Here is a 42,731-nt window from a genome sequence, read left to right on the forward strand (position 1 = left end):
TTGCTGAGCTCCGCACCGATCGTGCAAGTGACTTGCTCGACCTGGATCGAATTGCCCAGAGAGGTTGCGCGGACCACCGCGGGTGCCGCTTTGAGGCGCTGAATCATGAACACTGTCTCCTATTGTCGATTAGGCCAATCGATCCTTGCGAGTCTGGATGTGACGGGTTTCTCCCGCTTGACAGTACATGACTGGGATTTATCATTCCATGTCAATGTTCTACTCTGACCGCCAATGTCTTCACTAGTCCGCGCTGCGGCCCTCACCAACTACAGCGAGGTCGCTCGAACCGCCGGACTGGACCCGGTGCGGATGCTCCTTGACGCGGGGTTAAGTCCGAGCGTGCTGCGCGAGCCGGACCTCATGATTCCGGTGGAGCGTGTCGGACGATTGCTGCAGGCGTCAGCAACCCTGTCTGGCAACGAGAGTTTCGGACTGTGCATGGCCGAGTCGCGGCTGTTGTCGAATCTTGGGGCCGTAGGATTGCTGATCCGCGACCAGGCGACGCTGCGCGACTCGCTTCGCATGCTGATGCGCTATCAGGCGTTGCTCAACGGTGCGCTGTCGCTGGCGGTAGAGGAGTGCGGTGAACTGGTCATTATTCGCGAGGCGGTCATCGCTGGCAGTGCACATCAGCCCACGCGCCAAAGGGTTGAACTGGCACTGGGGGTAATGGTGCGGCTGATACGCCAGCTTCTCAAGCCCGACTGGGAGCCGCGGCGTGTATGCTTTGAGCACCCGGCGCCGCGGGACCTTAGTACGCACCACCGGTTTTTTGGCCCTTGCGTCGAGTTCGACTATGAATTCAACTGCATCATCTGCGCGAAGGCCGATCTCGACGCACGCAACCCGTCTGCCGATCCGGCCATGGCGCGCTACGCGCAGCAGCTGATAGACGCGTCTGTCATCTCGCAGCAGGCGACCATGCTTGAGGACGTGCGGCGCATTGTCCTGCTGCTGTTGCCCAGCGGACGTTGCAGCATCGAGCAGGTGGCGGACCACCTGGGCGTGGTGTGCCGCACGGTCCAGCGCCGGCTGGCGGAGGAGGGGCAGAGCTTCTCGTCGATCGTCAACGACATCCGCACGGAACTCGCCGCGCGTCATGTCGTCGAAAGCGATCGCCCGTTGACCGAGGTGGCGACGCTACTCGGTTTTTCCGCGCCGAGCGGATTCTCGCGCTGGTATCACGCGCAATTTGGTTGCAGCCCCAAGGAGAGCCGGGCCACACGCGGCACAGTGCGCCGAAAGACGACTGCTTAGCCTGCACCGACCGAAATGCCACGCCCGGCCATCCGCCCGATACGCCACGTAAGGTAAGATCTTGGACGCTGCGAGCGGTGCAGCGCCGATCGAGGGCAACACCCGACCGGTTCCCCAATAATCGGAAGGATTTACCCCTCATGGGCAGACTCAAGACTACCAACACGCCAGAACTGCAGTTGCTGCTTGCGCCGCAAACACCGCAGAATCCGGTCACGCTGGCGGTCGAGCAGGCGCTTATGCATGGACGCGATTGGTCGGCATCCGTTGCTGACCAGATTGCGGTGCGGCTGGCGGGACTGATTACGATCGACGTGATCCACGCAGGCCAACGCCTGCTTGAGAAAGACATCAGCGAGGTCCTGGAGGTCAGCCGTGCTCCAGTGCGCGAGGCCTTGCGCATCCTGGAGCGGGAGCGGCTGATCGAGTTCCGCGCTCGGCGCGGCGCCATTGTCACCGAGCCCAATGCCCAGGATCTGCGGGATATCTACGTCGTGCGGGACGCACTGTTTGCCATTCTGCTCAGGCAGCTGATGGAAGAGCGCGCGGACGCGCTTGATGCGTTATTCGAGCAATTCATGCCGCGGCTCGGCAAGGCCGTCGAGGAATCCGTGGACGCCTATATCAGCGTGACCTTCCTGGCGAACATGGCCATGGCAGACCTGTCGAGCAACCGGCTGGTCGGGGAGCTGCTGAACTCCATCTCGCTGCGGGTCCTGCGCTATGTGCGGTTGGGGCTCGCCTCCCGTCCCGGGTCGCTGGAGAATTCCTTCAAGACCTGGCGTGCCCTGCAGCGCGCCGTAACCAGGCGGGATATCGATGCGGTCCTGGAGACCGCTCACAAGCGCATCGGAAACTCCCGCGAAGCCGCCATCCGTGCACTGGCATCCGGCGTCCAGAAAGGCAAGGCCGGCCCTGCCGGCCATGGCGCTGTGCCAGCAAGCGCTTTCTGAGTCCGCGCGGGCAGGACTGCCCGCTATGGCTCTCCGGTCAAGGGACCCGCGCCCGGCTGGCGAACGCATTCCATTCCCGGAAGACCGTATCCAGGCAGGACGCCGAATCGCAACGGTCCCGCTTCTTGCGGAACGCTGCAATGTCCGCCTCAGTGATTGCCCGCGCCTTGAGCAGGCGCTGCTGGTCGGCGTAGATGCGCTGGTAGCCCATGGAAAACAGCGCGGATTCGCAGATCAGTCGTTGCGCCTGCGTGGCGCTGGCAGGCGTGGCCGACGGATCGCAGTCGATGTCGGTGGCATGCGCGGTGCTCAGGAACATGAGGCCTGCGGATGCCAGGGTGTGGAGGGCGATGCGGACAATGCAGGTCATGACGGGGTGGGGGAGAGGGCTGACGCTCGACGCAAAGGCGCCGTGTCAGGCGAATAGTAGCGCGCCCCGGGTGCGGGCCGACAGGTTCTCATTGCGTGCCGGCCCGCGTCGCATTGCTCAGCGGAACCTGCCTGGCTTGCTACATCCGGAACACCACCCCCAGCCAGAAGCTCCGCGGCGCGCCCGGTGCCACGAACAGCGCGCTGGCGGCATCCCCCGGTGCCACGTGCGGGCGCACCAGGCTGCCGCCGGGGAACACATCATTCGCGATCTGGCCATAGGTCTCGTAGCGCCGGTCAAAGACATTGGCCACGCGCGCATAGATCTCAAACCGCTTGTTCACCTTGTACGCCGCGCGCAGGTTGAGGGTGGCGTAGCCGGGCACATGCCAGTCAGCGGTCTTCGGCGGCACGCCCGGTTGCGGGTCGCTGCGCAGGCCGTCTTCGTTGCCGCTGGAGACGGTGCTTGACACCGCCACCAGGTCGGCGCCGAGCGTCAGGCCGGCCAGTGCCTGCCAGTCGAGGCCCAGCTTGAGCGTATGGCGGGGCAGGCCAGCCATGCGCATGCCGGGCCGGATGTCGATGGTGCGCTCGCCGGCGGCAAGCTGGCCGGCGGCCTGGTAGGTGGCCTGGAGATAGCTGTAGGCAAGCCGCAGCGTGACATCGCCCACGCGCTGGCGGGCGGTGAGGTCCAGGCCCTGGTTGCGGGTGCGGTCGAAGTTGGCGAAATAGCCGAGCTGGGTGTTCGGCGCGCGCAGGAAGAGGATGTCGTCGTGATTGTCGACGCGGTAGAGCGACGCGGTGACTTCGGTGTCCTTGCCGCGGTGCCAGCGCACGCCTGCTTCATAGGAGTGGGAGACCACCTGCTTCAGGTAGGGGTCGGCCTGCAGGCCGGCCGGCAGGCGGCAGGGCCGCGTCGGGTCGGCGCAGCCGAGTTCGAGGACGGTGGGGACGCGGTTGTTCTGGGCGTAGCCGCCGAACACGGTGACGCCGCCGCCCAGCTTCTGCGAGAGCCCCAGCGCCGGGTTGAGGCGGCGGTAGGTAAAGCTCTCGCGCGGCTGTTCGCTGCCGTCGCTGTTGCGCAGGGTGTTGCTTACCGCGACGTGGTTCCACCTGGCCGAAGCGGTCAGGAAGGTGCTGGGGGTCAGCGACCAGGTGTCGGACAGGTACAGGCCGAGCATGCGCGAGCTGCCGCCGACGCCGGAGAACAGGGCGTTGGGGGCGTCCGGGTCGGCCACCGCGCCGCGGTCGTCGGTGAAGGTGCCGGGCTGGGCGTACTGCGAGTAGGTCAGGCGGCTGCGGTCCAGGGTCAGGCCGGCGTTGAGCAGGTGGTGGTCGGTCTCCCTGGCCATGCTCAGCGCCATGCCGACGGTCTGCTGCCACATATGGGTGGTGTTGATCACGGCGGGATGCAGCGCGGCGCCTTCGGCCCGGGTCATGCCGCAGGCGTCGCCGCGCGGGCTGCCGTCGGGCGCAAAGCCGTCCTCGCAGTCTTCGGCATAGGCCTCGTAGGCGGGGTTGACATCGCCGTTGGTGGTGTCGCGGCGGCTGGTGCGCACATAGGCCAGCGCCGCGGCGCTGGTCTTGTCGTCGAACCAGTGGCGGCCGTTGACGGCGAGCTGGGTCAACTGGTTGCGGGTCTGGTCGGGGTAGGTGTACACGGCGCGGCGGTTGGCCTGGTAGATGTCTGGCAGCGTGCCGTTGCCGCTGGCGCGGAAGCTGGGCACCAGCCCGTTGCCGGTCAGCGTGCTGCGGCCGTGCAGCACGGACACGTCCCAGCTGTCAGTGTCGCCCGCATAGCCAGCCTTGGCGAAGACGTTGCCAAGCCGGCCGCCCGACTGGTCGCGCCAGCCATATTCCTGGAACAGGGTGCCGGCTGCGAATGCGTGCCAGCCGCCGTCGCTGCGCACGCCGCCGGACAGGTCGGCGCGCTTGCGGGCGCCGCTGCCGTAGGACAGGTCGGCCGTGAAGCCGGGCGAGTCCAGCCCGGAACGGGTGGTCATGGCCAGCGCGCCGCCCAGGGTATTGAGGCCGTAGGCCGGGTTGGCACTGGATACCAGCGACACGCTCGCCAGCGCGGCTTCCGGGATCATGTCCCAACTGACCACGTCGCCGAAGGGCTCGTTGACGCGGATGCCGTCCAGGTAGACCGACAGGCCCTGCGGCACGCCCGGAATGGACGAGGCACGGAAGCCGCGGTAGGTGATGTCGGTCTGGAACGGGCTGCCCTGGATGTCGTTGACGTTGACGCCGGCCAGGTTGCGGGACAGATACTCGGCCAGGTTGCCGGCGCGCGACCGGTCCAGGTCATCGCCGCGCACGGTCTGCACGGTGTAGGGCACCAGGTCGCTGTCCACGCCGATGCCCGGCAGCGGCGCGGCGGCCACCACCAGGACTTCCGGCAGCATGGCGCTGTCCTGGTTTGGGACAGGGGTGTCCTGCTGCGCAACAGCGGGCCGCTGGGCCATCAGGGCGACCGCCACGGCAATCGCGGTGGCGGCGCCGCGGCTGGCCCTGCCGCGGCAAGCCACGGTGTCGCGCGGCGCCTGCCCTGGCGGTGCGGGGCGGGGGTTGGCTGGCATGTTCCGTCTCCTCCGGATAAGCGGTGCGATACCTGCATTGGGTAGCGCTTGCCCGGAGCTGAGCAGGTTTCATACCGTGCATCGGGAGTTCGGGACTTGCGCGGCGAGAGGCCCGAGGGACGCGCTGGCCGAATCCGCCTTGCGCCGGTGCCTGTCACAAAACAGGACAGCCGCGGGCACAAGCAGCGGGCCGGTGCTCCACCATGGGACAGTCGTGCGCGGCGCACCGCACAAGGCACGGCCTGGCCGCAGCGTCCGGGAGTGCGTCCGGCGCGGCCAGGCAACGCCTGGCATGGAGCGCGGCCCCATGCTGCGCTGCACATGGTATCGGCCTTGCTCTGTTCACCCGCATCAACACTCTGCCTGGTGCCCAGCCATGTTCCGCCGCCTCGGTCGCTGCCTTGCCTGCCTGATGTTGCCGTGCCTCGGCCTGGTCCATGCGGGCGCCGCGCTGGCCGAGGGCGCGCACGGGTATCCGTCGCGGCCGATCACGCTGGTGGTGCCATGGCCAGCGGGCGGCGCCACCGATATCTCCATGCGCATCCTGGCGGAGCTGGCCGGGCGTGAGCTGGGGCAGCCGATCGTGGTGGAGAACCGGCCGGGCGCCGGCGGCACGCTGGTGGGTGGCTTGCTTGCCGCGGCGCGGCCGGACGGCTACACCATCGGCCAGCTGCCGCTGACGGTGTATCGCTTCCCGCATCAGCAGAAGACCGCCTGGCAGCCGCTGCGCGACATCCAGCCGGTGCTGATGATCTCGGGCTACACCTTCGGCATCGTGGTGCCCACAGACAGCCCGTTGCGCTCGCTGCGCGACCTGATTGCCTGGGGCCGCGCGCATCCGGGCGAGCTGACCGTGGGTTCCACCGGCATCGGCACCACCGCCCATCTGGCGATGGAGGACGTGCTCGGGCGCAGCGGCGTGCGCTATATCCACGTGCCGTATCACGGCACCGCTGACCAGATGCTGGCGGTGGCCAACGGTTCGCTGATGGCGGGGGTCAATTCCACCGGCTTCGCGCCCTACGTTGAGATCGGCAAGCTGCGCCTGCTGGCCGTGTTCAGCGCGCAGCGCTCACCGCGCTGGCCTGAGGTGCCGACGGTAAGCGAGCTGGGCTTTGCCGATGCGGTCCATAACTCGCCCTACGGCATCGGCGTGCCGCGCGGCACCGATCCGGCAATCGTCGGCCGCCTGCATGACGCGTTCCGCGCCGCGATGCAGCAGCCGCGCCACCTTGCGGAACTGGCCAGGTACGACCAGGAACTGACTTACCTGAATACCGCGCAATACGATGCCTTCCTGCGCCATGCGTGGGAGACCGAGCGGACCTTTGCCGGGCGCGTGGGCACCGCGCGGCCCGGGGGGCAGCTGTGATGGCCATGCAGGCACCACCGGCGCTGTGCTGCGACGCCGTGCGCAAGGCGTTCGGCAGCCGCGCGGCCCTGGACGGGGTCTCGCTCAGCGTGCGGCGCGGCGAGTTCGTGGCACTGCTCGGGCCCAACGGGGCGGGCAAGACCACGCTGTTCCAGATCCTCAGCGGCCTGTTCGTGGCCGATGCGGGGCAGGTCACGGTCATGGGCAGCGACATGCGGCGCGATCCGGTGCGTGCGCTGGCACGGCTGGGCATCGTGTTCCAGCAGCCGGCCATCGACCTGGACCTGCCGGTGCTGGCCAACCTGCGCTTTCACGCGGACCTGCACGGGCTGCCGCGCCGAGTGGCGGCGCAGCGCATCGCCCGGCTGCTCGATGACTTCGGGCTGGCGGCGCGTGCGCGCGCACCGGTGCGCGAGCTTTCTGGCGGCAACCGGCGCAAGGTGGAACTGGCGCGCGCGCTGCTGCATGAACCGGCCATGCTGCTGCTGGACGAGCCGACGGTGGGGCTGGACCCGGCCTCGCGCGCGCAGCTGGTGGCCGATGCCCGGCGGCTGACGGCGCGGGCGCAGGCCGGCGTGCTGTGGGCCACCCACCTGGTGCAGGAGGTGGAGCACGCCGACCGCGTGATCGTGCTGGACCGCGGCACCGTGCGTTTCGACGGCACCCCGGCCGCACTGCGCGGCGCTGCGGCGTGCGACACCCTGGAGGGCGCCTTCCTGGCCATGACGCCGCTGGCCCCTGTCACTGACCCGGCTGCGAGGCGCGTACCCGCATGAACAAGATGCCATCCCCCGTCTGGTTTGCCTTTACCTTGCTGCTGGTTACGACGCTGCTGGTTGCCGCCGGCCTGGCCGAAGGCGCGCAGGGCGGCGCCGCGCCCCCCGTCGGCCAGGCTACCAACCAGGTCTTCGTCTCGAGCGAGAAGGACGATGCCCTCGCCGTCTTCGATGCCCGCAGCCGGCAACTGGTCGCGGTATGGCGGCAGTGCAAGCGCCCGCGCCACCTGCAGCTGTCGCCCGACCGCACGCGCCTGTACGTGGCCTGCAGCGACGACAACCGGGTGGATGTGGTCGATGTGGCCAGCCGCAAGACCGTGGCATCGCTGCCGGTGGGGGACGATCCGGAGTTGTTCGATCTCAGCCAGGACGGCCGCACGCTCTATGTCTCGAATGAAGAGGACGGGCTGCTGTCGGCCTACGACACGGCTTCGGGCAAGCGCGTGTTCGCGCTTAGGGTGGGTGAGGAGCCGGAGGGCGTCAGGGTCAGCGCCGACGGCAGGCATGTGTACGTGACCTCGGAGGTGGCCAACCTGGTCCATGTCATCGACGTGGCCTCGCGCAAGGTGATCCGCAATATCCAGGTCGGCAACCGGCCGCGGCGGCTGCTGCTGGTGCGCGGCGGCAAGGAGCTGTGGGTGTCCAACGAGCTCTCGGCCAGCGTCAGCGTGATCCGCACCGATACCTTCGAGGTGGCCCAGACCATCGCCTTCGCGCCCCGGGGCTTTCGCGCCGAGGACGTGACCCCGGTGGGCATGGCGGCCAGCGGCGACGGCACGCGCGCCTATATCGGGCTGGGCCGCGCCAACCATGTCGCGGTGGTCGAGGTGGCGTCGCGCCGGGTGCAGGACTATGTGCTGGTCGGCCGCCGCGCATGGGGGCTGGCGCTGAGCCGCGACAACGCGCGGCTTTATGTCGCCAACGGCCTGTCCGACGATGTCAGCGTGGTGGACACCGCCAGCCGCAAGGCGGTGGCCACGCTCAAGGCGGGCCGGGTGCCGCATTCGGTGGCGATCGATGACTGAGCGCTCGCGTGCGTGGTGGCAGTGGTGGCGTGCCGGGTTGGGCGCCATGGCGTTGGCGTGGCTGCCTGCCGCGGTGCACGCTGCCGAGGTGCGCGTGGCGGTCGTGTCGCAGGCCGACGACGCGCGCTATGCGCCCCGGCGCCTGGCGCAGCGCTATCCCGGCCAGCCGCAGGGCCGTGCGCTCGACGGCGCCCAGGTGGCGGCCGCGGAAGCGCGCGTGGCGCTCGAGGCCGCGGGCCAGTCGCTCAGGCTGGAAGTCCAGGAAGCCCGCACCGGCGCCGAGGTGGCCCCGCTGGTCGCTGCGCTGGCGCGGCAGGGCACGCGCTATATCCTGCTGGACCTGCCGTCGGCGTCGGTCAGGGCGGCCGCGGGCGCGGTCAGGCCGGGCGAGGCCTTGTTGTTCAACGTGTCCGCCGATGACGACGCGTTGCGCGGCGCCGGCTGCGCGCCGGTGCTGCTGCACACGCTGCCCAGCCTGCGCATGCGCGCGGATGCGCTGATGCAGTACCTGGTGTTGCGCAGATGGCGCCGCGCCCTGCTGCTGAGCGGCCCGTCCGCGGCCGATGCGGCGCAGCGCGATGCGCTGGTGATGTCGGCGCGGCGCTTTGGCATTGCCTGGTCGGGGCAGCGCACCTTCAGGCTGTCCAACGACCCGCGTGAGCGCGACCAGGCCAACCTCGGCCTGCTGACCGGCGGCGTGGACTATGACGTGGTGGTGGTGGCCGATGCCGACGGCGAGTTCGCCCGCGGCGTGCCCTACGCCACGCTGCTGCCGCGCCCGGTAGTGGGCGCCAGCGGGCTGGGCGCGCAGGCGTGGCACTGGGCCTGGGAGCGCAATGGCGGGCCGCAGCTCAACCGGCGCTTCATGCGGGCGGCGGGCCGTCCGATGACCGGCTACGACTGGGCTGCATGGGTGGCGGTCAAGGCCATCGCCGAGAGCGTGGCGCGCCTGCCCAGGGCCGGGTTTGCCGGACAGGCGCAGGCGCTTGCCGCCGGGCAGGTGGTGGTGGACGGCTTCAAGGGGCCGCCACTGTCGTTCCGCCGCTGGGACCGCCAGCTGCGCCAGCCGGTGTTGCTGGCTCACCCTGACGGCGTGGTCGGCATGGCCCCGGTGGAAGGCGTGCTGCATCCGAAGAACAACCTCGACACCCTGGGCGCCGATGAAGCCGACACGGCGTGCCGGACCCCATCCGCGTAGCGCACCCATGGCCTCCATCCTGATCCATCGCTGGCGCGCGCTGCGCGCGGTTTGCGGGCGCGAGCTGCGCAAGTACCTGCGCCAGCCCGGGCGCCTGCTGTCGTCGCTGGTGCGCCCGCTGCTGTGGCTGCTCGTGTTTGCCGCGGGCTTCCAGAACGCGCTGGGCGTCGCCATTGCGCCGCCCTATGACACCTACATCGAATACAAGATCTACGTGGCGCCCGGACTGCTGGGCATGATCGCGCTGTTCAACGGCATGCAGTCGTCGCTGGCCATGGTGTACGACCGCGAGATGGGCGTGATGCGGCTGCTGCTGACCGCGCCGCTGCCGCGGGGCTGGCTGCTGGGTTGCAAGCTGGCGGCGGGCACGGTGCTGTCGCTGCTGCAGATGGCCGCGTTCCTGCTGGTGGCGATGGCCTTCGGCATCCGCTTCGAGTCCCTGCACCTGCTGGCGGCGACGGGCGCCATGGCGCTGGCCGCGCTGATGCTGGGCGCGCTGGGCCTGCTGCTGTCGGTCCATGTGCGCCAGCTCGAGAACTTTGCCGGCACCATGAACTTCGTGATCTTCCCGATGTTCTTCATCAGCTCGGCGCTGTATCCGCTGTGGAAGCTGCAGGAGTCGGGCGCGGAGCTGGTGTACCAGCTGGCCCGCTTCAATCCCTTCACCCACGCGGTCGAGGCGATCCGCTTTGCGCTGTACGGGCAGGTGGCACCGCTGAGCCTGGCGGTGGTGGCGGGCAGCGCGGTGGTGTTCTTCGCGCTGGCGCTGCAGGGCTACGACCCGCAGCGCGGCATGGCGCGCCGGGGGCAGCAGGCATGAGGCGCCGGACGCGGGGCATGGTCCTGCTGATGGCGGCCGCACTGGGCATGGCCAGTCCGGCGGTACCGGCTGCCGGGGCAGCGGACGCCGTCATCGCGCACAGCGATCCGCTGCAGTCGCCGCAATGGGCCTGGATCCAGAAGGAGCTGCTGCAGACTGGCCCGGTGGTGTTCGACAGCCGCGTCAGGGTGACCGGGCCGGCGTTTGCGGAAGACCCCATGCGCGTGCCGATCGCCTTCGATGCCTCGGCGCTGGGCGAAGTGGATCGCATCGTGGTGGCGGTGGACCGCAACCCGATCCGCGAGGTGCTGGCGTTCGAACCGCTGCGGGTGCGCCCGTCGCTGTCGTTCCGCTTCAAGCTGGAACAGGCATCGCCGGTGCGGGTGGCGGCGCGCACGCGCGATGGCACCTGGCATGTCGGCAGCGTGCTGGTCGATGCCGGCGGCGGGGGCTGCACGGTGCCCGGCGCCACGCGCCGCGACGGCAGCTGGAGCCGCACGCTCAACCGCGTGGACGCGCGCGTGTTCCCGGGCTTCGGCGGGGCCGCGGCACGCGTGCGGCTGCGCGTGATGCATCCGATGGATACCGGCCTGGCGGCAGGTATCCCGGCGTTCCATATCGAGACCCTGGTCCTGGCTGACGCGGCCCGGCAGCCGCTGCTGCGACTGACGCTGCATGAGCCGGTTGCCGAGAATCCGATCTTCTCCTTCGACCTGCGCGATGCCGTGCCGCCGGGCATGACGGTGGCCGGCCACGACAACAACGGCAACCGCATCGCGGCGCGGGTGTCCCCATGAAGCGACGATTGCTACTGTGGTTGCTGCTATGCCTGGCGGGCCAGCCCGTGCCGCCGGCACTCGCCCAGCAGGCCGCGCTGCAGCCTCCTGACTACCGCCTGGCCCCGCGCGAGATCGCCGCGGGCGTGTGGCTGCTGGAAGGCGCCAATGCCGACTTCGCGCCCGGCAACGGCTGCAACATCATCAATACGGCGTTTATCGACACCGGCGACGGCGTGGTGGTCATCAACACCGGCCCGTCGCGGCTGTATGGCGAGCAGCAGCGCAAGGCGATTGCATCGGTCACGGCCGCCCCGGTGCGGCTGGTGCTGAACCTGAACCTGCATCCAGACTATTTCTTCGGCAACCAGGCCTATGCCGATGTGCGCGGCAGCGCCCTGGCCGGCACCATCGACGGGGCGCGGCGCGAGGGCGCCGCTTATGCCGACAACCTCTACCGCCTGTGCGGCGACTGGATGCGCGGCACCGAGTCCGTGCCGGCTGCCCACGCGCTGGCGCCGGGCCGCCGCACGATCGGGCGCCATACGCTGGAGCTCGTGCGCCTGGACGGCCATACCGGCGACGACCTGGTGGTGCTGGACCACAGCGCGGGCGTGGTCTTTGCCGGCGGACTGGTGTTCCGGCAACGCATTCCGACCACGCCGCACGCGGATATCGGCCGCTGGCAGGCCAGCCTGGACCGGCTGCAGGCGCTGCTGGCCGACAGCGGGGCGCGCGTGCTGGTCCCCAGCCACGGGCCAGTGCCTGCGGCCGGCGGCGGCGCAGAGGCCATCGCGCAGACGCGCGGTTACCTGCAATGGCTGGATACGCGCCTGCGCGAGGCCGCGGCGCAGGGGCGGGACCTGGCCGAGGTCATGGCGATGCCGGTGCCGCAGCCCTACGCGCACTGGGCCGCGATGCCCGCGGAGTACCTGCGCAACGTCGGCCATCTCTACCCGGCGCGCGAGGAAGCCGCGCTTGGGCACTGACGCCGGCCAGCCGTGGCGGGCTGTTCAATTCTGGAGCAGCTGCAACGCAGTGTTGCGCGCTGGCACGGCCGCCATCACGCAGCGGGGCCGCAACCGGCGTGCTGGTGGGGGGATGCGACTGGCATGGGAATTGCCAAAGGCATGTCTGGTGTGTGGCGCAGTGGCGCACCAGGGAAACCCAAAACAAGAGAGGAGATGGCAATGAGGACGTTACGAGTAGTGATGGCGGTTGCGGCTGCCGCGGCCAGTCTGGCCGCGCAGGCGGCAGTGACCGATGCCATGATCGAGAACGACGCAAAGAGCCCCGGCGATGTGTTGTCGTGGGGCATGGGCCCGCAAGGCCAGCGCTATTCCACGCTGTCGCGCATCAATACGAAGAACGTCGGGCAGCTGGTGCCGGCGTGGTCGTTCTCGTTTGGCGGCGAGAAGCAGCGCGGGCAGGAATCGCAGCCGCTGATCCATGACGGCAAGATGTTCGTGACGGCCTCGTATTCGCGCATCTATGCGCTGGACCTGAAGACCGGGCGTAAGCTCTGGAAGTATGAGCACCGGCTGCCCGAAGGCATCATGCCGTGCTGCGACGTGGTGAACCGCGGTGCGGCACTCTACGACAACCTGGTGATCTTTGGCACGCTCGATGCGCAGCTGGTGGCGCTGGACCAGAAGACCGGCAAGGTGGTGTGGAAGGAGAAGCTGGAAGACTACGCTGCCGGCTATTCGTACACGGCGGCGCCCATGATCGTCAAGGGCATGGTGCTGACCGGCATCTCGGGCGGCGAGTTCGGCGTGGTGGGCCGGGTCGAGGCGCGCGATGCCAAAACCGGGCAGCTGGTGTGGTCGCGGCCGGTGGTGGAAGGCCATATGGGCTACAAGTACGACAAGGACGGCAACAAGACCGAGAACGGCGTGACCGGCACCGCCAACGCAAGCTGGCCGGGCGAGACCTGGAAGACCGGCGGCGCCGCCACCTGGCTGGGCGGCACCTATGATCCGGCCACCGGGCTGGTGTACTTCGGCACCGGCAATCCGGGCCCGTGGAACAGCCATATCCGCAAGGGCGACAACCTCTACTCGGCCTCGACGGTGGCGCTGGATCCCGCCACCGGCAAGATCGTCTGGCACTACCAGAACACCCCGAACGACGGCTGGGATTTCGATGGCGTCAATGAGTTCGTGACCTTCGACCTGGACGGCAAGCGCATGGGCGGCAAGGCCGACCGCAATGGCTTCTTCTACGTCAACGACGCGGCCAGCGGCAAGCTGGTCAACGCCTTCCCCTTCGTCAAGAAGATCACCTGGGCCACCGGCATCGACCTGAAGAGCGGTCGCCCCAACTACATCGCCGAAGGCCGTCCCGGCGACCCCGCCGCCGGCAGCGACGAGAAGAAGGGCAAGTCCGTGTTTGCCGCGCCGGGCTTCCTTGGCGGCAAGAACCAGCAGCCGATGGCTTACAGCCCGCAGACCGGCCTGTTCTACGTGCCCGCCAACGAGTGGGGCATGGATATCTGGAACGAGCCCATCAGCTACAAGAAGGGTGCTGCCTTCCTGGGCGCGGGCTTCACCATCCGTCCGCTGAACGAGGACTATATCGGCACGTTGCGGGCCATCAACCCCAAGAGCGGCAAGATCATGTGGGAGGTCAAGAACAGCGCGCCGCTGTGGGGCGGGGTGATGACCACCGCCGGCGGGCTGGTGTTCTGGGGCACGCCGGAAGGCTACCTGAAGGCGGCCGACGCCAGGACCGGCAAGGAGCTGTGGCAGTTCCAGACCGGCAGCGGCGTCGTGGCGCCCCCGGTCACTTGGGAAGAGAACGGCGAGCAGTACGTGGCGGTGGTGTCCGGCTGGGGCGGTGCGGTGCCGCTGTGGGGCGGCGAGGTGGCCAAGCGCGTGAACTTCCTGGAGCAGGGCGGCTCGGTGTGGGTGTTCAAGCTGCACAAGAGCTGAGCCGGCGGGAGGTGACACGGTCCGGCGCACGCGCGCATCGCATCATGGGTGCGCGGCGTGCGCCGGGCGCGGTTGCAACAGGACGAAACGGGTCGAAATGGGACGAAGAGGGACGAAGAGGGACACAGGTATGAAGAAGGAATGGATGGCGCTGGCGGTGGTTTCGGCGCTGCTGCCGGGCGCGGCACTGGCCGGCACGGCCGCCGACATGCAGGCCCTGGCCGACAAGAGCGGCTGCTTTTCCTGCCATGGCATGCAGTCAAAGCTGGTGGGGCCGGGGTTTGCCGAGGTGGCCGCCAAGTACAAGGGCGACAGCCAGGCGGCGGAGCGGCTGGCAAAGAAGATCCGCGAAGGCGGCAAGGGCGTGTGGGGGCGGATTCCGATGCCGCCGCATGGCAGCCTTGGCGAGGATGACGCGAAGAAGCTGGCGGAGTGGGTGTTGAGTGCCAGCTGAGGCCGGCGACTGTCTTGACGATGCCGGCTTGCCGGCAAGGTACCCCGGCTGGCGCCTGCCATGCCGGGGTCTTTTCTTTCTTACCGCTGGCCGCTGCTCAGCCGCAGCGAGTTGCCATCGCTGCGAAATACCATCGCTTGTTCGCGCGCCTGCGCCACGGCCAGCCGGCCCTGCAGCACGATCTCGCTGACCTTGTCGTGCGCGCCGGAGCGCTCGCACACCGGGTCTGTCGCGGCGGCGTCGCCGGTGACAAGGAACGCCTGGCAGCGGCAGCCGCCGTAGTCCTGCTCGCGCTGGTCGCACGAACGGCAGGGTTCCTGCATCCACTGCGTGCCGCGGAAACGGCGGAAAGCATCGCTTTCGGTCCAGATCTCGCGCAGCCCCTGCGTGGTGACATTGGGCAGCGCCAGGCCGGGCAGCATGCGCGCCGCGTGGCAGGGCAGCGCGGTGCCGTCGGGCGCCACGCCAAGGAAGGTGGTACCCCAGCCGTTCATGCACTTCTTGGGCCGAGCCTCGAAGTAGTCAGGCACGACGAACAGGATCTGGCATTGCCTGCCGATGCGCGCGCGGTACTGCCGGACCACGGCCTCGGCCTCGCGCAGCTGCTCATAGGTGGGCAGCAGCGCCAGCCGGTTCTCCCAGGCCCAGCCGTAGTACTGCGTGTTGGCCAGTTCCAGGTATTCGGCGCCCATCTGCAGGGCCATCTCGATGATGGTGCCGACATGCGGCAGGTTATGCCGGTGCAGCACGCAGTTCATCACCATCGGGTAGCCGTGCGCCTTGATCATGCGCGCCACGCGCTGCTTCAGGTCAAACGTGCGGGTGCTGGACAGGAAGTCGTTGAGCTCGCGGGTGGAGTCCTGGAACGACAGCTGGATATGGTCCAGGCCGGCTTCGCGCAGGGCGGCAAGGCGGGCGTCGGTCAGGCCCACGCCGGAGGTGATGAGGTTGGTGTAGAAGCCCAGGCCATGCGCATGCCTGACCAGTATCTCCAGGTCCTTGCGCAGCAGCGGCTCGCCGCCGGACAGCCCGAGCTGCACCGCGCCCAGCGCCCGCGCCTGGCTGAACACATCGCACCATTGCGCGGTGCTCAGCTCGGCCGTATGCCGGGCATAGTCCACCGGGTTGGAGCAGAAGGCGCAATGCAGCGGGCAGCGGTAGGTCAGCTCGGCCAGCAGCCACAGCGGCGGGCCGGGCGGGACCTCAGACCAGCCAGCCGCGTTCGATGGCATGTTTGACAAAGGCATGTACCTCCGGGGCGATGCCCTGCACGCCAAACGCGGCCTGCAGGTCGTCGATCAGCATGTCCAGCGTGTGGCTGCCGTCGCAGCGCTGCAGGATCGCGGCGGCGCTGTCGTTGAGGGTGACCATGCCTTCCGGGTACAGCAGCACCCAGCTTTGCTGGGACGCTTCCCATTGCAGGCGAAAGGTCCGGTGCAGGGTCGGTCTGGCGAGGTCTTGCGTGCTGGCTGTCATGGGTTGGCTTGCTGGATGGCGTCGAGCATCGACCAGAGCACGTCGAGCTTGAACTGCAGGATGTCGAGGGCGCGCTGCTGTTGCGCCGCGCTGCGGAAGTGGCCCAGCGTCACGCGCAGGCCATGGTCCACGTCGCGCTGCGCGAGCGGAATGCGAGAGCGGAAGTAGTCCAGCCCGGCGGCCTCGATCCACGGGTAATGCGTGGGCCAGCCGGCCAGGCGTTCCTTGTGGATTGCGGGCGCGAACATCTCCGTCAGCGACGAGCACACGGCTTCCTGCCACGGCGCGCGGCGCGCAAAGTTGACGTAGGCATCGACGGCAAAGCGCACCCCGGGCAGCACGTGCCGGTGGCTCAGCAGCGCTTCGCGCTCCAGGCCCACCGCCTGGCCCAGGCGCAGCCAGGCCTCGATGCCGCCGGGTTGGGTGTCGGTGCCGTCGTGGTCAAGGATGCGCACCACCCACTCGCGGCGGGTGTCGCGCTCGGGGCAGTTGGACAGGATGGCGGCGTCCTTCAGCGGGATGTTGTCCTGGTAGTAGAAGCGGTTGGCCACCCATGCGCGGATCTGCGCTGGCGAACACTGGCCCGCCGCCATGCGCTGGTTGAAGGGATGGTGGATGTGGTAGCCGCTTTCCATGGCGCGCAGGCGGGCCTCGAACTCGGCCTCGGTCCAGGCGATGAGGGAGTTGGAGGGAATGGCAGATGTCATAGTGCGATTTCCATGCCGTCGTACGCCACCTCAATGCCGTGCCGCGCCAGCTCTGCGCGCTCGGGCGAGTCTTCCACCAGCACCGGGTTGGTATTGTTGATATGGATAAGGATCTTGCGGCTGGCGGGCAGCCGCCCCAGGACCTCGATCATGCCGCCGGGTCCGGACAGGGCCAGGTGGCCCATGTCGGCGGCGCTCTTGCCGGAGAAGCCCGGCGCCTGCATCTCGTCGTCGCGCCAGAAGGTGCCGTCGATCAGCACGATGTCGGCGCTGTGCAGCTCCGCAAAGACGTGGTCGTCGATGCGGCCCAGGCCGGGCGCGTAGAAGGCGCGACGGCCGCTGCGGCGGTCTTCGATGCGCAGGCCGATGTTGTCGCCCGCGCGCGGCGCGTGGCGGTTGGGCGAGTAGGGCGGGGCCTTGCTCTCCAGCGGTATCGCCGTCAGTGTCATGCCGTCCAGCGGCGGGACTGAAAACGCGGTGCCGTCGCAGGGCAGGGCGTGCGTCTGCAGGCCGCAGTAGTGCGACAGGATGCGCGTCAGCGGGAAGGCCGCGCCCAGGTCGTCGAGGACGGCGGCCGTGGCATAGACCGGCAGCGCCTGGCGGTGTTCGCGCAGCATCAGCAGGCCGGTGATGTGGTCGATCTGCGCATCCATCAGCACGACCGCGGCGATGGCGGTGTCGCGCGGCGCGCGCGCGGGCTGCAGCGCGGGCGCCTGGCGCAGCTGCTGCAGGATATCGGGCGAGGCATTGACCAGGATGGCATCAGGCCCGTCGCCCGTCAGCGCGATCGAGGATTGCGTGCGCGGCGTGGCGCGCAACGTGCCGCGGCGCACGCCGTCGCAGTTGTGGCAGTTGCAGTTCCACTGCGGAAAGCCGCCGCCGGCGGCCGACCCCAGTACCCGGATGCTTGTCATGGCGTGAGCGCTTGGTGTTGGGTCATGGCTTCACGGAGCAGGCGCCAGCCCTGGCGCCTGCCTGCGTTGGTTGTGCTTGCGGTCCGCGGCTTGCCTGTCGGCGCACCGCCGGTCGCAGGCGCCGCGGCACGTTCAGCGGTTGGCGATGTACATCGTGATTTCAAAGCCAAGCCGCAGCTCGGTGTAGGCGGGGGTGGTCCAGCGCATGTCTCTCTCCTTGGGTGGCATGGTTAGTGAATATCGTCTTGCCGCGGCGCCTGGCTGCCGCCCGACTGCCGCATTCCCTCAAGGCAACATCCATGCCCGACGCATCCACGATATCCGCCGGCTTTTCCAGCACGGCCACCACCTTCTACCTGCGTACGCCCGACGCCCAGCGCGTGCATGTGCGGCTGGCCGGCACCGCGGACGGCGAGCCGTGGCTGGTGCTGCATGGCGGGCCGGGCAGCGGCTGCTCTGCCGCCATGGCGCAATGGTTCGACCCGCGGCGGCACCGCGTGGTGATGCCGGATCAGCGCGGCGCCGGCCGCTCCAGGCCGGCTGGCTGCCTGCGCCGCAATACCGTGGGCGCGCTGCTGGCCGACCTGGAGCAGCTGCGCCGCGCGCTGGGCATCGAGCGCTGGGGCGTGGTGGGCGGATCATGGGGGGCGGCACTTGCCCTGGCGTACGCGGCGCAATGCCCGCACGCCGTGGCGGCGGTGGTCCTGCGCGGCACCTTCCTGACTGGCCGCGACGATGTGCTCGCGCTGTTTTCGCCGCGCCATGGGGGCAGCCGCATGCTGCATTGCGTCAAGGCACGGGGCGAGCGCTTGCCCGATGCGCGCGCGCGGCTGCTCACTGTGTCACGGCTGTTGCAAAGTGGTACGCCTGTTCAAAAACGGGACACTGCCGCGGCGTGGCAGGCGAGCGAACAGGCGTTGCTGGGTCTTTCCCCTGCGTCGCCTACGCGCCGGCAGCCGCGGCGTGAGCGCATGGCCGCGGTGAACAAATACCGCATCCAGGCGCACTACCTGCGCAACCGGGCCGGACTGGGCAAGCCGGCCTTGCTCAGGGCGGCGCGGGTCATCGGCGCGCATGGCCTGCCGGTGACGCTGCTGCATGGCCGCGCCGACAAGGTCTGCCGTCCTGCCAACGCGCTGCGCCTGCAGGCCGCCATGCCGGGCGCAAGGCTGGCCTGGGTGGACGGCGGACACCTGGCGGCCGGGCTCATGCGCGACGCGCTGGTGGCCGCGATCCGCGCCGCTGGCTGGCAGCGGTGATGCCCACGACGCGGCGCGGCTTTCTTGGCGCCACGCTTGCGCTGGCCATGAACGGCTGGCGGCCGGCGGCCGCTGCCGGCACGCGGGTCACGCTGGAGCGGCTGCAGCCAGGCGTGTACGTGGCCCGCGCCGGCAATGCCGAAGTGACGCGCGCCAACGCCGCCGAAGTGGTGCCGACCCTGGTCCATCTGAGCGGTGCGGGCGTGCTGGTGGTGGACCCCGGGCCGCAGGCGACGTGGGGCGGTGCGCTGCTCGGCGCCATCCGGGCGCTGACGTCGCAGCCCGTGCGTTGGGTGGTCAATACGCACGCCCACCCGGAGAACGTGCTGGCCAATGCCGCGTTCGCACGGCTGCGGCCCCGGCCCGTGTTCCTGGCCTCCGCCGCCACGGCTGCGCTGATGCGGCAACGCTGCGCGGCCTGCCTGGCCCGCATGGCCACGCTGCTCGGGAACGGTGCCATGCGCGGCGCCGCGATCGTGCTGCCGGAGCCCGCGCTGCAGCCCGATGGCTGGCTGCACACCGGCGCTACCGCCTGGCAGGTGCAGGTTTACGCGAACGCGCACAGTGCCTCGGATACGGTGCTCTACGCGCCGCGGCTGCAGCTGCTGTGTGCGGGCGGCCTGGCTTACCGCGAGCGCGTGCCGGAGATGCAGGAGGCCTCCCTGCAGGGGTGGCGCCGTGCGCTGCGGCGGCTGCAGGAGCTGCCGGCGCGCACGGTGGTGGGCACCGCGCCGGGCACGCCCGCCCAGACGCTGGCGCCGACGCTGGCCTACCTGGATGCGCTGGCGGACGGAATCGGCGCCGCGCTGGCCGCGGGCAGCGATGCCTCACGCGCCAGCGACGCCGTGGCGGCGCAACCGTTCCGGCATTGGCGCCATTTCCAGTCGCGCCACCCGCTGAACGTGCAGCGCGCCTGGCGCGAGCTGGAAGACCAGTGGATGCAGGGCGAACCGCTGGCCTGAGCGCGCGGCTGCCCTGGTGCGTGGCCGGGATCAGCCGGCCTGGTGGGGCAGCCCGCGGGCCTCTTCCATTTTCCGGTAGACCGTATTGCGCGAGATCCCCAGCGCCTTGGCCGCCGCAGAGATATTCCCGTTGTGCGCCTTGACCGTGGCGACAATGGCCATGGCCTCGACATCGGCCAGCCGCGTGGGCTGCGCGCCCGGCAGCATATGGGCCGCGGGCACCGCCGCATGCCCCTGGCGCTCGCGCAGGTCATCGAGGAAGTCGTCGGGCAGGTGGTCTTCGGTGATCTCGGCTTCGCCTTCAGCCATCAGCCGCGCGGTGCGCAGCAGGTTGCACAGCTGGCGGATATTGCCCGGCCAGTGGTAGCGGCGGAACATCTCCATCACCGACTCGCGGATGCGGGGCGGCTCGCCGGGTTGCACACCCGCCTGCTCCTGGCGCAGCAGCCTGGCGGCCACCGCGTCGAGGTCGCCGCGCTCGCGCAGGGCCGGCAGCCGCACCACCAGCCCGTTGAGGCGGTAGTAGAGGTCTTCGCGGAACTGGCCGTTGGCGACCAGATCACGCAGGTTGCGGTTGGTGGCGCACACCACCGAGACGTCGACATGGATGACCTTGCTGCTGCCCAGCGGCGACACCGCGCGTTCCTGCAGCGCGCGCAGCAGCCGTCCTTGCAGATGCAGCGGCATGTCGCCGATCTCGTCCAGGAACAGCGTGCCGCCGTTGGCCAGCAGCATCTTGCCGATGCCGCCCTTCTTGCGGGCGCCGGTGAAGGCGCCTTCTTCATAGCCGAACAGCTCGGACTCGATCAGGTTTTCCGGGATGGAGGCGCAGTTCACGGCAATGAACGGCCCGGCATGGCGCGGGCTGTCGGCGTGGATGGCGCGCGCCATCAGTTCCTTGCCGGTGCCGGTCTCGCCCAGCACCATCACCGGAATATCCTTGCCGATGACCTTGCGCAGCTTGCCGATGACCGCGCGGATCTGCGCGTCGCCCGTGTCCAGGTCGTCCAGCCCGGGCGAGCGGGCCGGGCCTGCGGCCAGGCTGCGCGGTGCGGCGGCCGTGCCGGGCGGGGCTGCGTGGCCGGCATCGGTGTTGCCTGGCAGCGATGCGGCGGGTGACTTCCATTCGACCCGGGCGCTGACCTTGACGCCGCTGGGCAGGTGCAGCTGGACGATGCCCGCATGGGCCGCGCGCACCGCGTCGAACAGCTGCGACATCGACAGCCCGAACAGCGAGGAAAAGGTGTGCGCATGCAGGGCGCCATTGGACAGGCCAAGCTGGAACTGCCCGCTGCGGTTGGCTGACAGGAAACGCCCGCCGGGCGTGAAGGAGACAATGCCCTCCACCAGCGTGCCCAGGAACTCCGCGCGCGAATGGAAGCGGATGCACACCATGTCGCGGAAGGCGTTGCCGAACAGCTGGTTCTCGATCATCTGCGCCGACATCCGCACCAGCGCCATGGTGTGCTTGTGGAAACCGCGCTGGTCGCCGGTCACATCCAGCGCCCCCACGGTCTTGCCGTAAGGGTCGAGGATGGTCATGCACGAGCAGGTCAGGAACTGGTTGGCCTCCAGGAAGTGGTCGGCGCCGTGTACCAGCGTGGCCCGGTTCTCGGCCAGGGCCGTGCCGATGGCGTTGGTGCCGCGGCGCGCTTCCGACCACTCCGCGCCCGGGCGCAGCGCGACCTGGTTGGCCCGGGCCAGAAAGTCGTCATCGCCCATCGAGTGCAGGATCAGGCCATCGGCGTCGGTCAGGATGACCATGCTCTGCGTATTCACGATCTGGTCGTAGAGCGTTTCCATCACCGGCAGCGCATAGGCGAACAGTGACTGGCTACGCTCGATCCGCGTTTTCAGCTCGCTCTGCAGCACCGGGCAGAAGTCGGGCGATTCATAGGGACGCAGGCCATAGGACTCGGAACGCTGGTGGGCCTGGGCAATCAGTTCGTCGCGCTCGGGCTGCCTCGTGTCACCCGGGGCGCCCGCCGCGGGGCGGGCCGGTTCCGGCTGGAAGGTCATTTCTCTGTCTCCTGTGGAAAGTCCGCCCGCGATCTTTGCGCGGGTCGCTGTCGGCGCCTTCGCCAGGCGCATGGTCGACAGTGTTGCGTCATGAAGCAAAACACTTGCCAGGGTGTGGCAATCCGGGACACCCGTGCCGCGATGCTGCGTTGCACAGAGCGATGGCGGCGCGGCGAAGCCTGCCTGCAGGCGCCTCCGGGCCGGGTCCGGCTGGCTGGTATGGCTCTTGCGGAAATGGGGCAAACCACCAAGACCCATCCACTGTAGGAGACATCCATGAAAACGCAGCGCCGCCTGCTTGCCTTGCTCGCGCTTTGCGCGTCCCTGACCGCTGTCCCGGCCGGCTCTGTGCTGGCCCATGGCGACGTAACGCCCCAGGCCGTCGATACCAAAGCGTTACCACAACTGGGCGACGAATGGCGCCCGGACAATCCCTACCGCAGCGGCGATGCGCACAAGGAGGCGCTGCGCATCGGCACCTCGGCCTATAACCAGAACTGCGCGCGCTGCCATGGCCTGGAAGCGGTGTCAGGGGGCATCGCGCCGGACCTGCGCAAGCTTGACGGCGACTGCGTCTCACTGGCGGATGCAAAGAAGAAAGAGGCGTGCATGAGCGAGATCTCGCAGTTCTACACCACCACCGTGCGCAAGGGCCGCACGCGCGACGGCCGCGTGTACATGCCGCCGTTCGACGGCGTGCTGAGCCAGGAGGCGGTGTGGGCCATCAAGACCTACCTGGAGTCGCGCCGCGAGTGAGGGGCGGCTGCGCCGGCAGCCCTTCCCGTTGTCCAGCCCCGGCCCGCAGTGCCGGGTCAACGCATCTTCCAGGAGCCATCCCATGCCTGCCAGCCCTGTCCGCGGCCCTAGGCTTTCCGTGTCCCCCATGCCGGCGGCGCCGGCCGGCGCCGTGCGCTGGCTGTGCGGCGCCTTGCTGGCTGCCGCCGCGCTCGTCTGCGCGCAACCGGCCCAGGCCGACCTGGCCAGGATCCGCCAGGCCGGCACCCTCAAGGTGGCGGTCTACAAAGGCTTGCCGCCGTTCTCCGCGATCGCGGGCAGCCAGGTCGCGGGCATCGATGTGGCCCTGGCCAGGGCACTGGGCAAGGAGCTGGGCCTGTCGGTGGCGCTGATGCCGTTCGATGCGGATGAAAACATGGCTGACGACTTGCGTGCCATGGTCTGGCGCGGCCATTACCTTGGCTACGGGCCAGCCGACGTGATGCTGCACGTGCCGGTCGACCGCGCCTTCATGCGCGAGAACGACAAGGCGCTGATCTTCGCGCCGTATTACCGCGAGACCTTCGTGCTGGTGCAGGACCGCGAGCGCGTGCCGGCGGTGCGCGGCCTGGAAGACCTGGCCGGGCAGCCGACTGGCGCCGCAGCCGGTTCGGCCGGGGCCAATGCGCTGCTGTCCGGCGCGGGCGGCGCCTTGCGCGACAAGGTCAGGATCTACCCCGAAGCCGACGCGGCATTGCGCGCGCTGTTTTCCGGCGAGATCGTGGCGGCGATGGTGACGCGCGCCCAATACGAGAGCGCGCTCAAGGCCGCGGGGCAATCCGGGGCGCGCTTTGCCGCGACGGAACCCAGCGCGCCGCTGCTGCCGCAGCGCGGGTGGGCCGTCGGCTTGGCGGTCAAGGCAGACGAGCGGGAACTGGCCGAAGCGCTGGAAAAGGCGTTGAGCGCGCTGCGCAGCAATGGCGAGCTGGCGCGCATCTTTGCCGGCTATGGGGTGTCGATGCAGGCGCCGTGAGGGTGGCTGGCGGGCGCCTCACCTGGCCGGCCTGCCGGCCCGCGCAAGCGGCAGCGTCTGCAGTCGCTCGGCAACGACATTGCGGATGGCCTGCGGCGCGCCCAGGTCGTCCAGCATGCGCGGCCAGTTGGCATGCGCCAGCGCGACGGCTTCCCTGACGGCGGCGGTCGCAATGCGCCGCGGGACGCCGGCCTTTTCCGCGATGGTCTCATACGTTGCCAGGGTTTCTTCACGCTGCCGCTTGTCGATGGCAACGTTCTGGCCATAGGTCGCAAAGCCGGGAAGGGCGGCCACGCAGACGATGTCATACGCCGGTGACAGTTCTGGCAAGACCCCGTTGTGATAGGTTACCGAGAAGTTCTTCAGGTGCGCATCGCTGTTGCCGATCAGCGTGTTGACCGCCTGGCGGAGGAAGAACTGCCGGGCATGCTCGACCCCGCTCGGACTCAGGCGATACAGGGTGGCAACGAGCTGAATGTAGCTCTCGATGCCGGCGTACTTCTTCGCTGGCATCCTGCCCAGCATCTGGCAGCCATCTTCGGCGTGCACACGTCCGGCCGGAGTGCGGTCAAACCTGTCCACCGCAAGGTAGTGCAGGTTTTCGCCCAACGATTCAACCAGTCCCTCGACCTCGATGGTCGAGACTGGCAGCACTCTCGTCGGCGCAACATGGACGCCGGCGGCGGCCGCGAGCTGCATCGAGATCGATTCGTTGAATACCTGCGAATCATCGTTCCGGGCAGGAAGCTTGGCGATGATGTCGGACAGCCTGCCTTTGGCTGGCAGCGTGTAGCGCTTGTTCTGCAGCACTGTCGACAGGGCCAGCTTGTTCTGCACGCCGGACACCGAGGCCGCGCCCTGCGTGGCGCCCTCCACCACGGCAATTTCCAGGTTGTCCGCGCCGCCGGTCACGCCATACGTCCGCGCATACTCCGGCAAGGCGCCGATGTCCGCCGGCACGATGACGACGGCCCCGGGGAGATCATTTCCGGCCGATGCCAGGATGCCGAAATCGTCCTTGTCATCGGGATTGCTCCGCGTTGCCTCGAGCCGCTTGCGCAGTTCGCCCTCGGGCAGCAGGCCGGCAAAGTAGGGCGGCAGTTCATGGCCCGTGCTGTAGACGGCAGGATGAAAGGGGTTGTCCAGCACCTCGGCGGTGGCCTTGCGGCCGGCCTCCGTCGGGACGCTGATCGACAGGCTCAGCGTGGGGCGGCGCGTGTCGCCCCGGAAGGCTTCGGATGGCACGAACCGGACATTGCCGCTGGCCTCGCACAGGTAGCCGCATAGCTGGTCGTACAGCCGGACCTCAAGAAAGCGCGGATGCAGTTCGTAGCTCATTCCTGGTCCAGGAAGATGTCGACCGCGCTGCGGGCACTGCGGTCGGGCCCGCTGCCTTTGCCTTCGAGGACTTGCCTGACTTCCTGTGCCCGCTCGTTGGGCACCAGGACCCATTCCGCATCCAGCGCGGCCGCCAGGGCTTCGAGGGTCGATGCGCGGCTGTCCTTCTTCCCCAGCAGGATCGCCGACAGGTTCTGGCTTGCCATGCCCAGCACCCGCCCGAGATCGGTCAGGGTCTTGCCTCTCGCTTTACGCATGTCGCGGCACTGGGAAACTAATGACATAGCATTATTTCGCTGATGTATGCATGTCTTAGTATGATACATCGGCGCGCCGATAGCCAGGCACATATCATTCGATAGTAGATATATTTTAGAAAATTAATGCTATAGAATTATTTTTTCTATTGCGGACCGCCGCCCGGGATGAAACCGGCTGGGGAGCACATGAAGACGGGCCGCCGCCCGCCCGTCTCACTTCCCCGGTGTCCCCCAGGCCACCCCTCGCCGCTACCCCTTGCGCTGGCACCAGATACTGTATAAATATACAGTTATCGTAAACATACTAGTTCCTCGCCGCCCCGGCGAGCGACGCCAACTCCACATGACTGCGCAATCGCACGCAGCCCCGCCCATGGCGGCGGAGGGCCTTCTTTTCCCTGCGCCGGCGCTCCCGGAGCCTGCCCCGTCTGCCCCGGCCTCGCGCCAGCAGGCGCTGTCGGTGCTCGAGCAGCGTTATCCCGGGCTGTGGCGGGCCGGCCAGCTGGGCCGTGCCGGCGGTGCAGCGGTATGCCCGACCGGATATGACGCGCTGTCGGCGGAGCTGCCCGGCGGCGGCTGGCCGGCGGGCGGGCTGACGGAACTGCTGACGGCGCAGGGTGGCGCGGGCGAGCTGCGCCTGCTGCTGCCGGCGCTGCGCGCGCTGGCCGGGGCGGGGCGCCGCATCGCGCTGGTGGCGCCGCCTTACCTGCCCAATGCGATGGGGCTGGCCGCGGCCGGGCTGCCGGCGCGCCAGCTTTACTGGATGCGCCCCCCGGCCGGCGCCGGCAAGGTCGCGCAACAGGCCGACATGCTGTGGGCGGCCGAGCAGGTGCTGCGCAGCCAGGCCTTTGGCGGCGTGCTGGTCTGGCTGCCCGCGGCCCGCCCCGAGGCGCTGCGCCGCCTGCAGGTGCTGGCGCAGACCGGCGACGCGGTGGCATGGGCGCTGCGCCCGGCCACGGCGCTGCGCGAGTCGTCGCCGGCGGTGCTGCGGCTGCTGCTGGCGCCGCTGCCCGGCAATGTGCTGTCGATCACCTTCCACAAGCGGCGCGGGCCGGTGCGGGACACGCCGCTGCTGCTGCGCCTGGACGGGATGGCAGCGGCCACGCGCGCAGCCGCCTGGCCTGTCCCGGCAGGAGCACCTGCCTTGTCTGAATCGTCTTCTCCATCTTCTTCCGATGTCGTACTGGATCGCGGTGCACCTGCCGCGCCTGCCCCTGGACGCCCTGCAGCCCAACTGGCCTGAGCTGGCGCCCGCCGTGAGCCCGCCTGCCGCCACCGCCACGCTGCACCATGCGCTGCCGGTGGCGGTGATGGCGCGCGAGCAGGTGGTGCTGGCCAACGGCCCGGCGATGCAGCTCGGCGTGCGCTACGGCATGCGCCGCGGCGGCGTGCAGGCGCTGTCGGCCGACATCGTGCAGCTGGAGCGCGACCTGGCCGCGGAAGCTTCGTTGATGGAGGCGGTGGCGCTGGCGCTGCTGCATTTCACGCCGGGCGTGACCGTCGACGAGGAACCGGAGTCGGCCACGGTGATGCTGGATGTCACCGCCAGCCTGCGCCTGTTTGGCGGCCACCGCGCGCTGTGCCGCGCGGTGCGCGCCTGCGTGCGCCAGCTTGGCACCTTTGCCCAGGTGGGCTCCGGTCCGACCGCGCACGGTGCCGCGTGGCTGGCGCGCCAGCCGCTGCGGCGCACGCGGCGCGGCGTGGTGCGGCCCGGGCGCCGCGCGGTGGGCATGGCGTGCCTGCACCGGCTGCTGGACCGCCTGCCGGTGGAGGCGCTGCACACGCTGGCCGATCCGGCCTGGCTGGACGGCATCGGCTGCCGCACGCTGGGCGAGGTGCGGCGCCTGCCGCGCGCGGGCCTGACGCGCCGGCTGGGCCCGGCGCTGCTGGCGCGGCTGGACCAGGCCTATGGCGACACGCCGGCGCGCTTTGTCTGGTTTGTGGCACCGCCCGCGTTTGCGCAGCGCATGGACCTGCCGGGACGCATCGAATCCGCTGAGGGTGTGCTGACCGGCGCGCAGCGCCTGCTGCTGGCGCTGGCGGGCTGGCTGGCAGTGCAGCAGGCCGGCGTCACGCGCTGCGTGCTGGTGCTGGAGCATGAGCGCTACCGGCGCGGCGTGGACACCGACGGCACCGAGGTGCCGGTGGGCCTGGCCCAGCCCAGCCGCGACCCCGCGCACCTGTCGCGGCTGCTGCGCGAGAAGCTCGACAAGCTCAATTTCCACGCCCCGGTGACTGGCCTGGCGCTGCGCGTGGAGGCGATGGCCGCATGCGTGCCGCAAAGCGATGCGCTGTTCCCCGAGCCCGGCGGCACGCCGGAAGACCTGGGCCGCCTGCTCGATACGCTGATGGCGCGGCTGGGCCGCGACAACGTGCTGCAGCCGCGGCCGCTGGCCGACCACCGGCCCGAGCGCGCCAACCGCTGGTGCCCGGTCGACGAGCCCGGCGGCAACAAGGCCGCCAGCCTGCCGGGCCCGCAGCCGGAGCGCCCGCTGTGGCTGCTGCCGCAACCGTTGCCGCTGCCGGTGCAGCGCCACCGGCCCTGCCACGGCGGCCCGCTGGCGCTGCTGAGCCGCCCTGAGCGCATCGAGGCCGGCTGGTGGGACGGCGCGCTGGCCACGCGCGACTACTTTATCGCCGAGCGCGCCGACGGCCTGCGCTGCTGGATCTTCCGCGAGCGCCCGGGCCATGCGGCGCAGGACGATGGCGGCGAGTACCGCTGGTTCCTGCATGGGTTGTTCGCATGAGCGCGCTGTCCTTGCCTGCCTCGTTGCCGGGTTTGCTGCCGGCGTTGCCGGATTACGTGGAGCTGCACTGCATCTCCAACTTCACCTTCCTGACCGGCGCCTCGCACCCGGGCGAGCTGATCGAGCGCGCCTTCCGCCTGGGCTACAGCGGGCTGGCGCTGACCGATGAATGCTCGGTGGCCGGCACCGCGCGCGCGCACGATGCCATCGAGACCTTGCGCAAGCGCCTGCACGATGCGGTGGCGCGCAGCGCGGCACGCGGGGAGGAGGGCGTGGATGAGCCGCTGCTGGACAATGACGAAGAGCCTGACGCCGGCGATGACGATCCCCATGCCCACGCCAGCCGCCACCAACGGCTGCAGGCGCTGGCCCGCGCTGCCGATGCCTTCGCGTTGCTGATCGGCAGCCGCTTCAGCCTGACCCCGGCCGATGGTTCGGCGCGCCCACCGCTGCGGCTGGTGCTGATTGCCCAGCACCGCGAGGGCTTTGGCAACCTGAGCGAGCTGATCACGCTGGGCCGGCGGCGCGCGCAGAAGGGCACCTACCGGCTGCATCCCGAGGACCTGGCCGCGCCTGCCGCTGACGAAGCGCACCTGCGCGGCATGCCCGGCTGCGTGGCGCTGCTGCTGCCCGACTATTGCGCCGATCCTGAACTGCTGCGCGAGCAGTCCGAGTGGTGCCGCGCGGTCTTCGGCGAACGCGCCTGGATCGCGCTGGAGCAGTTGCAGGGCCATGCCGATGCACTGCATCGCGCGCGTCTGGAAGCAGTATCGGCACAGACCGGCGTGCCGCTGGCGGCGGCCGGCGCGGTCACTATGCATGTGCGTTCGCGCAAGCCGCTGTCCGATGTGCTGGCCGCGATCCGGCTGGGCCAGCCGCTGGCCGAATGCGGCATGGCGCTGGCGCCCAATGCCGAGCAGCACCTGCGCATGCGCCAGGTGCTGTCGCGCCTGTACCCGCGCGAGACGCTGGCGCAGACGCTGAAGATTGCCGAGTCCTGCGATTTCTCGCTGGGGATGCTGCGCTATGAATACCCCGAGGAACTGGTGCCGGCCGGCGAGACGCCGATCTCCTACCTGCGCAAGGAGGTCGCGCGCGGCAAACTGGAGCGCTTTCCCAACGGCCTGAAGCCGGAGTGGGAGACACAGCTGGAAGAAGAACTGCAGCTGATCGAGGAAAAGCATTACGAACCCTTCTTCCTCACCGTGCACGACATCGTGCGCTTTGCGCGCGGGGAGGGCATCCTGTGCCAGGGGCGCGGCTCGGCCGCCAATTCGCTGGTGTGCTTCTGCCTGTATGTGACCGAGGTCAGCCCCGAGCAGGCCAACCTGCTGTTCGGCCGCTTCCTGTCGCGCGAGCGCGATGAGCCGCCCGACATCGACGTGGACTTCGAGCACCAGCGGCGCGAAGAGGTGATCCAGTACATCTACAAGAAATACGGCCGCCACCGCGCCGCGCTGGCCGCGTCGCTGATCACCTACCGCTCGCGCAGCGCACTGCGCGACGTGGGCCGCGCGCTGGGCATCGATGCCAGCGTGGTGGAGCAGGTGGTCAAGGGCCAGGCCTGGTGGGACGGCGGCCGCGGCTTTGTCGAGAAGATCGCCCGCTATGGGCTCGATCCCGAATCGCCGGCGGTGCAGCAGTGGGCCAGCCTGACCGCGCAACTGCGTGGCTTTCCGCGCCACCTGTCGCAGCATGTGGGCGGTTTCGTGATCGCGCGGCACAAGCTGTCGCGGCTGGTGCCGATCGAGAACGCGGCCATGGCCGACCGCAGCGTGATCCAGTGGGACAAGGACGACCTGGAGTCGCTGGGCCTGCTCAAGGTCGATGTGCTGGCGCTGGGCATGCTGTCGGCGATCCGGCGCGCGCTGCAGATGATCCCCAACCCGGACCCGGCGCGAGCGGGGCTGCCGGCGCGCATGGAAGACATCCCCAAGGAAGACCCGGACACCTACGACATGATCTGCAAGGCCGAGACCATCGGCGTGTTCCAGATCGAGTCGCGCGCGCAGCAATCGATGCTGCCGCGGCTGCAGCCGCGCAAGTACTACGACCTGGTGGTGGAAGTCGCCATCGTGCGGCCCGGCCCGATCCAGGGCGGCATGGTGCATCCCTACCTGAAGCGGCGCGAGGCCTTCCGCCGCACCGGCAAGCCGCCCACTTACTTCAACCCGGTCATCGAAAAGGTATTGGGCCGCACGCTGGGCGTGCCGATCTTCCAGGAGCAGGTGATGCAGCTGGCCATCGACGCGGCCGGTTTTTCACCAGGGCAGGCCGACCAGCTGCGCCGATCGATGGCGGCCTGGCGGCGGCGCGGCGACCTGCGCCAGCACCAGGACGCGCTGGTGCGCGCGCTGACCGGCAACGGCTACCCGGAATCCTTCGCGCTGGCGATCTGCAAGCAGATCGAGGGGTTTGGCGAGTATGGCTTCCCCGAGAGCCACGCGGCCAGCTTCGCCAAGCTGGTCTATGTCAGCGCCTGGCTCAAGTGCCATCATCCGGCCGCCTTCCTGTGCGCGCTGCTGAACAGCCAGCCGATGGGGTTCTATTCGCCGTCGCAACTGGTGCAGGACGCCAGCCGCAATGGCGTGCAGGTGCTGCCGGTGGATGTCACCCTCAGCCACTGGGACAGCACGCTGGAGCCGGTGGAGGCCGATGTCGCCGACGCGCAGGCCCGCACCAGGCCGCAGCATCCGCGCGTGCGCCTGGGCCTGGGCCGCGTCAAGGGCATGCGTGAAGCGGCCGCGCTGCGCATCGAGGCCGCGCGCGCCCAGCGTCCGTTCGACAGCGTCGAAGACCTGGCGCTGCGCGCCGGCCTGGACCGGCACGACATCGACGTGCTGGCCGCCGCCGACGCTCTGGCACCGCTGGCCGGCAACCGCCGCCAAGCCCGCTGGCAGGCCCGCGCCGCCGCCGCGCATGCCGCGCACCGCGACCTGCTGTACGAAGCGCCGCCCGCCGAAGCCGCGCTGGCGCTACCCGCGCCCCGGCTCGGCGAAGACGTGACGGCGGACTATGCCAGCCTGGGCCTGTCGCTCAAGTCGCACCCGCTGGCGTTGCTGCGGCACAAGCTGGCGGCCATGCGCTTTGCCACTGCCAGCCAGCTCGCGCGCTGCGCCAACGGCCGCCGCGTGCGCGCCTGCGGCATCGTCACCGTGCGCCAGCGCCCATCCACGGCCAGCGGCACCATCTTCGCCACCATCGAGGACGAGACCGGCTCCGTCAACCTGATCCTGTGGCCCGACCTGGTCGAGCGCCAGCGCAAGGAGGTGCTGGGCGCCACGCTGCTGGGCGTGGTCGGCACCTGGCAGCGCCAGGGCGACGTGCGCCACCTGGTGGCCAAGGAACTGGTGGATCTAAGCCCGATGCTGGGGCGGTTGATGGTGGGGAGCCGGGATTTTCATTGAGACGGACAGCGGACCGGATGCAACACTCTGCATGGAAGCCGGGCGCTCGCGACCAGTTCTGTGGCAGGGGCAACGGAAAACGGTACCGTCAACGCAAACAGTTATCATCGTGCCGTGCCTTGCCGGTTTCATCCGGAACACTGAATTCACCATACACTTTTGCAGGTCGATTGATGCCGATTCCGTTTTGCCACCCTGGCTTCGCGCCCTACCGTCAGTCCGTGGGCGGGCGGGGCCCATGGTAAAGGGCCGCCGCGGCGCGGGCGTAGCGCAGAGCCGGCAATCATCGTCGCAGGCGTCATCGGCCAGAACGGAGGCCGCGCAGACCGCCGAGCCAGCACCGCCGTCGGCCACCACGTCGGCGATGCTCGCGCGCATTCACAGCATGCGGGACTCGCTGGGGCCGGCCGGGCAGCGCATTGCCGATTTCGTGACCCGGTATCCGCAGACCGTGATCCATATGTCGGTCAGCGAAGTGGCCGAGCGCACCAGTGCGAGCGAGGGCAGCGTGGTCGGTTTCTGCAAGAGCCTGGGCGCGACGGGCTTCCAGCAACTGAAGATCCTGCTGGCGCAGGAACTGGTGCAGGGGGTCCAGATCATCCACGAAGACCTCGAGCCCGGCGACACCTGCCCGGCGGTCATGCGCAAGATCTTCCAGAGCAACGTCCAGACGCTGCATGACACCAGCGCCGTGCTCGACGTGGCCGCGATCGAGCGCGCGGTCGCATTGCTCAGGGCGGCCGAACGCATCGAGATTTATGGCATTGGCAGCGCGGCGCCGATCGCCGAGGATGCGCAGTACCGCATGCTGCGGATCGGGCTCAACGTGAAGGCGGTCGTGGATTCGCATATCCAGGCCATCAGCGCATCGCTCGCGGGCCCCAGGGTTGCCACGCTGACCATCTCGCATTCGGGCAGCACGCACGAAACCGTGACGGCCACGCGGCTGGCCCGGGAGAGCGGTGCCAGCACCATCTGCATCACCAATTTCGGCAAGTCGCCGATCCAGGCCTTCGCCGACGTCGTGCTGTTCACGATGGCGCGCGAGACCCGCTTCCGGACCGAGGCGATGACCAGCCGCCTGGCGCAACTGGCGATCATCGATGTGCTGATCGCCTGCCTCGCGCTTACCGACTACGACACCTCCGTCGAAACGCTGCGGCGTACGTTCGACGTCCTGTCGCTCAAGCGATATTGAGCCCCAGCCGGCCCGCGCCGGCATCCTGACATTCTCCTGCCGCAGTTGTCGTCCAGCCTTGCTCCCGTCAGTGGCGGGAGCGGGTGCTGTTCCACGTCCAAGGAATGAGGATAATTCAAATGTGCAAACAAATGAATTGAGCAATATTCATTTGTGTGTCACATGGGGAACCTAGTCTTCGAGTCGCGTCAGCCCCGTCCCCCTGACCCTCGAACACTAGGAGTCCTCATGAAAAAGCCATTGTGGTATGGCCGTGCCGCGCTGCTCGCGGCGCTCTTGTCCCTTGCCCTCACCGCGTGCGGTGGCGGCGAGAATAGCAGCAGCATCACTCCCCAGGCCGTCAAGACAACCATGCAGGCGGCAGCAGCCGACGACGCGGCAGCGTCGAAGAAGGGCATGCACTGCGCACCCTGACACGCCCGCGATCCTCCCCCCATCGTCCGCACCTACCATTCCCCGATCATGACCAAAATCGATCGACGCACCTTCCTTACCGGCGCCGTCAAAAGCGCGGCCGCTGCTTCGGTTCTGTCGATGCTGCCGCCCAGTATCGCGCGCGCACTCGCCGTTCCCGCTGCGGTCAATACCGGCACGATCCAGGACGTGCAGCACGTGGTGATCCTGATGCAGGAAAACCGCGCCCTGGACCATTACTTCGGCGCCATGCGCGGCGTGCGCGGCTTCGGCGACCGCTTCCCGGTGCCGGTGCCGTCAGGCAAGCCGGTGTGGTACGAGTCGAACGGCACGCGCGAGATCACGCCGTTCCACCTCGACAGCGCGACCGTCAACGCGCTGCGCGTCTCCGGCACGCCGCACAGCTTCATGGATGCGCAGAATGCGTGGAACCAGGGCCGTTTCGGCTTCTGGGCCAAGTACAAGAACGACCATTCGATGGGCTACTACCGTCGTGAAGACATTCCGTTCCAGTACGCGCTGGCCGAGGCCTTCACGCTTTGCGACGCCTACCACTGCAGCCACGCCGGTGGCACCGACCCGAACCGCATCACCTTCATGTCGGGCTCCAACTACAACCCCGCGATGCGCGAGGCGGGGCGCAACTGCACGCTTGACGATGCGGAGGTCAACAACCTGCGCTGCAGCGTGGGCGGCAAGCTGCCCACGCCGGGCTACACATACAAGGGTTCCGCCTTCCAGTGGTCCACGCTGCCGGAAATGCTGCAGGCAAAGGGCGTCAGCTGGCGCATTTACCAGAACCCCAACGCCAACTGGGGCGGCCTGCTGCATGGCGGGCTCGCCTTCAAGAGCTTTCGTGAATCGCAGCCGGGCAATCCGCTCTACGACAACGGCATGAGCAGCTGGACCATCGAGCAGCTGGCCGCGCATGTGCGGGACGACACGCTGCCGGCCGTGAGCTGGATCCTGCCGACGCCGGCGCAGTCCGAACATCCGGGCGGCCCGTCGAGCGCAACCGAAGGCGCGGCCTTCATCAACACGGTGCTGACGGCGCTAACCGCCAATCCGGAGGTCTGGAGCAAGACCGTGTTCTTCATCACCTTCGATGAGAATGACGGCTTCTTCGACCATATGCCGCCGGCCGCGGTGCCGTCCTACGACGCCAATGGTGTCCTGCACGGCAAGTCGACTGTCGACGTCACCGGCGAATACTTCGACACCGCCGGCAATACGGCGCTCGACGGCACCACCACCAGCGGCGAGACCATCCGCCTGCGCCCGTACGGGTTCGGCCCGCGCGTGCCGATGTATGTGATCTCGCCGTGGACGCGCGGCGGCTGGATCAACTCGCAGGTGTTCGACCACACCTCGATGGGGCGCTTCCTGGAACAGCGCTTCGGCATCACGGTGCCCGCGATCAGCCCGTGGCACCGCGCAGTGGCCGGCGACCTGACTTCCGTCTTCGATTTCAGGACGCCGAATGACCAGGTGTTTCCGACGCTGCCGGATACCAGCAACTACCAGCAGGTGATCGCCGAGCAGCTGGCGAAACCCAAGGCGGCGGCACCGGCCGTGCCGGCGTCGCTGTTCCAGGAGACTGGCACCAAGTATTCGCGCGCGCTGCCCTATGTCCTCCATGCGAGTGCGCAGGCCGAGCCCACCATAGGCAAGCTGAAGCTGATCTTCAGCAATACGGGGGAGCAGGGCACGGTCTTCCATGTCTACGACCGGCTCCATCTGGACCAGATTCCGCGCCGCTACACGGTCGAGCCCGGCAAGACGCTGGACGATGAATGGGATGCGCGCACCTCGGACAACGGGCGCTATGACCTGGCGGTCTACGGGCCTAACGGCTTCGTGCGCATGTTCAAGGGCCAGCTGCCTGCGGACGCCATGGCCGATGCCCCTGAGGTACGCGTCTGCTACGACCTGGACAAGGGCAGTGTCTACCTGTCGGCGCGCAACGACGGCAAGGGCGCAGTCAACGGTGGCGGCAAGCCGCTGACGCTGGTGGTGACGCCCAACGCTTATCGTAATGACGGTCCGTGGCAACTCCATATCACGGCCGGCGCCGAGGTGGAGCACCACTGGCCGCTGCAGGAGAGCGGCAACTGGTACGACTTCACGGTCACGGAAGCCGAAAGCGGATTCGAACGGCGCTTCGCAGGTCGCCTGGAGACCGGCCAGCATGGCGTGACGGACCCGGCGATGGCAACCGGGCTCGGCTGAGCGTCCGGTCGCTGCGGTCGGGCCGGAATGCGTGCCGGATCGCAGTTTTGCGCGGTGATGGCAAATCGCCTCGAAGCTCCGGATCTCGTGCGGATCTGCAGCTTGCATCGCTGGTGGGCCGCCCAGCCTCTTTGAGGCTGCCGTCGACCATCCGGAAGAGGCAATCGGCGCGAGACCAGCTGGCTCACGCCGTTTGCCGTCCAGCGCTGCTCATCCGTTGCGCGGGTCAGCAGCTGTTCGAGTAGTGATCGGCGGAGGTCGCTTGTCGGCCAGTTGCAGCCGTTCGCTATCCGCCGAAGACGATCTGAGGATCGCGACGTCGAGACTACCATCTGGAAACGGCGCAGCCCTACGCCTTGAGATCTGTTGCCGCGAGATCCTGAACTTCTCTTGGCCGAAGGATTTTTTCAACGAGCCGAGCCGACATCTGGCGGCTCAGTAGTCTCTGCAAGTTCGCCAGCAGTCGATTTCGCCCCCCCACAACCCAATAGCTCAGATTGCGATCGAGCGCCCACAAGGCATCCTGCACCACGTTCGCGACCGGCATCGGCACGCCGACAGCAGCCTCCTTCGCGCCAACAACGTCGAAAAAGGCCGTTTGCGTCGCGCCAGGACATAGCGCGACGACCCGGATGCCCCGATGCCGGTTCTCAGCCCAAACAGCTTCCGAAAATGACAGGAGAAAGGCCTTCGTCGCGCCGTAGACGGCCATATACGGATCGGGCTGGAATGCCGCGGTTGACGCGACGTTGATGACTGCGCCGTCGGATCGCGCTTGCATCCCCGGCAGCAGAAGATGAGTCAGCTCGATCGCGGCGATGCAGTTCACCAGAACTTCATCGCGCTGGCACGTCAACGGAATCGTTTCAAAGCGCCCGTAAGCTGCGAAGCCCGCATTGTTGATTAGCACATCGACGACCGTGCCGGTCTGCTTCAGATGAAGATCGATCGTGTCGACGGCGTTGGCCGCGCTCAGGTCGACCGTCAGAAAATCGGCGTCGCACGCATAGTCGCGTCGCAGTTCTGCGGCCAGATTGCGCAGCTTGTCGTGAGAGCGTGCGACCAGCAGGAGTCTCGCACCGCGTTCGGCCAACGCATACGCAAACGCGCGCCCGATACCCGACGATGCACCGGTGACGAGTGCTGTTTTTCCGCCAAAATTGAAAGATTTGCTCATAGCTTGCTGATGGAGTGGAACGGGAGTTGCACTCTAAACCGTTGACTATAGGCAACGGTCAAGCGTAAATGTCGTTCCACGACATTGATTGGAGGCAGCATGCGCATCGGCGAGCTATGCAAGAGGGCGGGTGTATCGCGCGACACCGTCCGTTACTACGAACGTATGGGTCTGCTGGACAAACCAACACAACCTAACGCGACGAACACTTACAAGCGCTATTCCGAACTTTCGTTACAGCGGATACGGCTGATCGTCCACGCGAAGGAGTTGGGCTTCACGCTGGCGGAAATTGGCGACGTTGTCCATGTATGGGAAAGTCCGACGTTCGGCGTTGACCAAAAGGTCGCGTGCCTGCAAGCAAAACTCGCCGAACTCGACGCAAAGAGTCTTGCGTTGATCACGCTGCGAACAGGGTTGCTGAATGCGTTGGCCAAAGTTGGCGGCGATTGTGTCGAAGAAGAAATAGCGTGATGAGTCGCGGCCGTGCAAGTGTCATGCTGCCTCGAACAGGAACGTCAATGGCCGCTTTGGGTCGACAAGAGACCTTCGTTCACCTTAGATAGCGGGACTCCTCCACAGATTTTCGTGGCAAGGCAAGCAGTCCCACAGCCGCACCGCGGTCGCGAGATCGGAAAGGGGGGGGTAGGCCACGGCCCGCACTTCGTGTAAAATCCCCCGCCCTCATCGTGCCCAGCCATGCCCCAGATCGTCGTCAGTCATCTACGAAAGACCTACCGCATCCACGAGCGCGACCCGGGCGTGCTCGGTGCGTTGCGCGCGCTGGTGCGGCCGCGCTATCGCACGGTCGATGCGCTGGCCGGGGTGTCGTTCGAACTGCAGCGCGGGGAACTGCTGGGCTTCATTGGCCCGAACGGTGCGGGCAAATCGACCACCATCAAGATTCTTGCGGGCATCTTGCGGCCAGACGGCGGCCGCGTTGAAATCGACGGACGCGTCCCGTTCGATGACCGCGAGCGGCATGTGGCGCGCATCGGCGTGGTGTTCGGGCAGCGCACGCAGCTCTGGTGGGATCTTCCGGTCGGTGAGGGATTCGCGCTGCTGCGCGACATCTATCGGGTCGACCCGGTGCGCTTTGCCCGTACGCGCGACGAACTGGTCGCGCTGTTGCATCTCGAACGCCTGCTCGACCAGCCTGTGCGCCAGCTGTCGCTGGGGCAGCGCATGCGCGCCGAGATCGCGGCGGCGTTGCTGCATGAGCCCGACATCCTGTTCCTGGACGAGCCCACCATCGGGCTGGATGCGCCTTCCAAGCTCGCGGTCCGTGACTTCGTGCGGCGCGCCAACCAGGAACGCGGCACTACCGTGCTGCTGACCACGCACGACATGCATGACATCGAGGCGCTGGCCAGGCGGGTGATCGTCATTGGCCACGGCCGCGTGCTGGCCGACTGCGCGGTCGAGGCGTTGCGGTCGCAGGTGGTGGCTGCACGCCGCCTGGACGAGGGCCTCCCCGAGGACGCGGAGGACGAGGGCATGACCATCGAGGCCGTCATCGCGCGCTTCTACGCGATGCACGGCGCGGCCGAGGCCTAGTCCATGATGGCGCCGCGCGAACTCGTGCGTCCCTATCTCGCGGCGTTCAGGTGCCGGTTCCTGCAGATGCTGCAGTACCGGGTGGCGGCCTACGCGGGTTTCCTTACGCAGTGCTGGTGGGGTGGTATCAAGGTCATGATTCTGGTGGCGTTCTACGGCAGCGCGGCGGCGAGTGCGCCGCTGTCGCTCGCACAGGCCATCACCTATACATGGCTGGCTCAAGGCCTGCTCGCGCTGCTGCCGTGGTTGGGCGATCCGGAAGTCGCGCAGGCGGTGCGCACCGGCGCGGTGGCCTACGACAGGCTGCGGCCGGTGGATGCCTATGCGCTGTGGTTTGCGCGCTCGGCCGGGTGGATCGCGGCGCGCGTGCTGCCGCGCATGGCGTTGATGGCCGCGTTTGCGGGTATCGCGCTGCCATTGGCCGGGTTTGGCGACTGGGCCTTGCAGCCGCCCGCGGGGCCGGCAGCGGGCATGGGCTTCATCGTCTCGATGCTGTTTGCGCTGCTGTTGTCCGCCTCGCTTGTGATGCTGCTCAACATCGCGGCGGCTGCGGCGCTCAATGAACGAGGCATCAATACGCTGGCGGGGCCGGTCGTGGTCGTGTTCTCAGGCAACCTGCTGCCTCTGGCGCTGCTCCCCGACGCCTGGCAAACCGTGCTGCTGATGCAACCGTTGGCTGGCGTGATGGATATTCCGGCGCGCATCTACTTCGGGCAACTCGGCGGCGCGGAAGCGGTCGCCGGATTGGGCCTTCAATGCCTGTGGATCGTGCTGCTGGTCGCTGCCGGCCATGCGGCCATGAGCCGAACGATGCGCCGGCTCTACGTGCAAGGCGGATGAGGCGCATGGGCTCGCTGGCATTGTTCGTCCGCCTTGCGATGGCCTCGCTGAGCAGCCAGGCGCGCTATCCCGCGTCGGCGCTGATGCTCACGCTGGGTCAGTTTCTTGCCACCGGGATCGAGGTGATCGCGGTCTGGGCCCTGTTCGACCGCTTCGGCGACGTGCAGGGGTGGCGAATCGGCGAAGTGGCGCTGTTCTACGGGTTGGTGAACTGCATGTTCGCCATCGCCGATGCCATCGGGCGCGGATTCGACGTGCTGGGCACGACCTTTTTGCGTACCGGCGAATTCGACCGCTTGCTATTGCGGCCCCGCCCTTTGGCTCTGCAATTAATGGGGCATGACGTCCGCATCAGCCGCCTGGGGCGATTGCTGCAAGGGCTGATGGTGTTGGCCTTTGCAACGGTGCAGGTGGGCATCGCGTGGACACCGGCATCAATCGCCATTGCCCTGTTTGCGGTCGCAGGCGGCGTGGCGCTGTTTCTTGGCATTCTCGTGTTGCAGGGTACGCTGTCCTTCTGGACCATCGAGAGCCTCGAGATCGCCAATGTGCTCACATACGGTGGCGTACAGGCGACGCAATATCCGGTGGCCTTGTATGCGCGGTGGTTCCGGTACGTGCTGACCTTTGCTGTGCCGCTGGCCTGCGTCGCCTACTACCCTGCGTTGGCGATATTGGGCAAGCCTGATCCGATCGGTGCGCCGACCTGGACAGGGCTGGTGTCACCGTTGACGGGTTTCGTTTTTCTCCTGGCGGCCATCGGCGCATGGCGTATCGGGCTGCGCCACTACACGTCGACTGGCAGCTAGCTGGTCACGGTCTGGGCCGTTATTGAGCTTCATCGCCCACGGTGGCGCAGATTGACGACCGCGAGAGGGACTCCGCTGACATCTGACGGCCGGCGAACACCATGTCTGTGTGGCCGCCTTCGACCATGCAAGTATTTGTCTGGAAGCGAACAGAGCATGCCCGACGAGGGCTAGTACCGTAGGGATCGGCGGGTGGGTTGCATGGCAAGTCCTGTCGCCGATGACGCGACGAGGCAAGGCTCAGGGTATTGCCTGCGTCATAAAGCGGGGGCGGCGTCTGCCGTGCGCGCTACCGCTTCTACGCAGCCATGGCGCGCTGGGGATGCCGTGTCAAATATCTATGATCTATCGGGGAAGGCAGCGCTGGTGACCGGCGGTGCAAAGGGGCTCGGTCGGGCGATCGTTGCGCAACTGATCGACAGTGGTGCGCGTGTGCATGCTTGGGATATCGTGCCGTTCCAGATGGAAGGTGCCAGCACTGAGGTCGTCGATGTCTCCGATGCCGGGCAGGTGGGGCTGGCGCTGGCGCGACTGGTCGATGCGGGATATCGCTTCGACATCCTGGTCAACGCTGCCGGCTACCTTGGCCCAATGCAGCCATTCGAGAATCACGAAGCCTCACAATGGCATCGCATCATCGCCGTGAATCTCCTAGGGACCATGTACGTCGTGCAGGCGATGTTGCCGCACATGTTGCGCTGGGGAGGTGGCCGCATCATCAATATGGGCTCGCTGGCTGGCAAGGAGGGGCTGGCGGGGCTGGCTGCATACTCCGCGGCCAGCGGCGGCGTGGTCGTTCTAACCAAAGCAATCGGCCGCGAACTGGTGAAGCGCAACATCTATGTTAATTGCGTGGCACCCGGGCCCATGGATACCGACATGATTCACGCGCTCGGCAGCCACGAGGTGGCGGCCATGGTTGCTGATAGCCCGGCCGGGCGCCTGGGTGATCCGGCCGAGGCTGCGCACCTGGTAGCGTGGCTATGTTCGGACGCCAGCCGCTTTAATGCAGGCGCTGTCTTTGACATGTCCGGTGGGCGAGCGCGATTTTAAGGAAGTGCGGATCTTCGGTTGGCATGTCGTGAGATCGATTCGATAATCCACTCCGACCCGGGCGTCAACGGCTTGATCTTCCCCAAATCGCAGCACGCGACACAGACGGCTTTCGAGCCAAGCTTCGTGGCGCGCACGGCTGCCGTCTTGCCCCGGCGATGGGCATTCGGCGGGCGGCCTGACATCGTAGTTCCCCCGCAAAAGCCGGGACCGCTGATTGGCTGGTTTGCCAATCGCCATGGTTGGCTTTGCGCAGCGCCGGGCTGATAATCACGACAGTGGCCTCGGGAGGATGCATGACGATAAGGGCTGAGGGGGTGAGAATAGCCAGGTCCTGGCTGGATGCGGCGTTTGCTGACGCGCACCAGCGCGCCTGGGCCGTCCCTCAGGAGCCGTCGCCGTCGCTACCTGCCGCATCGCAACGACATATTCCGGATTCCGCTGCTGCGCCTGACTGGCACCCGCCGGCGGTCTTCCTGTCCCAGTTCTCCAGGAGCTAGCCATGAATGATCCACAGAAATCTCCGTTGACCATTGCCGAGGGTTGGCAGGCGCCGCCGGACCGCACCAGCGTGACTGACGACGCCCGCGTCGAAGACATCATTCCGCTGCCCCCGCCTGAACACCTGATCCGTTTCTTCCCCATCCGGGGCACGCCGGTCGAATCCCTGGTCACCCAGACGCGCCAGCGCATCTCGCGCATTCTGCATGGCAAGGATGGCCGGCTGCTTGTGATCATGGGACCTTGCTCGATCCACGACCCGCAGGCGGCACTCGAGTACGCACGGCGGCTGATGGAGCAGCGCCAGCGCTACGCCGGGACCCTGGAGATCGTGATGCGTGTGTACTTCGAGAAGCCGCGTACCACGGTGGGCTGGAAAGGACTGATCAACGACCCGTATCTGGACGAAAGCTATCGCATCGACGAGGGCCTGCGCATCGCGCGCAGCCTGCTGGTTGATATCAATCGCCTCGGGTTGCCGGCGGCCGGCGAGTTCCTGGACGTGATCTCGCCCCAGTACATAGGCGACCTGATCTGCTGGGGCGCGATTGGTGCCCGCACCACCGAGAGCCAGGTGCACCGCGAGCTGGCTTCGGGCATTTCAGCACCGATTGGCTTCAAGAATGGCACTGACGGCAACATCAGGATTGCCATCGACGCTATCCAGGCCGCATCGCGTCCACATCACTTCCTGGGCGTGCACAAGAACGGGCAGGTGGCGACGGTGCATACCAAGGGCAACCCGGACTGCCACGTCATTCTCCGTGGCGGCAAGGCCCCGAACTACGATGCGGATTCCGTGGCGGCCGCCTGCAGGGAACTGGAAGCGGCCGGGCTCGGCAACTCGCTGATGGTGGATTGCAGCCACGCCAACAGCAGCAAACAACACCTGCGGCAGGTCGATGTCGCGCGGGACGTGGCGCAACAGATAAGCGGCGGCAGTGACTCCATTTTCGGGGTAATGGTCGAAAGCCATCTGTTCCCCGGCGCACAGAAGTTCACCCCGGGCGTGCACAGTCCTTCCGCGTTGTCATACGGGCAGAGCATCACCGACGCCTGCATCGGGTGGGACGACTCGGTGGCGGTGCTGGACATGCTTAGCGAGGCGGTCAGTCTGCGCCGCGGGCCGGATTCGCAGCCGTAGGAAAGACGTCAGGGCATTGCATGCCTCCAGTATCCGGAAGGGCAGCTGACAGCTCGGTTGGAGTTACTTCCGCCGGCGACACGCCGCGTCCACTATAACTAACGGACACAGGCGGGGACGGGCGTGCCCGTCCAGTTCGGAATGTCCTGCAGAATGTCTGCCAATCGGCCTGTCTGGCGTGCTGCGTGGGCATGGCAAGCCTGTCACCAGGCTACCGAAGGAGAGCGACATGTCCGAGACAAGCAAGGTAGTCCTGGTGACGGGTGCTACCGGAGGCATCGGGAGCGCCGTCTGCTTACGGCTGGCGAACTCAGGCTATTCGCTGATTCTTGCCGCGCGCGACATTAGCAAGCTGCAAGCCGCTTGCGCGGCGCTGGACAGGAGCCTGTCAGATTTCTTGTGTGTTGAGGTCATGAGACGATATCGAAAGAAACGCCCTTATGACCGAAACAACA

General features: G+C 67.9%; 39 protein-coding genes. 28 read left to right on the forward strand and 11 right to left on the reverse strand.

The window, feature by feature from the left end:
- Nucleotides 1–234: 234 nt before the first annotated feature.
- Both AC1Q7H_RS35440 and AC1Q7H_RS35445 read left to right on the forward strand, forming a co-directional pair.
- Nucleotides 235–1,260 carry an AraC family transcriptional regulator gene (locus tag AC1Q7H_RS35440; protein WP_153953961.1) on the forward strand — a complete coding sequence of 342 codons (1,026 nt, stop codon included), beginning with the start codon at nucleotides 235–237 and terminating at the stop codon, nucleotides 1,258–1,260.
- A 140-nt stretch (nucleotides 1,261–1,400) separates the two neighbouring features.
- Nucleotides 1,401–2,213 carry a GntR family transcriptional regulator gene (locus AC1Q7H_RS35445; protein WP_153953960.1) on the forward strand — a complete coding sequence of 271 codons (813 nt, stop codon included), beginning with the start codon at nucleotides 1,401–1,403 and terminating at the stop codon, nucleotides 2,211–2,213.
- 37 nt (nucleotides 2,214–2,250) lie between these two features.
- Here the strand turns inward: AC1Q7H_RS35445 and AC1Q7H_RS35450 are convergent, their stop codons facing one another.
- Complete coding sequence (locus AC1Q7H_RS35450; protein WP_249221271.1) at nucleotides 2,251–2,532, reverse strand: hypothetical protein; 282 nt, start codon at nucleotides 2,530–2,532, stop codon at nucleotides 2,251–2,253.
- A gap of 190 nt (nucleotides 2,533–2,722) precedes the next feature.
- Nucleotides 2,723–5,164, reverse strand: a complete 2,442-nt coding sequence (locus AC1Q7H_RS35455; RefSeq protein ID WP_211981163.1) for a TonB-dependent receptor — start codon at nucleotides 5,162–5,164, stop codon at nucleotides 2,723–2,725.
- Nucleotides 5,165–5,540: 376 nt separating this feature from the next.
- Between AC1Q7H_RS35455 and AC1Q7H_RS35460 the strand changes: the two genes are divergently transcribed.
- From AC1Q7H_RS35460 to AC1Q7H_RS35500, 9 genes are all read left to right on the forward strand, one after another.
- Nucleotides 5,541–6,536 (forward strand): tripartite tricarboxylate transporter substrate binding protein, encoded by a 996-nt coding sequence (locus AC1Q7H_RS35460; RefSeq protein ID WP_211981165.1) that lies wholly within the window; start codon nucleotides 5,541–5,543, stop codon nucleotides 6,534–6,536.
- The gene (locus tag AC1Q7H_RS35465) at nucleotides 6,536–7,312 is read left to right on the forward strand and encodes an ABC transporter ATP-binding protein (RefSeq protein WP_211981167.1); all 777 of its coding nucleotides are present in this window, start codon (nucleotides 6,536–6,538) and stop codon (nucleotides 7,310–7,312) included. Before AC1Q7H_RS35460 ends, AC1Q7H_RS35465 begins: the two co-directional genes overlap by 1 nt.
- Nucleotides 7,309–8,337 carry a PQQ-dependent catabolism-associated beta-propeller protein gene (locus tag AC1Q7H_RS35470; RefSeq protein WP_013952679.1) on the forward strand — a complete coding sequence of 343 codons (1,029 nt, stop codon included), beginning with the start codon at nucleotides 7,309–7,311 and terminating at the stop codon, nucleotides 8,335–8,337. The genes AC1Q7H_RS35465 and AC1Q7H_RS35470 overlap by 4 nt, the downstream gene beginning before the upstream one ends.
- A complete protein-coding gene (locus AC1Q7H_RS35475; RefSeq protein ID WP_492382287.1) occupies nucleotides 8,330–9,535 on the forward strand; it encodes a type 1 periplasmic-binding domain-containing protein in 1,206 nt (401 codons plus the stop codon). The genes AC1Q7H_RS35470 and AC1Q7H_RS35475 overlap by 8 nt, the downstream gene beginning before the upstream one ends.
- Nucleotides 9,536–9,542: 7 nt before the next feature.
- Nucleotides 9,543–10,355 carry an ABC transporter permease gene (locus tag AC1Q7H_RS35480; protein WP_013952681.1) on the forward strand — a complete coding sequence of 271 codons (813 nt, stop codon included), beginning with the start codon at nucleotides 9,543–9,545 and terminating at the stop codon, nucleotides 10,353–10,355.
- Nucleotides 10,356–10,372: 17 nt separating this feature from the next.
- Nucleotides 10,373–11,152 carry a quinoprotein dehydrogenase-associated SoxYZ-like carrier gene (locus tag AC1Q7H_RS35485; RefSeq protein WP_228772386.1) on the forward strand — a complete coding sequence of 260 codons (780 nt, stop codon included), beginning with the start codon at nucleotides 10,373–10,375 and terminating at the stop codon, nucleotides 11,150–11,152.
- Nucleotides 11,149–12,120: a quinoprotein relay system zinc metallohydrolase 1 gene (locus AC1Q7H_RS35490; RefSeq protein WP_153953954.1), complete on the forward strand. Its 972-nt coding sequence runs from the start codon at nucleotides 11,149–11,151 to the stop codon at nucleotides 12,118–12,120. The genes AC1Q7H_RS35485 and AC1Q7H_RS35490 overlap by 4 nt, the downstream gene beginning before the upstream one ends.
- A 201-nt stretch (nucleotides 12,121–12,321) precedes the next feature.
- Complete coding sequence (locus AC1Q7H_RS35495) at nucleotides 12,322–14,064, forward strand: PQQ-dependent methanol/ethanol family dehydrogenase (protein WP_153953953.1); 1,743 nt, start codon at nucleotides 12,322–12,324, stop codon at nucleotides 14,062–14,064.
- 130 nt (nucleotides 14,065–14,194) lie between these two features.
- The gene (locus tag AC1Q7H_RS35500; protein ID WP_013952685.1) at nucleotides 14,195–14,518 is read left to right on the forward strand and encodes a c-type cytochrome; all 324 of its coding nucleotides are present in this window, start codon (nucleotides 14,195–14,197) and stop codon (nucleotides 14,516–14,518) included.
- 80 nt (nucleotides 14,519–14,598) lie between these two features.
- Here AC1Q7H_RS35500 and pqqE read toward each other — a convergent pair whose 3' ends face one another.
- The 5 genes from pqqE to pqqA form a co-directional block, all read right to left on the reverse strand.
- On the reverse strand, nucleotides 14,599–15,750 hold the full coding sequence (pqqE, locus tag AC1Q7H_RS35505) for a pyrroloquinoline quinone biosynthesis protein PqqE (protein WP_211982163.1): 1,152 nt from the start codon (nucleotides 15,748–15,750) through the stop codon (nucleotides 14,599–14,601).
- Nucleotides 15,722–15,994 carry a pyrroloquinoline quinone biosynthesis peptide chaperone PqqD gene (gene pqqD, locus AC1Q7H_RS35510; protein ID WP_010809775.1) on the reverse strand — a complete coding sequence of 91 codons (273 nt, stop codon included), beginning with the start codon at nucleotides 15,992–15,994 and terminating at the stop codon, nucleotides 15,722–15,724. The genes pqqE and pqqD overlap by 29 nt, the downstream gene beginning before the upstream one ends.
- A complete protein-coding gene (gene pqqC, locus AC1Q7H_RS35515) occupies nucleotides 15,991–16,701 on the reverse strand; it encodes a pyrroloquinoline-quinone synthase PqqC (RefSeq protein ID WP_013952688.1) in 711 nt (236 codons plus the stop codon). Before pqqC ends, pqqD begins: the two co-directional genes overlap by 4 nt.
- Nucleotides 16,698–17,615 (reverse strand): pyrroloquinoline quinone biosynthesis protein PqqB, encoded by a 918-nt coding sequence (gene pqqB / locus AC1Q7H_RS35520; protein ID WP_013952689.1) that lies wholly within the window; start codon nucleotides 17,613–17,615, stop codon nucleotides 16,698–16,700. The genes pqqC and pqqB overlap by 4 nt, the downstream gene beginning before the upstream one ends.
- Nucleotides 17,616–17,747: 132 nt before the next feature.
- Entirely contained in the window at nucleotides 17,748–17,822 is a 75-nt protein-coding gene (gene pqqA / locus AC1Q7H_RS35525) for a pyrroloquinoline quinone precursor peptide PqqA (protein WP_010809778.1), read from the reverse strand.
- 92 nt (nucleotides 17,823–17,914) lie between these two features.
- On the opposite strand from pqqA, the gene AC1Q7H_RS35530 reads away from it, so the two are divergent.
- Both AC1Q7H_RS35530 and AC1Q7H_RS35535 read left to right on the forward strand, forming a co-directional pair.
- Nucleotides 17,915–18,874 (forward strand): alpha/beta fold hydrolase, encoded by a 960-nt coding sequence (locus tag AC1Q7H_RS35530; RefSeq protein ID WP_211981169.1) that lies wholly within the window; start codon nucleotides 17,915–17,917, stop codon nucleotides 18,872–18,874.
- Nucleotides 18,874–19,836 carry an MBL fold metallo-hydrolase gene (locus tag AC1Q7H_RS35535; RefSeq protein ID WP_211981171.1) on the forward strand — a complete coding sequence of 321 codons (963 nt, stop codon included), beginning with the start codon at nucleotides 18,874–18,876 and terminating at the stop codon, nucleotides 19,834–19,836. The genes AC1Q7H_RS35530 and AC1Q7H_RS35535 overlap by 1 nt, the downstream gene beginning before the upstream one ends.
- Before the next feature lie 30 nt (nucleotides 19,837–19,866).
- On the opposite strand, the gene AC1Q7H_RS35540 is transcribed toward AC1Q7H_RS35535, so the two are convergent.
- Nucleotides 19,867–21,855, reverse strand: a complete 1,989-nt coding sequence (locus tag AC1Q7H_RS35540; RefSeq protein ID WP_013952692.1) for a sigma-54-dependent Fis family transcriptional regulator — start codon at nucleotides 21,853–21,855, stop codon at nucleotides 19,867–19,869.
- Between the two features lie 276 nt (nucleotides 21,856–22,131).
- Here AC1Q7H_RS35540 and pedF point away from each other — a divergent pair, with 276 nt between their 5' ends.
- On the forward strand, nucleotides 22,132–22,611 hold the full coding sequence (gene pedF, locus AC1Q7H_RS35545; RefSeq protein ID WP_013952693.1) for a cytochrome c-550 PedF: 480 nt from the start codon (nucleotides 22,132–22,134) through the stop codon (nucleotides 22,609–22,611).
- Between the two features lie 82 nt (nucleotides 22,612–22,693).
- Entirely contained in the window at nucleotides 22,694–23,602 is a 909-nt protein-coding gene (locus tag AC1Q7H_RS35550) for a substrate-binding periplasmic protein (protein WP_013952694.1), read from the forward strand.
- Between the two features lie 18 nt (nucleotides 23,603–23,620).
- On the opposite strand, the gene AC1Q7H_RS35555 is transcribed toward AC1Q7H_RS35550, so the two are convergent.
- Nucleotides 23,621–24,940 (reverse strand): type II toxin-antitoxin system HipA family toxin, encoded by a 1,320-nt coding sequence (locus AC1Q7H_RS35555; RefSeq protein WP_211981176.1) that lies wholly within the window; start codon nucleotides 24,938–24,940, stop codon nucleotides 23,621–23,623.
- Nucleotides 24,937–25,197: a helix-turn-helix domain-containing protein gene (locus AC1Q7H_RS35560; RefSeq protein WP_013952696.1), complete on the reverse strand. Its 261-nt coding sequence runs from the start codon at nucleotides 25,195–25,197 to the stop codon at nucleotides 24,937–24,939. Before AC1Q7H_RS35560 ends, AC1Q7H_RS35555 begins: the two co-directional genes overlap by 4 nt.
- 346 nt (nucleotides 25,198–25,543) lie before the next feature.
- On the opposite strand from AC1Q7H_RS35560, the gene imuA reads away from it, so the two are divergent.
- The 6 genes from imuA (at nucleotide 25,544) to AC1Q7H_RS35590 (ending at nucleotide 35,195) form a co-directional block, all read left to right on the forward strand.
- The gene (gene imuA, locus AC1Q7H_RS35565; protein WP_249221274.1) at nucleotides 25,544–26,443 is read left to right on the forward strand and encodes a translesion DNA synthesis-associated protein ImuA; all 900 of its coding nucleotides are present in this window, start codon (nucleotides 25,544–25,546) and stop codon (nucleotides 26,441–26,443) included.
- Nucleotides 26,376–27,947, forward strand: coding sequence for a Y-family DNA polymerase (locus tag AC1Q7H_RS35570; RefSeq protein WP_492382288.1), 1,572 nt, complete (start codon nucleotides 26,376–26,378; stop codon nucleotides 27,945–27,947). Before imuA ends, AC1Q7H_RS35570 begins: the two co-directional genes overlap by 68 nt.
- The gene (locus AC1Q7H_RS35575; RefSeq protein ID WP_211981178.1) at nucleotides 27,944–31,354 is read left to right on the forward strand and encodes an error-prone DNA polymerase; all 3,411 of its coding nucleotides are present in this window, start codon (nucleotides 27,944–27,946) and stop codon (nucleotides 31,352–31,354) included. Before AC1Q7H_RS35570 ends, AC1Q7H_RS35575 begins: the two co-directional genes overlap by 4 nt.
- Before the next feature lie 238 nt (nucleotides 31,355–31,592).
- Complete coding sequence (locus tag AC1Q7H_RS35580; RefSeq protein WP_249221275.1) at nucleotides 31,593–32,552, forward strand: MurR/RpiR family transcriptional regulator; 960 nt, start codon at nucleotides 31,593–31,595, stop codon at nucleotides 32,550–32,552.
- A gap of 228 nt (nucleotides 32,553–32,780) precedes the next feature.
- Nucleotides 32,781–32,966 (forward strand): hypothetical protein, encoded by a 186-nt coding sequence (locus AC1Q7H_RS35585; RefSeq protein ID WP_211981179.1) that lies wholly within the window; start codon nucleotides 32,781–32,783, stop codon nucleotides 32,964–32,966.
- Nucleotides 32,967–33,014: 48 nt separating this feature from the next.
- On the forward strand, nucleotides 33,015–35,195 hold the full coding sequence (locus tag AC1Q7H_RS35590) for a phosphocholine-specific phospholipase C (protein ID WP_211981180.1): 2,181 nt from the start codon (nucleotides 33,015–33,017) through the stop codon (nucleotides 35,193–35,195).
- A gap of 349 nt (nucleotides 35,196–35,544) precedes the next feature.
- On the opposite strand, the gene AC1Q7H_RS35595 is transcribed toward AC1Q7H_RS35590, so the two are convergent.
- Nucleotides 35,545–36,372, reverse strand: coding sequence for an SDR family NAD(P)-dependent oxidoreductase (locus AC1Q7H_RS35595; protein WP_211981181.1), 828 nt, complete (start codon nucleotides 36,370–36,372; stop codon nucleotides 35,545–35,547).
- 99 nt (nucleotides 36,373–36,471) lie between these two features.
- Between AC1Q7H_RS35595 and AC1Q7H_RS35600 the strand changes: the two genes are divergently transcribed.
- The 7 genes from AC1Q7H_RS35600 to AC1Q7H_RS35630 all read left to right on the forward strand — a co-directional run.
- Complete coding sequence (locus AC1Q7H_RS35600; RefSeq protein ID WP_018314485.1) at nucleotides 36,472–36,846, forward strand: heavy metal-responsive transcriptional regulator; 375 nt, start codon at nucleotides 36,472–36,474, stop codon at nucleotides 36,844–36,846.
- A gap of 225 nt (nucleotides 36,847–37,071) precedes the next feature.
- Nucleotides 37,072–37,929 carry an ABC transporter ATP-binding protein gene (locus AC1Q7H_RS35605; RefSeq protein WP_211981182.1) on the forward strand — a complete coding sequence of 286 codons (858 nt, stop codon included), beginning with the start codon at nucleotides 37,072–37,074 and terminating at the stop codon, nucleotides 37,927–37,929.
- 6 nt (nucleotides 37,930–37,935) lie between these two features.
- Nucleotides 37,936–38,769 (forward strand): ABC transporter permease, encoded by an 834-nt coding sequence (locus AC1Q7H_RS35610; protein ID WP_492378006.1) that lies wholly within the window; start codon nucleotides 37,936–37,938, stop codon nucleotides 38,767–38,769.
- A gap of 5 nt (nucleotides 38,770–38,774) precedes the next feature.
- Nucleotides 38,775–39,578 (forward strand): ABC transporter permease, encoded by an 804-nt coding sequence (locus tag AC1Q7H_RS35615; RefSeq protein WP_041228606.1) that lies wholly within the window; start codon nucleotides 38,775–38,777, stop codon nucleotides 39,576–39,578.
- A gap of 366 nt (nucleotides 39,579–39,944) precedes the next feature.
- On the forward strand, nucleotides 39,945–40,631 hold the full coding sequence (locus AC1Q7H_RS35620) for an SDR family NAD(P)-dependent oxidoreductase (protein ID WP_148271701.1): 687 nt from the start codon (nucleotides 39,945–39,947) through the stop codon (nucleotides 40,629–40,631).
- A 502-nt stretch (nucleotides 40,632–41,133) separates the two neighbouring features.
- Complete coding sequence (locus tag AC1Q7H_RS35625) at nucleotides 41,134–42,276, forward strand: 3-deoxy-7-phosphoheptulonate synthase (protein WP_249221276.1); 1,143 nt, start codon at nucleotides 41,134–41,136, stop codon at nucleotides 42,274–42,276.
- 229 nt (nucleotides 42,277–42,505) lie between these two features.
- Nucleotides 42,506–42,731 (forward strand): SDR family NAD(P)-dependent oxidoreductase (locus AC1Q7H_RS35630; protein WP_492382289.1); only part of this gene is annotated, 226 nt, incomplete at its 3' end.

This window comes from Cupriavidus sp. GW823-FHT06D04 (genome assembly GCF_058795055.1).

Bases quoted from the DNA above. Each gene is read 5' to 3' on its own strand.
- AC1Q7H_RS35440 (WP_153953961.1), top strand. From the start codon at position 235: ATGTCTTCACTAGTCCGCGCTGCGGCCCTCACCAACTACAGCGAGGTC.
- AC1Q7H_RS35445 (WP_153953960.1), top strand. From the start codon at position 1,401: ATGGGCAGACTCAAGACTACCAACACGCCAGAACTGCAGTTGCTGCTT.
- AC1Q7H_RS35450 (WP_249221271.1), bottom strand. From the start codon at position 2,532: ATGTTCCTGAGCACCGCGCATGCCACCGACATCGACTGCGATCCGTCG.
- AC1Q7H_RS35455 (WP_211981163.1), bottom strand. From the start codon at position 5,164: ATGCCAGCCAACCCCCGCCCCGCACCGCCAGGGCAGGCGCCGCGCGAC.
- AC1Q7H_RS35460 (WP_211981165.1), top strand. From the start codon at position 5,541: ATGTTCCGCCGCCTCGGTCGCTGCCTTGCCTGCCTGATGTTGCCGTGC.
- AC1Q7H_RS35465 (WP_211981167.1), top strand. From the start codon at position 6,536: ATGGCCATGCAGGCACCACCGGCGCTGTGCTGCGACGCCGTGCGCAAG.
- AC1Q7H_RS35470 (WP_013952679.1), top strand. From the start codon at position 7,309: ATGAACAAGATGCCATCCCCCGTCTGGTTTGCCTTTACCTTGCTGCTG.
- AC1Q7H_RS35475 (WP_492382287.1), top strand. From the start codon at position 8,330: ATGACTGAGCGCTCGCGTGCGTGGTGGCAGTGGTGGCGTGCCGGGTTG.
- AC1Q7H_RS35480 (WP_013952681.1), top strand. From the start codon at position 9,543: ATGGCCTCCATCCTGATCCATCGCTGGCGCGCGCTGCGCGCGGTTTGC.
- AC1Q7H_RS35485 (WP_228772386.1), top strand. From the start codon at position 10,373: ATGGTCCTGCTGATGGCGGCCGCACTGGGCATGGCCAGTCCGGCGGTA.
- AC1Q7H_RS35490 (WP_153953954.1), top strand. From the start codon at position 11,149: ATGAAGCGACGATTGCTACTGTGGTTGCTGCTATGCCTGGCGGGCCAG.
- AC1Q7H_RS35495 (WP_153953953.1), top strand. From the start codon at position 12,322: ATGAGGACGTTACGAGTAGTGATGGCGGTTGCGGCTGCCGCGGCCAGT.
- AC1Q7H_RS35500 (WP_013952685.1), top strand. From the start codon at position 14,195: ATGAAGAAGGAATGGATGGCGCTGGCGGTGGTTTCGGCGCTGCTGCCG.
- pqqE (WP_211982163.1), bottom strand. From the start codon at position 15,750: ATGCCATCGAACGCGGCTGGCTGGTCTGAGGTCCCGCCCGGCCCGCCG.
- pqqD (WP_010809775.1), bottom strand. From the start codon at position 15,994: ATGACAGCCAGCACGCAAGACCTCGCCAGACCGACCCTGCACCGGACC.
- pqqC (WP_013952688.1), bottom strand. From the start codon at position 16,701: ATGACATCTGCCATTCCCTCCAACTCCCTCATCGCCTGGACCGAGGCC.
- pqqB (WP_013952689.1), bottom strand. From the start codon at position 17,615: ATGACAAGCATCCGGGTACTGGGGTCGGCCGCCGGCGGCGGCTTTCCG.
- AC1Q7H_RS35530 (WP_211981169.1), top strand. From the start codon at position 17,915: ATGCCCGACGCATCCACGATATCCGCCGGCTTTTCCAGCACGGCCACC.
- AC1Q7H_RS35535 (WP_211981171.1), top strand. From the start codon at position 18,874: ATGCCCACGACGCGGCGCGGCTTTCTTGGCGCCACGCTTGCGCTGGCC.
- AC1Q7H_RS35540 (WP_013952692.1), bottom strand. From the start codon at position 21,855: ATGACCTTCCAGCCGGAACCGGCCCGCCCCGCGGCGGGCGCCCCGGGT.
- pedF (WP_013952693.1), top strand. From the start codon at position 22,132: ATGAAAACGCAGCGCCGCCTGCTTGCCTTGCTCGCGCTTTGCGCGTCC.
- AC1Q7H_RS35550 (WP_013952694.1), top strand. From the start codon at position 22,694: ATGCCTGCCAGCCCTGTCCGCGGCCCTAGGCTTTCCGTGTCCCCCATG.
- AC1Q7H_RS35555 (WP_211981176.1), bottom strand. From the start codon at position 24,940: ATGAGCTACGAACTGCATCCGCGCTTTCTTGAGGTCCGGCTGTACGAC.
- AC1Q7H_RS35560 (WP_013952696.1), bottom strand. From the start codon at position 25,197: ATGCGTAAAGCGAGAGGCAAGACCCTGACCGATCTCGGGCGGGTGCTG.
- imuA (WP_249221274.1), top strand. From the start codon at position 25,544: ATGACTGCGCAATCGCACGCAGCCCCGCCCATGGCGGCGGAGGGCCTT.
- AC1Q7H_RS35570 (WP_492382288.1), top strand. From the start codon at position 26,376: ATGTCGTACTGGATCGCGGTGCACCTGCCGCGCCTGCCCCTGGACGCC.
- AC1Q7H_RS35575 (WP_211981178.1), top strand. From the start codon at position 27,944: ATGAGCGCGCTGTCCTTGCCTGCCTCGTTGCCGGGTTTGCTGCCGGCG.
- AC1Q7H_RS35580 (WP_249221275.1), top strand. From the start codon at position 31,593: ATGGTAAAGGGCCGCCGCGGCGCGGGCGTAGCGCAGAGCCGGCAATCA.
- AC1Q7H_RS35585 (WP_211981179.1), top strand. From the start codon at position 32,781: ATGAAAAAGCCATTGTGGTATGGCCGTGCCGCGCTGCTCGCGGCGCTC.
- AC1Q7H_RS35590 (WP_211981180.1), top strand. From the start codon at position 33,015: ATGACCAAAATCGATCGACGCACCTTCCTTACCGGCGCCGTCAAAAGC.
- AC1Q7H_RS35595 (WP_211981181.1), bottom strand. From the start codon at position 36,372: ATGAGCAAATCTTTCAATTTTGGCGGAAAAACAGCACTCGTCACCGGT.
- AC1Q7H_RS35600 (WP_018314485.1), top strand. From the start codon at position 36,472: ATGCGCATCGGCGAGCTATGCAAGAGGGCGGGTGTATCGCGCGACACC.
- AC1Q7H_RS35605 (WP_211981182.1), top strand. From the start codon at position 37,072: ATGCCCCAGATCGTCGTCAGTCATCTACGAAAGACCTACCGCATCCAC.
- AC1Q7H_RS35610 (WP_492378006.1), top strand. From the start codon at position 37,936: ATGGCGCCGCGCGAACTCGTGCGTCCCTATCTCGCGGCGTTCAGGTGC.
- AC1Q7H_RS35615 (WP_041228606.1), top strand. From the start codon at position 38,775: ATGGGCTCGCTGGCATTGTTCGTCCGCCTTGCGATGGCCTCGCTGAGC.
- AC1Q7H_RS35625 (WP_249221276.1), top strand. From the start codon at position 41,134: ATGAATGATCCACAGAAATCTCCGTTGACCATTGCCGAGGGTTGGCAG.